This window comes from Sphingomonas sp. HITSZ_GF (assembly GCF_029543155.1).
Lineage (GTDB): Bacteria > Pseudomonadota > Alphaproteobacteria > Sphingomonadales > Sphingomonadaceae > Sphingomonas.
Genome location: NZ_JARQXA010000008.1, coordinates 1 through 56740 on the forward strand (window position 1 = coordinate 1; position 56740 = coordinate 56740).

General features: G+C 66.9%; 55 protein-coding genes (1 of these 55 cut by a window edge). 29 read left to right on the plus strand and 26 right to left on the minus strand.

Annotated features, from left to right (window positions below; translation table 11 throughout):
* Nucleotides 1–288: 288 nt before the first annotated feature.
* Nucleotides 289–1278 carry a tryptophan--tRNA ligase gene (trpS, locus tag P6144_RS18875; RefSeq protein ID WP_277769372.1) on the plus strand — a complete coding sequence of 330 codons (990 nt, stop codon included), beginning with the start codon at nt 289–291 and terminating at the stop codon, nt 1276–1278.
* 184 nt (nt 1279–1462) lie between these two features.
* The gene (locus P6144_RS18880; protein ID WP_277769373.1) at nt 1463–2518 is read left to right on the plus strand and encodes a CAP domain-containing protein; all 1056 of its coding nucleotides are present in this window, start codon (nt 1463–1465) and stop codon (nt 2516–2518) included.
* Nucleotides 2519–2723: 205 nt separating this feature from the next.
* On the opposite strand, the gene dnaA is transcribed toward P6144_RS18880, so the two are convergent.
* From dnaA to mutM, 4 genes are all read right to left on the minus strand, one after another.
* Nucleotides 2724–4085 (minus strand): chromosomal replication initiator protein DnaA, encoded by a 1362-nt coding sequence (dnaA, locus tag P6144_RS18885; protein ID WP_277769374.1) that lies wholly within the window; start codon nt 4083–4085, stop codon nt 2724–2726.
* 483 nt (nt 4086–4568) lie between these two features.
* Nucleotides 4569–4832 carry a 30S ribosomal protein S20 gene (gene rpsT / locus P6144_RS18890; RefSeq protein WP_086128864.1) on the minus strand — a complete coding sequence of 88 codons (264 nt, stop codon included), beginning with the start codon at nt 4830–4832 and terminating at the stop codon, nt 4569–4571.
* 93 nt (nt 4833–4925) lie between these two features.
* Nucleotides 4926–5627: a hypothetical protein gene (locus P6144_RS18895; RefSeq protein ID WP_277769375.1), complete on the minus strand. Its 702-nt coding sequence runs from the start codon at nt 5625–5627 to the stop codon at nt 4926–4928.
* A gap of 9 nt (nt 5628–5636) precedes the next feature.
* Nucleotides 5637–6446 (minus strand): bifunctional DNA-formamidopyrimidine glycosylase/DNA-(apurinic or apyrimidinic site) lyase, encoded by an 810-nt coding sequence (gene mutM, locus P6144_RS18900; protein ID WP_277769376.1) that lies wholly within the window; start codon nt 6444–6446, stop codon nt 5637–5639.
* A 149-nt stretch (nt 6447–6595) separates the two neighbouring features.
* Here mutM and P6144_RS18905 point away from each other — a divergent pair, with 149 nt between their 5' ends.
* The 11 genes from P6144_RS18905 (at nt 6596) to P6144_RS18955 (ending at nt 17172) form a co-directional block, all read left to right on the plus strand.
* Nucleotides 6596–7351 (plus strand): class I SAM-dependent methyltransferase, encoded by a 756-nt coding sequence (locus P6144_RS18905; RefSeq protein WP_277769377.1) that lies wholly within the window; start codon nt 6596–6598, stop codon nt 7349–7351.
* Between the two features lie 115 nt (nt 7352–7466).
* On the plus strand, nt 7467–9002 hold the full coding sequence (gene ubiB / locus P6144_RS18910; RefSeq protein WP_277769378.1) for a 2-polyprenylphenol 6-hydroxylase: 1536 nt from the start codon (nt 7467–7469) through the stop codon (nt 9000–9002).
* A complete protein-coding gene (locus P6144_RS18915) occupies nt 8999–10114 on the plus strand; it encodes a hypothetical protein (RefSeq protein WP_277769379.1) in 1116 nt (371 codons plus the stop codon). The genes ubiB and P6144_RS18915 overlap by 4 nt, the downstream gene beginning before the upstream one ends.
* Complete coding sequence (gene coaBC / locus P6144_RS18920; RefSeq protein ID WP_277769380.1) at nt 10111–11283, plus strand: bifunctional phosphopantothenoylcysteine decarboxylase/phosphopantothenate--cysteine ligase CoaBC; 1173 nt, start codon at nt 10111–10113, stop codon at nt 11281–11283. Before P6144_RS18915 ends, coaBC begins: the two co-directional genes overlap by 4 nt.
* Entirely contained in the window at nt 11273–12082 is an 810-nt protein-coding gene (locus P6144_RS18925) for an alpha/beta fold hydrolase (RefSeq protein ID WP_277769381.1), read from the plus strand. Before coaBC ends, P6144_RS18925 begins: the two co-directional genes overlap by 11 nt.
* On the plus strand, nt 12082–12528 hold the full coding sequence (dut, locus tag P6144_RS18930) for a dUTP diphosphatase (protein ID WP_277769382.1): 447 nt from the start codon (nt 12082–12084) through the stop codon (nt 12526–12528). The genes P6144_RS18925 and dut overlap by 1 nt, the downstream gene beginning before the upstream one ends.
* Nucleotides 12525–12890, plus strand: coding sequence for a hypothetical protein (locus tag P6144_RS18935; RefSeq protein WP_277769383.1), 366 nt, complete (start codon nt 12525–12527; stop codon nt 12888–12890). The genes dut and P6144_RS18935 overlap by 4 nt, the downstream gene beginning before the upstream one ends.
* Nucleotides 12887–13639 (plus strand): molybdopterin-synthase adenylyltransferase MoeB, encoded by a 753-nt coding sequence (moeB, locus tag P6144_RS18940; RefSeq protein WP_277769384.1) that lies wholly within the window; start codon nt 12887–12889, stop codon nt 13637–13639. The genes P6144_RS18935 and moeB overlap by 4 nt, the downstream gene beginning before the upstream one ends.
* Before the next feature lie 133 nt (nt 13640–13772).
* Nucleotides 13773–14771: an NAD-dependent epimerase/dehydratase family protein gene (locus tag P6144_RS18945; protein ID WP_277769385.1), complete on the plus strand. Its 999-nt coding sequence runs from the start codon at nt 13773–13775 to the stop codon at nt 14769–14771.
* 50 nt (nt 14772–14821) lie between these two features.
* On the plus strand, nt 14822–16168 hold the full coding sequence (locus tag P6144_RS18950) for a nucleotide sugar dehydrogenase (protein ID WP_277769386.1): 1347 nt from the start codon (nt 14822–14824) through the stop codon (nt 16166–16168).
* 47 nt (nt 16169–16215) lie between these two features.
* Complete coding sequence (locus P6144_RS18955) at nt 16216–17172, plus strand: J domain-containing protein (protein WP_277769387.1); 957 nt, start codon at nt 16216–16218, stop codon at nt 17170–17172.
* 17 nt (nt 17173–17189) lie between these two features.
* Here P6144_RS18955 and P6144_RS18960 read toward each other — a convergent pair whose 3' ends face one another.
* A complete protein-coding gene (locus P6144_RS18960) occupies nt 17190–17450 on the minus strand; it encodes a hypothetical protein (protein WP_277769388.1) in 261 nt (86 codons plus the stop codon).
* A gap of 83 nt (nt 17451–17533) precedes the next feature.
* Between P6144_RS18960 and msrB the strand changes: the two genes are divergently transcribed.
* Complete coding sequence (gene msrB, locus P6144_RS18965; protein ID WP_277769389.1) at nt 17534–17983, plus strand: peptide-methionine (R)-S-oxide reductase MsrB; 450 nt, start codon at nt 17534–17536, stop codon at nt 17981–17983.
* A 119-nt stretch (nt 17984–18102) separates the two neighbouring features.
* Here msrB and galU read toward each other — a convergent pair whose 3' ends face one another.
* Nucleotides 18103–18975 carry a UTP--glucose-1-phosphate uridylyltransferase GalU gene (gene galU, locus P6144_RS18970; RefSeq protein WP_277769390.1) on the minus strand — a complete coding sequence of 291 codons (873 nt, stop codon included), beginning with the start codon at nt 18973–18975 and terminating at the stop codon, nt 18103–18105.
* A gap of 176 nt (nt 18976–19151) precedes the next feature.
* On the opposite strand from galU, the gene P6144_RS18975 reads away from it, so the two are divergent.
* Genes P6144_RS18975 through wecC form a run of 3 tightly spaced genes read left to right on the plus strand, consistent with a single transcriptional unit; the run spans nt 19152 to nt 21918 of the window.
* Entirely contained in the window at nt 19152–19478 is a 327-nt protein-coding gene (locus P6144_RS18975; protein WP_277769391.1) for a hypothetical protein, read from the plus strand.
* Between the two features lie 24 nt (nt 19479–19502).
* Nucleotides 19503–20639, plus strand: a complete 1137-nt coding sequence (gene wecB, locus P6144_RS18980; protein ID WP_277769392.1) for a UDP-N-acetylglucosamine 2-epimerase (non-hydrolyzing) — start codon at nt 19503–19505, stop codon at nt 20637–20639.
* Nucleotides 20623–21918 (plus strand): UDP-N-acetyl-D-mannosamine dehydrogenase, encoded by a 1296-nt coding sequence (gene wecC, locus P6144_RS18985; RefSeq protein WP_277769393.1) that lies wholly within the window; start codon nt 20623–20625, stop codon nt 21916–21918. The genes wecB and wecC overlap by 17 nt, the downstream gene beginning before the upstream one ends.
* On the opposite strand, the gene P6144_RS18990 is transcribed toward wecC, so the two are convergent.
* Nucleotides 21873–22601, minus strand: coding sequence for a sugar transferase (locus P6144_RS18990; RefSeq protein WP_277769394.1), 729 nt, complete (start codon nt 22599–22601; stop codon nt 21873–21875). The genes wecC and P6144_RS18990 overlap by 46 nt on opposite strands.
* Before the next feature lie 41 nt (nt 22602–22642).
* Nucleotides 22643–23644 (minus strand): M48 family metallopeptidase, encoded by a 1002-nt coding sequence (locus P6144_RS18995; protein ID WP_277769395.1) that lies wholly within the window; start codon nt 23642–23644, stop codon nt 22643–22645.
* 539 nt (nt 23645–24183) lie between these two features.
* On the opposite strand from P6144_RS18995, the gene P6144_RS19000 reads away from it, so the two are divergent.
* From P6144_RS19000 to P6144_RS19020, 5 genes are all read left to right on the plus strand, one after another.
* Complete coding sequence (locus P6144_RS19000) at nt 24184–24378, plus strand: hypothetical protein (protein ID WP_277769396.1); 195 nt, start codon at nt 24184–24186, stop codon at nt 24376–24378.
* A gap of 138 nt (nt 24379–24516) precedes the next feature.
* A complete protein-coding gene (locus P6144_RS19005) occupies nt 24517–25281 on the plus strand; it encodes a metallophosphoesterase family protein (RefSeq protein ID WP_277769397.1) in 765 nt (254 codons plus the stop codon).
* Nucleotides 25282–25353: 72 nt separating this feature from the next.
* On the plus strand, nt 25354–26349 hold the full coding sequence (locus P6144_RS19010; protein ID WP_277769398.1) for a class II aldolase/adducin family protein: 996 nt from the start codon (nt 25354–25356) through the stop codon (nt 26347–26349).
* 2 nt (nt 26350–26351) lie between these two features.
* Nucleotides 26352–28082: an NTP transferase domain-containing protein gene (locus P6144_RS19015; RefSeq protein WP_277769399.1), complete on the plus strand. Its 1731-nt coding sequence runs from the start codon at nt 26352–26354 to the stop codon at nt 28080–28082.
* A 17-nt stretch (nt 28083–28099) separates the two neighbouring features.
* Nucleotides 28100–28519, plus strand: a complete 420-nt coding sequence (locus P6144_RS19020) for a GtrA family protein (protein ID WP_277769400.1) — start codon at nt 28100–28102, stop codon at nt 28517–28519.
* Here P6144_RS19020 and P6144_RS19025 read toward each other — a convergent pair whose 3' ends face one another.
* From P6144_RS19025 to P6144_RS19060, 8 genes are all read right to left on the minus strand, one after another.
* Nucleotides 28520–29269, minus strand: coding sequence for an HAD family hydrolase (locus P6144_RS19025; protein ID WP_277769401.1), 750 nt, complete (start codon nt 29267–29269; stop codon nt 28520–28522).
* Nucleotides 29269–31311, minus strand: a complete 2043-nt coding sequence (locus P6144_RS19030; protein ID WP_277769402.1) for a glycosyltransferase 87 family protein — start codon at nt 31309–31311, stop codon at nt 29269–29271. Before P6144_RS19030 ends, P6144_RS19025 begins: the two co-directional genes overlap by 1 nt.
* Entirely contained in the window at nt 31302–31898 is a 597-nt protein-coding gene (locus tag P6144_RS19035; protein ID WP_277769403.1) for a hypothetical protein, read from the minus strand. Before P6144_RS19035 ends, P6144_RS19030 begins: the two co-directional genes overlap by 10 nt.
* 4 nt (nt 31899–31902) lie before the next feature.
* Nucleotides 31903–32613 carry a glycosyltransferase family 2 protein gene (locus P6144_RS19040; protein WP_277769404.1) on the minus strand — a complete coding sequence of 237 codons (711 nt, stop codon included), beginning with the start codon at nt 32611–32613 and terminating at the stop codon, nt 31903–31905.
* Nucleotides 32614–32685: 72 nt separating this feature from the next.
* Nucleotides 32686–33909: a glycosyltransferase family 4 protein gene (locus tag P6144_RS19045; protein WP_277769405.1), complete on the minus strand. Its 1224-nt coding sequence runs from the start codon at nt 33907–33909 to the stop codon at nt 32686–32688.
* A 52-nt stretch (nt 33910–33961) separates the two neighbouring features.
* Entirely contained in the window at nt 33962–34852 is an 891-nt protein-coding gene (locus tag P6144_RS19050; RefSeq protein ID WP_277769406.1) for a sulfotransferase, read from the minus strand.
* A 68-nt stretch (nt 34853–34920) separates the two neighbouring features.
* Nucleotides 34921–35925, minus strand: a complete 1005-nt coding sequence (gene galE / locus P6144_RS19055) for a UDP-glucose 4-epimerase GalE (RefSeq protein ID WP_277769407.1) — start codon at nt 35923–35925, stop codon at nt 34921–34923.
* A 141-nt stretch (nt 35926–36066) separates the two neighbouring features.
* A complete protein-coding gene (locus P6144_RS19060; protein ID WP_277769408.1) occupies nt 36067–37464 on the minus strand; it encodes a hypothetical protein in 1398 nt (465 codons plus the stop codon).
* A gap of 365 nt (nt 37465–37829) precedes the next feature.
* Here P6144_RS19060 and gmd point away from each other — a divergent pair, with 365 nt between their 5' ends.
* From gmd to P6144_RS19090, 6 genes are read left to right on the plus strand one after another with little or no spacing between them, the layout of a single operon-like run.
* Nucleotides 37830–38894 (plus strand): GDP-mannose 4,6-dehydratase, encoded by a 1065-nt coding sequence (gmd, locus tag P6144_RS19065; RefSeq protein ID WP_277769409.1) that lies wholly within the window; start codon nt 37830–37832, stop codon nt 38892–38894.
* A gap of 4 nt (nt 38895–38898) precedes the next feature.
* Entirely contained in the window at nt 38899–39843 is a 945-nt protein-coding gene (locus P6144_RS19070; protein WP_277769410.1) for a GDP-L-fucose synthase, read from the plus strand.
* 17 nt (nt 39844–39860) lie between these two features.
* On the plus strand, nt 39861–41039 hold the full coding sequence (locus P6144_RS19075; protein ID WP_277769411.1) for a glycosyltransferase: 1179 nt from the start codon (nt 39861–39863) through the stop codon (nt 41037–41039).
* The gene (locus P6144_RS19080) at nt 41036–41773 is read left to right on the plus strand and encodes an FkbM family methyltransferase (protein ID WP_277769412.1); all 738 of its coding nucleotides are present in this window, start codon (nt 41036–41038) and stop codon (nt 41771–41773) included. The genes P6144_RS19075 and P6144_RS19080 overlap by 4 nt, the downstream gene beginning before the upstream one ends.
* Complete coding sequence (locus P6144_RS19085; RefSeq protein ID WP_277769413.1) at nt 41770–42552, plus strand: glycosyltransferase family 2 protein; 783 nt, start codon at nt 41770–41772, stop codon at nt 42550–42552. Before P6144_RS19080 ends, P6144_RS19085 begins: the two co-directional genes overlap by 4 nt.
* A 16-nt stretch (nt 42553–42568) precedes the next feature.
* Nucleotides 42569–43687: a glycosyltransferase family 4 protein gene (locus tag P6144_RS19090; RefSeq protein ID WP_277769414.1), complete on the plus strand. Its 1119-nt coding sequence runs from the start codon at nt 42569–42571 to the stop codon at nt 43685–43687.
* Here P6144_RS19090 and P6144_RS19095 read toward each other — a convergent pair.
* From P6144_RS19095 to P6144_RS19120, 6 genes are all read right to left on the minus strand, one after another.
* A complete protein-coding gene (locus tag P6144_RS19095) occupies nt 43684–45027 on the minus strand; it encodes an O-antigen ligase family protein (protein WP_277769415.1) in 1344 nt (447 codons plus the stop codon). The genes P6144_RS19090 and P6144_RS19095 overlap by 4 nt on opposite strands.
* Before the next feature lie 14 nt (nt 45028–45041).
* Nucleotides 45042–46304, minus strand: coding sequence for a hypothetical protein (locus tag P6144_RS19100; protein WP_277769416.1), 1263 nt, complete (start codon nt 46302–46304; stop codon nt 45042–45044).
* 11 nt (nt 46305–46315) lie between these two features.
* The gene (locus P6144_RS19105) at nt 46316–48523 is read right to left on the minus strand and encodes a polysaccharide biosynthesis tyrosine autokinase (protein WP_277769417.1); all 2208 of its coding nucleotides are present in this window, start codon (nt 48521–48523) and stop codon (nt 46316–46318) included.
* Nucleotides 48524–48551: 28 nt separating this feature from the next.
* Nucleotides 48552–49163: a polysaccharide biosynthesis/export family protein gene (locus P6144_RS19110; RefSeq protein WP_277769418.1), complete on the minus strand. Its 612-nt coding sequence runs from the start codon at nt 49161–49163 to the stop codon at nt 48552–48554.
* Between the two features lie 156 nt (nt 49164–49319).
* Complete coding sequence (locus P6144_RS19115; protein WP_277769419.1) at nt 49320–50711, minus strand: O-antigen ligase family protein; 1392 nt, start codon at nt 50709–50711, stop codon at nt 49320–49322.
* A gap of 56 nt (nt 50712–50767) precedes the next feature.
* Complete coding sequence (locus P6144_RS19120; RefSeq protein ID WP_277769420.1) at nt 50768–51862, minus strand: acyltransferase family protein; 1095 nt, start codon at nt 51860–51862, stop codon at nt 50768–50770.
* A gap of 231 nt (nt 51863–52093) precedes the next feature.
* Here P6144_RS19120 and P6144_RS19125 point away from each other — a divergent pair, with 231 nt between their 5' ends.
* Nucleotides 52094–53878, plus strand: a complete 1785-nt coding sequence (locus P6144_RS19125) for a hypothetical protein (RefSeq protein ID WP_277769421.1) — start codon at nt 52094–52096, stop codon at nt 53876–53878.
* Here the strand turns inward: P6144_RS19125 and P6144_RS19130 are convergent.
* The 4 genes from P6144_RS19130 to P6144_RS19145 all read right to left on the minus strand — a co-directional run.
* Nucleotides 53875–55077, minus strand: a complete 1203-nt coding sequence (locus tag P6144_RS19130; RefSeq protein WP_277769422.1) for a WcaI family glycosyltransferase — start codon at nt 55075–55077, stop codon at nt 53875–53877. The two genes, P6144_RS19125 and P6144_RS19130, sit on opposite strands and share 4 nt — an antisense overlap.
* A 93-nt stretch (nt 55078–55170) precedes the next feature.
* Entirely contained in the window at nt 55171–55788 is a 618-nt protein-coding gene (locus tag P6144_RS19135; RefSeq protein ID WP_277769423.1) for an FKBP-type peptidyl-prolyl cis-trans isomerase, read from the minus strand.
* Between the two features lie 94 nt (nt 55789–55882).
* On the minus strand, nt 55883–56089 hold the full coding sequence (gene rpsU / locus P6144_RS19140) for a 30S ribosomal protein S21 (protein WP_010545388.1): 207 nt from the start codon (nt 56087–56089) through the stop codon (nt 55883–55885).
* Between the two features lie 146 nt (nt 56090–56235).
* On the minus strand, nt 56236–56740 hold the 3' portion of the coding sequence (locus P6144_RS19145; RefSeq protein ID WP_277769424.1) for a DUF3617 family protein. 68 nt of this gene lie beyond the right edge of the window; 505 of the gene's 573 nt are visible here — the last part of the coding sequence; its start codon lies beyond the right edge, outside the window — the gene reads right to left on this strand; its stop codon occupies nt 56236–56238.

Below are 56740 nucleotides of genomic sequence, written 5' to 3' on the forward strand. Positions count from 1 at the left end.
AGAAGGGACTGGCGCGCAGGTTAGGGTAGAGTCCCTGTTCCCACGCGGTTCCCCGGCGAACGCCGGGGCCCAGGGTTTCTCTGCCGAATCGCTTGTGACCCTGGGCCCCGGCTTTCGCCGGGGAACAGAGAATGGCGGCGGATAGGCCGACAAAGCCCTACCGCTCGCCTACCCCACCCGCTACACGCCTCCCCGTCCCTGACATCATCGTGCGGCCGCGTCCCCGCCGTCTCGGACCCGCGGCCCGTCCAAAGGCCGAACGGTCAGCCCGGGCGTGGAAGGAATATCATGCGCGTCGTTTCCGGCATTCAGACCACCGGCAATCTCCACCTCGGCAACTACCTTGGGGCGATCAAGAACTGGGTGGCGATGCAGGACCAGGGAGAATGCCTGTTCTTCCTCGCCGATCTCCATGCGCTGACGGGGAATATCTCGCCGCAGGAACTCGCCAATTCCACCATCGAGATGGCCGCGACACTGCTGGCGTCGGGCATCGACGATCGCGCGATCCTGTTCAACCAGGCGCGCGTGCCCGCGCATGCCGAGCTGTGCTGGATCCTCAACGGCACTGCGCGCATGGGCTGGCTGAACCGCATGACCCAGTGGAAGGACAAGGCGGGCAAGAACCGCGAGGGCGCCAGCGTCGGCCTGTTCACCTACCCGGTGCTCCAGGCGGCCGACGTGCTCGTCTATAAGGCCACGCACGTGCCCGTCGGCGAGGACCAGAAGCAGCATCTCGAGCTGGCGCGCGACATCGCTACCAAGTTCAACACTGATTTCGACGTCGAGCTGTTCCCGCTGCCCGAGCCGTTCATCTCCAAGGCGGCGCCGCGGATCATGTCCTTGCGCGACGGCAGCGCCAAGATGAGCAAGTCCGATCCCTCGGATCTGTCGCGCGTCAACCTCTCGGACGACGACGACACGATCGCGCAGAAGTTCCGCAAGGCGAAGACCGATCCCGAGCCGCTGCCCGATTCGTTCGAGGCGCTGGCCGAGCGCCCCGAGGCGAAGAACTTGGTGACGATCTTCGCCGCCCTGTCGGACCGCGATCCGCAGGCGGTGGTCGCCGAGTTCGCCGGCCAGGGCTTCGGCGCGTTCAAGCCCGCGCTGGCGGATCTCGCCATCTCGGTGCTCGCGCCGATCCGCACGCGTCTGACCCAGCTGATGGACGATCGCGCGGCCGTGGGCGCGCAGCTCGCCAGGGGCGCCGAGCGTGCCAACGCCCTCGCCGCGCCGACCCTGCTCGCCGCGCAAAAGGCCGTCGGCCTGCAGGTCTAGAAAAGGTCCTCCCCCGGAGGGGGAGGGGGACCAGCGAAGCTGGTGGAGGGGGCTTGCCGCGCGCGATATCGCCTGCGGCGTGCCCTCTCCACCACCGCCGATCGGCGGCGGTCCCCCTCTCCCTCCGGGAGAGGATTTGGAACCCTTAAGGGCACCATCGGGTTTCTATGGGCGGAGAGTGCCCATGCGTAGCCTGATCCCCGTGCTGCTCCTCGGGAGCGCAGTTGCAGCCTGTAGCGGTGGTGGAGGCTCTTCCGGCGGTGGCGGTGGCACCGTCGTCACGCCAACGCCGACGCCCGCCCCCGGATCGACGCCCACCCCTTTGCCCACAACAACTCCCACGCCCACGCCGGCGAGCACCGAGCCCGCCACGGGTTCCGACTTCACTGCCGGCATCGCCGCGCTCTATTCCACCCAGGCCGATATCACTGCCTGCCAGGCCGGCGTGCTCAAGCCCGAGGTCGGCGCCCGCGTTCTCGCCACGCTCAACGACATCCGCGCGCATCACCGCTTGCCCGCGGTCACCTATGCCAGCACCGAGGATGCGGCCGTCCAGCAATCGGCGCTGATGATGGCCGCCAACGGCCAGCTCAGCCACACGCCGCCCTCGACCTGGAACTGCTACACCGCCGCCGGCGCCACCGCGGCCGGGCAGAGCAACATCTATCTCGGGATGGGCGGCGGGCTGCGCTACACCCAGGATGCCGACATCCTGATCGGCTGGCTCACCGACACCAACAATCTGGTCGCCAACAATATCGGCCATCGCCGCTGGCTGCTCCACCCCTTCCTCTCGACCATCTCCTATGGCCGGGTGGCGGGACGCTACCAGACCTCGAACCGCACCGACGGCGCCTCGATCAAGGTGATCAACAGCAGCCAGAATACCGCAGGCCCGCTGCCCGACTATGTCGCCTATCCCTTCGAGGACTATCCGGCCCGCTATTTCGACACCAGCGCGCTGCTCAGCTTCGGGGTGATCGCCAACAAGAGCTCGAACTTCGGCGCCAACAGCGCCGTCAACTTCTCCGCCGCGACGATCAGCGTGCGGGTGCGCGGCGGCGCGGCGCTCACCGTATCGAACATATCGTTCGACAATGACGGCTATGGCCTGCCCAACAATCTGCAATGGAGCGTCGCCGGGCTGGCGGCGAACACGATCTATGACGTGACGATCAGCAACGTCACCGTCAGCGGCGCGACGCGCAGCTACAGCTATTATTTCCGGCTGGTGCCCTGAGCCGATCGGCCCGGGATATTATGTCTAGTCATAAAGGAAAAGGCCGGGGCTTGCCCCCGGCCTCTCCGCACGCCCCTTGCCGGGCATATCAGGGTGGAGGCGTGACCGATCACGTTGCCCCGCTCTCAGCTCCTCCACCCTGCCCTCCCGGGGGACGGGAGGGAACATATCCGTTGCGACCCCCAGTAACGCTTGGCCTGAGCCCTTAGCCTTCCAGCGTGCGCATCAGCGTGCGCACCGCGGTATCGATCTCCACGTCCTTGCCGCGCAGCTCCTCGATGCGCTTCACCGCATGGATCACGGTCGAGTGATCGCGGTTGCCGAACTTGCGGCCGATCTCCGGCAGCGAGCGCGTGGTCAGCCGCTTGGCGAGGTACATCGCGATCTGGCGCGGCCGGGCGATCGCCACGGCGCGGCGCTCGGAGATCAGGTCGATCTGCTTGACTTCGAAATGCGCCGAGACCGCGCGCTGGATCTCGTCGATCGTGATGCGGCGCTGCGCCGAGCGCAGCACTTCGCCAAGCACGTTGGTGGCGAAGTCGATCGTGATCACTTCGCCGTTGAGCTGCGCATAGGCGACGAGGCGGTTGAGCGCGCCTTCGAGCTCGCGGACATTGGTGGTGATCCGTGCGGCGAGCAGGTCCATCACTTCGTGCGGCATCGTCACTGCCGGCATGTCGAGCAGCTTGCGGCCGACGATCGCACGGCGCAGCTCCAGCTCGGCCGGCTTGATGTCCGCCACCAGCCCGGAAGCCAGACGCCCGGCAAGCCGCGGCTCGAAACCTTCGAGCGCCTGGGGCGCGCGGTCGGCTGCGATCACCAGGCGCTTGCCCGACGACATGAACTCGTTGACGGTGTGGAAGAATTCCTGCTGCGTCGCGTCCTTGCCGCCGATGAACTGCAGGTCGTCGATCATCAGCAGATCGACTGAGCGCAGCCGCGCCTTGAACGCGTGCGTGTCCTTGTTGCGCAGCGCCTGCACGAACTCGAACATGAAGCGCTCGGCAGTCACGTAGATCGCAGTCGCTTCGGGATTGGCTTCCAGGAAGGCATGGCCGATCGCGTGCATCAGGTGCGTCTTGCCCTGGCCCGTGCCGGCATGAAGGTAGAGCGGGCTGAACCGCGGCGCGCCGGGCTCGGCCATCGCCTTGGCGGCGTTGCACGCCACGCGATTGGTCGCGTCGATCACGAACCGCTCGAAGGTGAAACGCGGATCGAACTGCGGGCGCTCGGCCGGCGCCGCAGTGGCGGCAGCCGCCACCGGCGCCGAATCGGCCGTCGCAGCCGCCGCGCTCAGCACGCGCTTGGGCTCCTCGGCCACGGTCTCGATCGAGACGCTGCGCACCGCCGGGATCTGGCTGCGGAATTCGAGCAGCAGGCGCTCGGCATAGTGATTTTTGACCCACTGGGTCATGAAGGCCGACGGCAGGCCCAGGCGCACGATCTCGGCATCGCTGCCCTCGATCAGGACGACCGGCTTCAGCCATTGGTCGAACAGGCGCTGGCCCGCAGAGCGGCGCAGATTCGCGCGCACATGCGACCATGCCTTGGCAACCGCAGCTTCCATCCCGTCCCGCTCCAAGGCCTGAACCTGAGTCACCGTGACGCACCCCTCCTTCGCGGAAAGCTTCTGCATCCCGCGCATCAATTCGATCCGACATGAAGCCCGCCTGCACCGGACATCCCCGGTCATGGCGCAGTGGGCCGCGTTACACCCGAGTGAGCTTGCCCCCCGGACACCCGGGCAAGAATCTCGCCTGGGAGGTCTGTTTTAGGGAGCCCTTTTCGAGTCGAGCAAGGGGGTCCCATGTAAAGATTCTGAAATAGTTTTGTTGACTCGGCCTAACCCACGGAAATGCGTGGGGGTGCGGATTTAAGCATCGGAAATTCCAGCATTTCTGGAATTGTTGCAATCCAATGGCAGTGCGACTCGCGCGTTTCCGAGGGTTCCAGGATCGTAACCATGATTCGTTCCGCAAGCCCCTGGCGGACACGACAAAAACCCCGCGGAACCGGTGTCCCGCGGGGCATTGTTACGGAAAAGTTACGGTTATGCCAGCGCTTCGACGCGCTTGTTCAGACGCGCGAACTTGCGCGAGGCCGTGTTCTTGTGGAGCACGCCCTTGGCAACGCCGCGCGCCATCTCCGGCTGCGCAGCGGCGAGCGCGGCAGCAGCCGCGGCCTTGTCGCCAGCCTCGAGGGCCGACTCGACCTTCTTCACGAAGGTGCGGATACGGCTCACGCGGGTGCCGTTGATCTCCGCACGGCGCGCATTGCGCCGGATACGCTTCTTCGCTTGCGGCGTATTCGCCATTCCGTCTCGTTCCTAGCTCGAAATGTTTAGGGCGCGGGGAACATGCCTCCACGCCCGGAAAGACGGGCCCCTTAGCGCCACAGACGATTCGGGTCAACCGCCAGAGAACACGATATGGCATTTGGAGACGTTCGTGCCGTCGTCCGAGCCCATCGGCCCGCCCGGCTCGATCGAATCGAGCACCAGCCTGCCGTCGATCCATTTCGCGGTGCCGCGCTGGAGGACTTTGCCCTCCCTGCCGTGCAGGAGCTCGAACCTGCCGCTTGCGGCATCCCATCGATAATAGCCGCTCCCGCTCACCTTCGTCTCGAACATGTCGTCGGGCCGGGTCCAAGTGTAATAGCCATCGGCGGTGAAGGCCATCTCCGACACCTCGGCACCCAGGCAGCCCGACTGTTCCCGCTTGCCGAAGGTGCCCGACAGCACCTGCGCGTCGCGGGCGATCACTATCAGCCGCCCGTGCGCTTCCCCGTTTTCGCCCTGCGCCCAGAAGTGGATCTCCGCGCCCGGCACCGCATCCGCCGCAATCCGCAGCTGCCGCCGCGCGCTGCCCTTTTCGCGCACCAGCTTCACGCCCGCGCCCTCGACCTTCCAATCGTCGAGGCATTTGGAGGGCATTTCCTCAGGGGGCATGCCATGGCCGGCAACGCGCATCGGCACGAGCGTCACCGTCTCGCCTTGCCGCGCCACTCTCGGCGCATAGCTGATCGCGAAGCCGAGCCCGCGGCATGCCTCGTCGCGCGGAGTCGGGGGCACCGGCACTCCCTGCGCCAGCAACATGAACAGTGAAAGCATGTCCCCTCCCTATTTCTGGCAGGCGGGGCACCAGAAGGTGGACCGCCCCGAATCGACCCGCCGCTCGACGAGCCCGCCACAGCCGCAGGGCTCGCCTTCCCTACCGTACACCCGCCACTCCTTGGCGAAATAGCCGAGTTCGCCGTCCGGCCGCGCATAGTCGCGAATCGTCGAGCCGCCGGCGGCGATCGCGCTTTCCAGGACCGCGCGAATCGCTGCGACCAGCTTCTCCAGCTTCGCCTTCGAGATCGATCCGCCTTCGCGGGTCGGCGCGATGCGCGCGATGTAGAGCGCCTCGCACACATAGATGTTGCCCAGCCCCGCGACGGTGCGCTGGTCGAGCAGCAGCGCCTTCACCGGCGCGATCCGGTCCTTGAAGACGCGCGCCAGATGCGCCGCGTTGAAATCCGGCCCCAGCGGCTCGGGGCCCAGCGCGACGAAAGGCGCCCAGGTGGCGATCTCCGCAGTCGGCACCAGGTCCACCGATCCGAATCGCCGCGGGTCGTTGAGCGCGAGCCGGTGATGCTGCGTCTCCAGCACCATATGATCATGCTTGCCGATCTCCGCGGGATCGATCCGCCAGCGCCCCGACATGCCGAGATGGAAGATCAGCGTGTCCCCCCGATTCGTCTCGATCAGCCCATATTTGGCGCGGCGGCCCATGCCGGTGACGATCGCCCCGGTCAGCCGCTGGCCCAGCCCTTCGGGAAAGGGCCGGCGAAGATCGCCGCGGTGCAGGGTCACGCGCTGGATCGTCTCGCCCTTGAGCACGGGCTCCAGCCCGCGCACGGTCGTCTCTACTTCGGGTAGTTCAGGCATGGGACGTACCTAACGCGCCAAACCCCTGTCCGTCATCCCCGCGAAGGCGGGGATCCATTCAACCTGCACTGCCAATGGATCCCCGCCTTCGCGGGGATGACGAGTTAAAGGCGATGACGCGCGAGGAAACCGCCGCTAGAGCCGCTGACATGACCGACACCGTCTCCTTCGGCTACGAAGACGTGGCCCCCGAGGAAAAGACCCGCCGCGTCGGCGAGGTCTTCTCCAGCGTCGCCGCCAAATACGACCTGATGAACGACGCCATGTCGGGCGGGCTCCACCGGCTGTGGAAGGACAAGTTCGTCCGCCGCGTGAAGCCGCGCGCAGGCGAGCACATTCTCGACATGGCGGGCGGCACCGGCGACATCGCCTTCCGCATGGTGAAGTCAGGCGCGTCCATCACGGTCGCTGACATCAATCCCGAGATGCTCGCCGTCGGCATCGAGCGCGCCGCCGAGCGCGGGATCGCCAGCGGGCGCGAGCCCGACACCGGGAGCCTGGTGTGGAGCGAGGCCAATGCCGAGACGCTGCAATGGCCCGACAAGTTCTTCGACGCCTATACGATCGCCTTCGGTATCCGGAACGTGACCGACATCCCCAAGGCGCTCCGCGAGGCGCACCGCGTGCTCAAGCGCGGCGGACGGCTGTTCGTGCTCGAATTCTCGACCACCGAGTGGCCGGGCTTCTCCGAAGTCTATGACGCCTATTCCCACAAGCTGGTCCCCAAGCTCGGCCAGATGTTGGCAGGCGACGCGGAGAGCTATCGCTACCTGATCGAATCGATCCGCCGCTTCCCGAAGATGCCCGAGTTCGAGGCGATGATCCGCGAGGCCGGCTTCACCCAGACCAAGGTCGAGCCGCTGCTCGGCGGGCTGGTCGCGATCCATTCGGGCTGGAAGATTTGAGGCCAGTGCCCTTCACCGATTTCCGTCATCCCGGCGAAAGCCGGGATCTCATGCGGCGGCGCGAACGGCTTGTGGCCCGAGATCCCGGCTTTCGCCGGGATGACGGTTTCCTCGCATGACCGCCCCCGCCGTCCATCTCTGGCGCCTGCTCAAATGGGGCCGCATCCTGGCGCGCCACGGCGCCCTGCGCGGCATCGAGCAGGATCCGCACACGCCTCGCCCGGTTCGCCGCGTGGCGCGCATCGCCCGTTTCGGCGCGCGCGTGCCCAAGGTGCCGCATTATGCCGACGCCTTCCAGGCGATCGGCCCCGCCGCGATCAAGCTCGGCCAGACGCTCGCCACCCGCCCCGATCTGGTCGGCGACGAGGCCGCGCACGATCTGCTGCGCCTGCAGGACGCACTGCCGCCTTTGCCTTTCCCGGTGATCCGCCAGCGGATCGAGGGCAGCTTCGGCCGCCCGCTCGAGACCTTCTTCGACGAGTTCGACGAGCATCCCGTCGGCGCCGCCTCGATCGCGCAGGTCCACCGCGCAGTGACCACCGATGGCCGCCAGGTCGCGGTCAAGGTGCTGCGCCCCGGCATCGAGACCGAGTTCGCCAAGGCGATCGACACCTATGAATGGGCCGCCGCCCAGGTCGAGAGCATGGGCGGCGAGGCCTCGCGCCTGCGCCCGCGCCTCGTCATCGAGACGTTCAAGCGCTGGACCGCGCGCGAGCTCGATCTGCGCCGCGAAGCCGCCTCCGCCTCGGAACTCGCCGAGGGCATGCAGGCCGAGCCGGATTTCATGGTCCCGCAGATCGACTGGCAGCGCACCACCGGCAAGGTGATGACGCTCGAATGGATCGACGGCATCAAGCTCTCGCACCGCGATCGGCTGATCGAAGCCGGGCATGACACGCGCTTGCTCGCCAGCCGGCTGATCAAGGCGTTCCTGCGCCAGGCGATCGCCGAGGGCTTCTTCCATGCCGACATGCATCAGGGGAACCTGTTCGCGCTCCCCGATGGCCGCATCGCCGCGATCGACTTCGGCATCATGGGCCGGATCGACCGGCGCGCCCGCGTCTGGCTCGCCGAGATCCTCTACGGGCTGATCACCGGCAACTACAAGCGCGTCGCCGAAATCCATTTCGAGGCCGGCTATGTCCCGCCGCACCACAATGTCGCCGAGTTCGCCACCGCCCTGCGCGCGGTCGGCGAGCCGATGCGGGGCCTTGCGGTCAAGGACATGTCGATGGGCGCGATGCTCGACGGCCTGTTCTCGATTACCCGCGACTTCGACATGCAGACCCAGCCCCACCTCCTTCTGCTCCAGAAGACGATGGTGATGGTCGAGGGCGTCGCGCGCACGCTCGATCCCGACATCAACCTGTGGGACGTCTCGGCGCCGTTCGTGCGGGAATGGATTCGAACTGAACTGGGGCCGGAGGCCAAGATCGCCGATAGGATCGTCGAGGACATCCGCACCCTCGCCCGCCTGCCCGATCTGATCCGCAACATCGAGCTGCGCTTCCCGGCACCGGGCGGCGCCCCGCCGGCGCCGCCGCTCAAGGAGATCGAGCGGATCCGCGTGGTCGGCGGCTGGCGCTATGCGGCGGTGGCGGTGATCTCGGGCGCGGTCGGCGCCGCGGCGATGATGTACCTGCTCTCGTGAAGCCCCGCGCGATCCAGTGGCTGGCCGAGCCGACGCGCTTCGCCGCGCTCGGCCGCGGCCGCGCCCGGATCGCGCTCGGCATCCTCGGCCTGTTCCTGCTGCTCTCGCTCACCGCGCTGATCGCCGCCGGCCCGCCGCCGGTGAGCGGCGACCCCGCCAAGCGCGCCGACGACCAGAGCGACGTCGTCCTCTACGAGAATATCGTCGCCGGCGTCGCGCATGGCCAGGGCTATTACCAGGTTGCCGCCGATTCGCTGCGCGCCGGCAACTATCCGCTGCGCCCCTTCATCTGCTTCCGCCTGCCCGGACTCGCGATGGTCGAGGCGCACCTGCCCAAGCCGGTGACGCTGGGCCTGCTCTACGCGCTTGTCTTTGCGGTCTTCGCGGTCTGGGGCATGAAGCTGCGCGCCGGCATGACCCGCTGGCCGCCCGTGGCGATCGGCCTCACCTTGCTCGCCGGCGGGCTGATGGCCTTCGTCCAGCCGGACCTCTGGGCGTTCCACGAAATCTGGGCGGGCCTGCTCGTCGCGCTGTCGCTCGGCATCCGCAAGCAAGGCCGCTGGGTCGAGGCAGTAGCGATCGGCCTGCTCGCCATGCTGATCCGCGAGACCGCCGCGCTGTTCGCCCTCGTCATGCTCGCCGCCGCCTGGCTCGAGGGTCAGAAGCGCGAAGCGATCGGCTGGGGCGTCGCGCTTGCCTGCCTGGCGGTCGCGCTCGGCTTCCACTTCCACGCGGTCAGCCAGGTCACCAGCGCCGCGGACCCGACCTCGCCGGGCTGGAGCGGCCTCGGCGGCTACGGCTTCTTCGCCAAGACGCTCGTCCTCTCCACCGCGCTCCAGCTTTTCCCGATGGCGATCGGCGTGCTGCTCGCCACGCTCGCCTTGTTCGGCTGGATCGGCTGGAAGGACCAGGCCGCCGCGCGCGTCGCCGGCACGCTCGCCGCCTTCGGCGTGGTGATCGCGCTCTTCGCCCGGCCCGATACCTTCTACTGGGCGCTGATGATCGCTCCGCTCTCGCTGATCGGCCTCGCCTTCGTCCACGACGCGCTGCGCGACCTGTTCCGCCAGGCGCTCGACAGGCGTAGGATCACCGTGACAAAGGTCACTCGATGAAGAAGATCCTCCTGATCGTCGGCGGCGGCATCGCGGCGTACAAGGCGTGCGAGCTGATCCGCCTGTGCCGCAAGGCCGGGATCGAGGTGAAGTGCGTGCTCACCGCCGGCGGCCAGCATTTCGTCACCCCGATGACGCTCGCGGCCCTGTCCGAGAACCAGGTCTATACCAACCTGTTCGACCTCAAGGACGAGGCCGAGATGGGCCATATCCAGCTCAGCCGCGAAGCCGACCTGGTCGTTATCGCCCCGGCCACCGCCGATCTGATGGCGAAGATGGCCGCCGGCATCGCCGACGACCTTGCCACCACGCTCCTCCTCGCCACCGACAAGCCGGTGCTCGCCGCGCCGGCGATGAACGTCCGCATGTGGCAGCACGCCGCCACCCGCCGCAACGTCGCGACGCTGCGCGGCGACGGCGTGACCGTACTCGAGCCCGATGAGGGCCCGATGGCCTGCGGCGAATATGGCCCCGGCCGCCTGCCCGAGCCCGAGGCGATCCTCGCGGCGATCCAGCGCCACTTCGGTGCTGCGGGCAAGCTCACGGGCAAGCACATCCTCGTCACCGCCGGCCCCACGCATGAGCCGATCGACCCGGTGCGCTACATCGCCAATCGCTCCTCGGGGAAGCAGGGCTATGCCATTGCCGGTGCGCTCGCCGCGCTGGGGGCGAAGGTCACGCTGGTCTCCGGCCCCGTCGCTCTCGCCACCCCGCCCGGCGTCACGCGCGTCGACGTCGAGACCGCGCAGGACATGGCCAATGCCGTCGCCCAGGCGCTGCCCGCCGACGCCGCGGTGATGGTCGCGGCGGTGGGCGACTGGCATGCCGAGCGGGCGGAGCAGAAGCTCAAGAAGCAGGCCGGAACCCCGCCGACGCTCCACCTCTCCGAGAACCCCGACATCCTCGCGATGCTCGCCGCCAGCCCGCGCCGGCCGGGCCTCGTCGTGGGCTTCGCCGCCGAAACCGAGCAGGTGATCGATCACGCCACCGCGAAAAGGACTCGCAAGGGCGCAGACTGGATTGTCGCCAACGATGTTTCGGGCGATGTGATGGGCGGTGAAGCCAATGCCGTTCATCTCGTCACCGCCGAAGGTGTCGAAAGCTGGGAACGCCTGCCCAAGGACGAAGTCGCCCGCCGGCTCGCGGATCGTATCGCCGATGCGCTCTAGCCTCGCGCTGCTGCTGGGCGGCGCCCTCGCGGCCTGCACGCCTGCGACCGGCCCGGGCACGCCCGCGGGCACGCCGGGCGTCGGCCTCTACACCCAGAGCTTCGGCAACACGCCGGCGAAGCAGGTCCGCACGCTGATCGTCGTGCTGCACGGCGATGCGCCGACGACCAAGCCCGATTATCACTATGCCTTCGCCCGCAGCGCGGCTGAGGCGGTCCCGCAGAGCATCGCCGTCGCGCTGCTCCGCCCCGGCTACGAGGACCCGCAGGGCCATCGCTCGCCCGGCGAGCGCGGCCAGACCACGGGCGACAACTACACGGCCGACCGCATCGCCGCGGTCGCCGAGACGATCCGCCATCTCCAGCGTCGCTACGGCCAGGCCCGCACCGTGCTGGTCGGCCATTCGGGCGGCGCCGCGATCGCCGCCGATCTCGCCGCGACGCATCCGGGGCTGGTCGACGGCATCGTCCTCGTTTCCTGCCCCTGCGCGCTGCCCGAGTGGCGCAAGCACATGAAGACCGTGTCGCCCACGCCCTTGTGGGACGCGCCGGTCGCCAGCCTCGATCCGGTCAAGCTCGTCGGCGGAATGCCGCCCGGCCTGCGCGCCGCGGTGCTCGTCGGCGCCGAGGACAAGACCACGCCGCTGCGCTTCTCGCGCCTCTATGCCGAGGCGCTGTCGCTGCGCGGGATCGCCACCGACTACCGTATCATCCCCGGCAAGGATCATGAGCTGCTCGGCGATCCCGAAGTGATCTCCGCGCTCCAGCGCCTTGCCGCCGCCCTGCCAGGAAAACCTTGATGCTCGCACCGATCCGCATTGCCCTTCAGCGCCTGCCGCATGGGGAGGGCCTGCCGCTCCCCGCCTATGCGACTGCGGGTGCCGCCGGCATGGACGTCGTCGCGGCCGAGGAGCTGGTGCTCGCCCCCGGCGCCCGCCACGCGGTGGCCACCGGCTTCGCGATGGCGATCCCCGTCGGCTACGAGGTCCAGGTGCGTCCGCGCTCGGGCCTGGCGCTCAAGCACGGCATCACCTGCCTCAACACCCCCGGCACGATCGACAGCGACTATCGCGGCGAAGTGAAGGTGATCCTCGCCAATCTCGGCGACGCACCCTTCCCGATCGCCCGCGGCGACCGGATCGCCCAGCTGGTGCCGGCACCGGTGCAGCATGCGACGCTCGACGAAGTCGCCTCGCTCGACGAGACCGCACGGGGCAGCGGGGGCTTCGGCTCGACCGGCAGATGAGCAACCTGCTCCTCCTTGCCGCGGCGCTGCAGACGGCGCCGATCGACTGGGACGCGCTGCCGCCCCTGCCCTGGCGTGCGCCTCCGATCGTCACTGCCGAGATGCAGGTCTTCGTGAAGCGCGAGGTGCGCCTGCGCAAATGCGCCACCGCCAAGCCCGGCGAGATTGCCGTCGCCGTCGCGGTGCTGCTCGACGAGAGCGGCAATATCCGCACCTCGGTGCCGCGCGCGATCGCCTGCCCCTCGGTCGAGCAATATGCCGCGGCGCTGGTGCCCGGCCTGGCGCGCGGCAACCTGCTCCCGCGCCCCGGCGCGACCGAGCAATGGTATCGCACCACGCTGACCTTCACCTGGACGCCATGACCCTCTCCGATGCGGAGCTGGAACGCTACGCCCGCCATATCGTGCTGCGCGAGATCGGCGGCGGCGGCCAGATGCGGCTGAAGAACGCCAGCGTGCTCGTCATCGGCGCCGGCGGCATCGGCGCGCCCGCGATCCAGTATCTCGCGGCTGCCGGCTTCGGGCGCCTGTCGATTGTCGATGACGACCGCGTCGACCTCTCCAATCTTCAGCGCCAGACGCTGTTCGGCACCGACGATGTCGGCCGGTCCAAGGTCAATGTCGCGGCCCGGCGGGTACGGGCGATCAATCCGCATATCGAAGTTCTGGCCTGGCAACATCGGATCGACCCGGGCAATATCGACGACCATGTCCGCGGCGCGGAAGTCGTGATCGACGGCAGCGACAACTTTGCCACCCGCCTCGCCGTCGCCGATGCCTGCCAGCGCCATCACCGCCCCCTCGTCTCCGCCGCGGTCTCCGAATTCGAAGGCCAGCTCGGCGTGTTCCGGGGCTGGGAGGCGGACAAGCCCTGCTATCGCTGCTTCGTCGGCGGCGATCCCGAGCGCCCCGGCATCAGCTGCGCCGAGCAGGGCGTGCTCGGCGCACTCACCGGGGTGATGGGCAGCCTCGCCGCGCTCGAGGCGATCCGCGCCATTGTGCCCTTCGGCGAGGATCCCGCGGGCAAGCTCCTGCTGGTCGACGCCCTCGCCTTCCGCTTCCGCACGCTGACCCTGCCCAAGGACCCCGGCTGCCCGAGCTGTAGCCACTAATCGTCATCCCGGCGAAAGTCGGGATCTCGTGCGGCTCCTGCCCCGCGCCATCTCCTGAGATCCCGGCTTTCGCCGGGATGACGATCCAGAGAGAAACTGGACTTCGCCTCCGGCTTGAGGCACCTGCCCTGCCATGACGCGCGTCCTGGTCACCGGTTCGGCCGGATTCATCGGCTTCCACACCGCGAGCAAGCTGCTCCAGCGCGGCGCGACGGTGCTGGGGGTGGACAATTTCAGCCCCTATTACGACCCGGCGCTCAAGGAAGCGCGCAACGACATCCTGTCGAACCACCCGAACTTCAAGGTCGCGCGCGTCTCGATCGACGATATGGCAAGCTTCGGTGCGCAATGGGCCGAATTCCAGCCCGACGTGGTGATCCACCTCGCCGCCCAGGCCGGCGTGCGCCATTCGATCGACAGCCCCGAATCCTATGTCTCAGCCAATCTGATCGGCACCTTCCACGTGCTCGAGCTGGCCCGCCGCCACGCCACGAGGCACCTGCTCGTGGCCTCGACCAGCTCGGTCTATGGCGCGAACACCGACATGCCGTTCACCGAGACGCAGCGCACCGCCACCCCCTTGAGCTTCTACGCCGCCACCAAGGGCGCCACCGAGCTGATGGGCCACAGCTACGCGCATCTGTTCAAGACGCCGATGACCTTCTTCCGCTTCTTCACCGTCTATGGCCCCTGGGGCCGGCCGGACATGGCGCTGTTCAAGTTCACCAAGGCGACGCTCGCGGGCGAACCGATCGACGTTTATAACAATGGCAACATGGTCCGCGACTTCACCTATGTCGACGACCTTGCCGAATCGATCGTGCGGCTGACCGAGGCCGTGCCGGGCGACACCCCGGTGGAGGGCGACAGCCTTTCGCCCGTCGCGCCCTTCCGCGTCGTCAACATCGGCGCCGGGCACCAGACCCAGCTGATGGACTATATCGGCGAGATCGAGCGCGCGCTGGGCAAGACCGCGATCAAGAACTTCCTGCCGATGCAGCAGGGTGACGTGCCTGCCACCGAGGCCTCGCACGCCCTGCTCAAGGCGCTGACCGGCTATGCGCCCTCCACTCCGCCCAGCGAAGGCGTGCCCGCCTTCATCGATTGGTATCTGGCGCATTATCGAAACTGAAACCCCTGTTCGGGCATGAAGGCGCGAGAGCGTACTTCACTGGGGTTCCTATGAGCATCGAATGGCCCGCGCATGGTTTGAAGCTGCAGGCGCGGATCGAAAGCGGCACTGCGATCATCGGCGTGATCGGCATGGGCTATGTCGGCCTGCCGCTCGCGGTGGCCTTTGGCGAAGCCGGCTGCCCGGTCCTCGCCTTCGACGTCGACCAGGCCAAGATCGACGCGCTCGACGCCGGTGAGAGCTATATCAAGCATATCGACGGCGCCCGCATCGCGCCGCTGGTGCAGAACGAGAAGCTGCGGGCCACTGCCGACCTCGCCCGGTTGGGCGAGGCCGATGTCGTGCTGATCTGCGTCCCCACGCCGCTCACCCGCCATCTCGAGCCCGACCTGAAATATGTCGAGCTGACCACCCAGGCGATCGCCAAGACGCTGCGCCGCGGCCAGCTCGTCATCCTCGAATCGACTACCTATCCGGGCACCACCCGCGAAGTGATGCAGCCGATCCTCGAAGCGGCGGGGCTGATCGCCGGCAAGGACTTCTTCCTCGCCTATTCGCCCGAGCGCGAGGACCCGGGCAACCCGACCTTCTCGACCACCAAGATCCCGAAGGTCGTCGGCGCCGACGACACCGTCTCGGCCGATCTGGCACTGAGCGTCTATCGCCACATCGTGCCCCAGGCGATCCAGGTCTCGTCCGCCGCAACGGCAGAGGCGGTCAAGATCACCGAGAACGTCTTCCGCGCGGTCAACATCGCGCTGGTCAACGAGCTCAAGCTCATCTTCACCGCGATGGACATCGATGTGTGGGAAGTGATCGACGCGGCCAAGTCCAAGCCGTTCGGCTTCATGCCCTTCTATCCGGGCCCGGGCCTGGGCGGGCACTGCATCCCGATCGACCCCTTCTACCTCACCTGGAAGGCGCGCGAGTACAACCAGCACACCAAGTTCATCGAGCTAGCCGGCCAGATCAACGCCGACATGCCGCAGCATGTCGTCCGCGTCCTAGCAGACACGATGGACGCGCGCTTCGGCCGCGGCCTGCGCGGCGCGCGCATCCTGGTGCTCGGCGTCGCCTACAAGAAGAATGTCGAGGATATCCGCGAGAGCCCGTCGCTCCGCCTGATGGAGATGATCGAGGCGCGCGGCGCCACTGCCGACTTCTTCGATCCGCACGTCGCCCAGATCGACAATACCCGCGAGCACCCGACGCTGAACTTCCGCAACGGCGTAGCGTGGGACGAAACCGAGATCGCAAAGTACGACGCGGTGCTGATCGCCACCGATCACGATGCCGTCGACTATGCGGCGCTCGCCGCCTCGGCGAAGCTGATCGTCGACACGCGCAACGCCTGCGCCCGCGCCGGCGTGCATGCGGAGAATGTGGTCCGGGCCTGAGCCCGGCCGCCTTCCAACGCAGCATGGCGCCTGATAAATAGCGGGCCATGCCGGGGCCGAACAACATCGATCCATATGCAGTGCTCGGCCTCAGCCCCAAGGCCGACGATGTCGTGATTCGCGCCGCCTGGAAGGCGCTGATGCGCAAATATCATCCCGATGCGAGCACTGCCCCGGATGCCGCCGAGCAGGCGGCCAGGATCAACGCTGCGTTCAAGCTGCTGATCACGCCCGAGGCCCGCGCCGCCTATGATCGCAGCCGCAACCCGCCGCCCAGCGCGCCGGTGCCGCGCCCCCGGCCGGCCACGGCCTGGAAAGCGGCGGCGCCCCGCACGGGCTTCGCGGCGAAGACGGCCAAATGGCGGCTCCGGCGTCGCCGGCGCGACCTCGCCATCGCCGCCTTCGTGGTCACGCTGGCCGGCGGACTGGCCTTCTATGTCGCGCGCAACGATCTCCCCTTCCCCGCGCCCGTGCAGCGCCTCGTCGACGGCATCATCACCAATCCCACCGTCGCGCAGGCGCGCGACAATGCCCGCCGCCTGCTCGGGCTCGACGCGCCGATCGTCGCGGCGACGACATCGGGCACGCCTGCCGGCAGGAACGGCCCTCCGCCCGACATCGACGAAGCAGCAATCACCGCAACGGTGGAGCAGTTCGCGGCGCTGGCCGCGCAGGACAGCGCCGCGGCAGTCGTCGAGGGGCGGAAATGCGCCGGTGCGCAGCAAGCCTCGGGCTGGGCGGCGCTGGATGGCTGCACCGCGATCGACATCGCCGGGCTGGCCTCCGCCAAGGGCATGTTCACGGCGCCCGATCCCGGCGCGGCCTATTTCGAGCAGGCCGCGCTGACCCTGCCCGAACGCTATGCTTCGGTCTCCTCCGACGCGGCGCTTGTCGCGGCCCGCATCGATCGGATCCGCGCGCTCGTCCTCGCGACGATGCTCGACAAGTTCGAGGCGCGCGTCGGCGAGCAACCACCTTCGGCGCGTCTTCCGACAGGAGAATGACCGGGTAGCCCGGCCGCTCAGCCGAAGCTTTCGCTCAGCGCGACGACTTCGAAATCATAGCGTTCCCAGCCGCGCTGCCTCGCCGCATCCGCGGTCGCGGCCTTCTTGCCCTCGGCTTCGCGCAGCGACTTGGCGTGGCCCCAGAACACTTCGGTACGCCCGCCGCCCAGATGCGCGACGATCCGCCAGTAATGGGTGAAGGGCGCGGAGGTCGGCCCGATCGTCTTCACATAGCCGTCGGGCATGGTCGCGGTGAGGTAGCGCTTCTTCTTCGCCATGCGCCGCTCCTAGCCGATCGCCGCGCCCCCTTGGAAGCGCCCCCTCCCAATCCCCACATAGCGGAGCGAAAGGGAGATTCCCCATGACCGACTATCGCAAGACCGAATCCGCCCTCGCCGCGCTGTCGCCCGAGGAATATCGGGTCACCCAGCAGAACGGCACCGAGCGCCCCGGCACCGGCAAATACCTCAACAACAAGGACGCCGGCATCTATGTCGACATCGTCTCGGGCGAGCCGCTGTTCGCCTCGACCGACAAATATGAATCCGGCTGCGGCTGGCCCAGCTTCACCCGGCCGATCGAGCCCGCTAATGTCGCCGAGCTGGGCGATGCCAGCCACGGCATGATCCGCACCGAAGTCCGCTCGGCCGGCGGCGACAGCCATCTCGGCCACGTCTTCGACGACGGGCCGCTGGATCGCGGCGGGCTGCGCTACTGCATCAACTCCGCCTCGCTGCGCTTCGTGCCGCGCGCGCAGATGGAGGCCGAAGGCTATGGCGCCTATCTGGACCAGGTCCGCGAACCGGCCTGAGCTTGCAATGTAGGATTTCGCCTGCTGTCATCGTGCGGCGGCCTCGCGCCGCCGCTCTTTGACAGGTCGGAACCTCGATTTTATTTCCGCACAAGCGCGAACTTCGTGAAGTTTGGAGCCTATCCGGGACGGCGGCTCGCCATGAAATCGCGAATCGCCGGGGCGATGTCCTCGCGCTCCAGCGCCACCGCGATGTTCGCCTGGATGAAGCCGGCCTTGTCGCCGCAGTCATAGCGCGTGCCGGCGAAGGTGACGCCGTGGAACTGCTGGTCGCCGATCATCTGCGCCATCGCGTCGGTCAGCTGGATCTCGCCGCCCGCGCCCTTGCCCTGCTTCTCGAGCACCCGCATCACTTCGGGCTGCAGGATATAGCGGCCGATCACCGACAGGTTCGACGGCGCCGTGCCCGCTGCAGGCTTCTCGACCAGCCCCTTCACCTCGGTCAGCGCGCCGTCCTGCGCGCCCGGCGTGATGATGCCGTAGCGATGCGTCTGGTCGTCGGGCACCACTTCGGCGCAGATCAGGTTGCCGCCGACCTTGTTATAGGCATCGACCATCTGCTTCAGGCAGCCCGGCTTGCCGAGCATGAAGTCGTCGGCGAGCAGCACCGCGAAGGGCTCGTCGCCCACGATGTCACGGGCGCACCACACGGCATGGCCCAGGCCCATCGGCTCCTGCTGGCGGACATAGGCCACGGCGCCGGGCTTCAGGCGGGTCGCGTCGAGGATGTCGAGCGACTTGCCGCGGGCCGACATCGTGGTCTCGAGCTCATAGGCGATGTCGAAATGGTCCTCGATCGCGCTCTTGCCGCGGCCGGTTACGAAGATCATCTGCTCGATGCCGGCCTCCAGCGCCTCGTCCACGGCGTACTGGATCAGCGGGCGGTCGACGACGGGAAGCATTTCCTTCGGCATCGCCTTGGTTGCCGGCAGAAAACGAGTACCCAGGCCGCCCACGGGGAACACGGCCTTTCGCAACGGCTTGATGGTCATAACCCGAATTGATCTCCGAAATACTCGCGCGCTGCTACCCGCCATTGCGGCGCCGCGCAATCGGTATAGCGTGCGCGGAGAGCGGCGATTGCGGCGAAGACAGCCTCGTATTGCACTGCAACATATGCGATGTCGCGGGCATGCCGATTGCTGTGCTGCGCCTGTCCTTTGCCCTGATGGCCCTTGTTGTGACCTTCCTCGCGCTGACTCCGGGGCCAATGGGGCAGGTCGTCGAATCCGGGCCCGCGCGACACTTGCTTGCCTTTGCCGCCCTGCCCGTGCTGAGCAGCCTCGCCTGGCCGCAGGTGAAGCCGATCTGGCAGTTCCTCGCCTTCGCCCTTTTCGGCGCCGCGATCGAGATCGCCCAGCTGCTGATGAACGTCGGCCGCCTCGCCGAATGGGATGACTGGGCAAACGACCTGATCGCCACGGCGGTCGCGCTGATGCTGGTCGCCGCAGGCCGCACCTGGCTCGAGCGCCAGGCACGGTTAGAGGCGCGTTAAGCCCGATCTGCTATGCGGACGGGCATGTCCAAGCCGTCCCGCCGCATCCTCCTGATCTTCGGCACCCGCCCCGAGGCCATCAAGCTCTTCCCGGTCGTCCGCGCGCTCGCCGCCGTCCCCGGGCTCGACGTGCGGACCTGCGTCACCGCCCAGCATCGCGGGCTGCTCGATCAGGTGCTGTCGATCGCCGGGCTGACGCCCGACGTCGACCTCGACCTGATGGAGCCGGGCCAGACGCTCGACCAGCTCACCGCCCGGCTGCTCACCGGCCTGGGCAAGGTGATGGACGACGAGAAGCCCGACCGAGTGATCGTCCAGGGCGACACCGCCACCGCCATGGTCGGCGCGCTCGCGGCCTATTATCGCAAGGTCCCGGTCAGCCATGTCGAGGCCGGGCTGCGCTCGGGCGACATCTACCAGCCCTGGCCCGAAGAGGTGAACCGCCGCATCGTCGCGCCGATCGCCGACCAGCATTTCGCCCCGACCGACACCGCCGCCGATGCACTGCGCCGCGAGAACATCGATCCGGCGACGATCCACGTCACCGGCAACACGGTGATCGACGCGCTGCTCGCCACCCGCGCCAGGATCGCGGCCGAACCCGAGCTGGCGGCCGGGCTCGACCCGATCGCCAGCCGCTTCGCCGGCAAGCGCATCGTGCTCGTCACCACGCATCGCCGCGAGAATTTCGGCGGCGGCATGGAGGATATCGCCCGGGCGCTCGGCCAGATCGCCGATCGCGACGACACCGCGATCCTCTTCCCGATGCATCCCAATCCCAACGTCGTCGCGGCGATGGACAAGGTGCTGGGCGACCGCCCGAACGTCGCCCGCATCGAACCGCTCGACTATCCGCACTTCATCCGGGCGCTCGAGCTTTGCGACGTCGTGCTCAGCGATTCGGGCGGCGTGCAGGAAGAAGCGCCCGCGCTCGGCAAGCCGGTGCTGGTGATGCGCGAGACGACCGAACGCCCCGAAGGTGTTGTCGCGGGCACTGCCAAGCTGGTCGGGACCAGCCCGGAGCGTATCGTTTCCGAAATCTCAACCCTCCTGGACGTACCCTCGGCCTATTCGGCCATGGCCCGCGCCCACAATCCGTTCGGCGACGGCCATGCTTCCGAGCGGATTGCGGGGATCGTCGCACATGGTTTCGGATTCTGAGCTCAAGGTCTGTGTTCTCGGCCTGGGCTATATCGGGCTTCCCACGGCAGCGGTGATCGCGCGCACCGGCGCGCGGGTGCTGGGTGTCGACGTCCACCAGTCCGTGGTCGACACGGTCAATTCGGGCAAGGTCCATATCGAGGAGATCGACCTGGACGGCCTTGTCTCGGGCGTCGTCGCCCGCGGCAATCTGCGTGCCTCGCTCAAGGTGGAAGAGGCGGATGTCTTCGTCATAGCCGTCCCCACCCCCTTCGGCGAGAACCACGCACCCGACATCGGCTATGTGCTCAAGGCCGCGACCAACGTCGCGATCACGCTCAAGGCCGGCGACGTGGTGATCCTCGAATCGACCTCGCCCGTCGGCACCACCGAGAAGGTCGCCGAACTGCTCGCCCAGCTCCGCCCCGACCTCAAGATCCCAGGCCACTGCACCGGCAGCGCCGATGTCGCCATCGCCTATTGCCCCGAGCGCGTGCTGCCCGGCCGCATCCTGGTCGAGCTCATCGACAATGACCGAGTCATCGGCGGCATCACTCCGCGCTGCGCCCGCAAGGCGCTGCAATTCTATCGCCGCTTCGTGCGCGGCGCCTGCGTCACCACCACGGCCAAGGCCGCGGAGATGACCAAGCTCACCGAGAACGCCTTCCGCGACGTCAACATCGCCTTCGCCAACGAGCTGAGCCTCGTTGCCGAGAATATGGGTGTCGACGTGTGGGAAGTGATCCGCCTCGCCAACCGCCACCCGCGCGTCAACATCCTGTCGCCGGGCCCGGGTGTGGGCGGGCATTGCATCGCAGTCGATCCCTGGTTCCTGGTCAGCGCCGCGCCCGAGCAGACGCCGCTGATCCGCACCGCCCGCGAAGTGAACGACGGCAAGACCGACTACGTCATCGGCCATGCTGCCGCGATGATCGAATCGAACCCGGCGGCACGCGTCGCCTGCCTCGGCCTGGCCTTCAAGGCGAACATCGACGATTTCCGCGAAAGCCCCGCGCTCAAGGTCGCTGCCGCGCTGGCCGAGCGTTTCGGCGAGCGCGTCCAGATCGTCGAGCCCTATGCCGATGCCCTGCCCAAGCCGTTCGACGGCACCGGCGCCGGGCTGATCGACATCGACAGCGCGATCGAAAGCTGCGGTATCTTCGTGGTGCTGGTCGATCACGACGTGTTCAAGTCGGTCCCGCTCGACGAGCGCGCCGACAAGCTGGTCTATGACACGCGCGGCATCTGGCCGGATCAGCCCCGCGCCGCTGCCGGCGAGCCGCTCCGGCTGGCGAGCTGATCCGCGGGCCCGCACAGGGCCAGCAACTCGCCATCCGCTTCCCGCGCCCGCAGCATCGCCGCCACTCCGCGGCGGGCGAGCGGCCGCGCGACGAAAGCCAGCATGGTGAGCCCGAGGATCGCCGCATCGCTTCGGCGCGAGCGGTGCTCGAGCCAGGCAAGGCCCAGGCGCAGCTTCTGCGGGCGGATCACTGCCTGATAATGCGCCAGCGGATCGGCGACCCGTGCCAGCGCCCGCCCTTCGTCGAAGAACAGGATCGAGGCGAAGCAGGTGATCCCGGGGCGCACGGCGAGCAGCCGCAGATCCTCGGCCGCATAATCCTCCGCAGCGCACAACGTGTCGGGCCGGGGGCCGACCAGCGCCATCTCGCCGCGCAGCACATTGGCGAATTGCGGCAGCTCGTCGATCTTCCAGCGGCGTAGCAGGCGCCCTACGCGAGTCACGCGTGGATCGCCTTCCGGCGCCAGTCGCCCGCCCTGCAGCTCGGCATCGCACACCATCGTGCGCAGCTTGAGCATCGAAAAGGGCTGCCCACCCCGCCCCAGCCGGCGTGCGCGATAGAGCGGCGCGCGCCTGTCCTCCAGCCAGATGGCAAGCATCGCAGCGAGCAGGATGGGAGCGACCGCCCCCATCAGCAGCGCGGCGGTCACGATCTCGAAGCTGCGTCCCGTCCGCTCTCTCATGCTGCCGGGTTAACCGGGAGACGCCGCCTCCGGCAAGCGCCTCAGCGGCTGCGGACCAGGATCGATTGCCAGTCGCCGTCGAGCGGCTTGTCGCGATCGGCGATCAACCCGGGCACGGCGGGCCGTGCGGAAAGCGTTTCGACCTTGGCGGCCTCCGCTTCGAGCGTGGCGACCCGGTCGCGCCACGCCGGATGCGAGCGGCTGCGCAGGATGCCACCTGCCTTGCTCGGCCCGAAATGCTTCCAGAAGGCGACGCTCGCGCGCGCCGGATAGTCGGCATTGGCGAGCAGATAGACCGAGAGGAGATCGGCCTGGATTTCGGTCTGGCGGAAATATTTCACATTGGCGCCGAAGCCCGAGAGCAGCCCATAGTCGACGCCGCGCGCCTCGAGGCGATCGCGGTGATGCAGGATGTTGTGCGCGAATTCGTGCGCGATCACCGCGGCAAGCTGGTCGTCGGGATAATCGTCCAGGAAGCCGGAGCCGATCTGCACCATCGCGCCGTCCGCCGAAGCGGAAAAGCCGTCGTTCAGTTCCAGCTCGAAACGCGACTTGCAGGCTCGCACCGGCTGGAGCGTCATCCGGATCGGCGCGCCTGCGCGAATCGCCTCGATCGCGATCGGCGCGTCTGTCGGCAATGCGGCAATGGCAAGCTGTGCAGCCACCAGCCTGTCGGTGGTACCGGGCTTTCCCGGCAGCGCCGCGATGTCCACGGTGCCGACACGCACCAGCGAATCATCGGCCCGCAGCCCGGCAGCATCCGCAGGACTGCCCGTGATCACACCTTCCACCGCCACCGGCGCGGCGAACTTGAAATGGGCGCGCGCCGATTCGCGGGCATTTGCGTCGAACTGGTCGAGCGTGTGGAGCTGGAGGCCGGTGCCCGCCTCGATTCGGTCGCACAGCCGCGCATTGGCGGTCGCGAGGCGCCAGCCAATGCCGGCGACCCGCATGTCCGCCGCCCGCACCGCTTCGAACAGCGGCGCATCGTCTGCATGCGCCGGAATCGCCGGAATCGCCGGGAGCGCGGCAAGCGCGGCCAAGCCCGCCAGGGCACCCTTTCGACCGGAACGCGTGCGGGTGCGAAATGTACGGAACGCGGATTTCATGTCGCCTCTCCTACGCGCAGCCGGCGTCATCGCCAAACGCCCCCTGCTCTCCTTTTAGCGAATCGCCGGATGCTACCGATTCGGGATCGCGCGATGGATTTTTGCAGCGCAGCTCGAACCGGCATCGGCCACTGCCACGAAAACGTCACAAAAAATCCCCTCTAACCATCACGAAACACGCCCATTTCGGCTGAGAGACTAAATTAACCCCCTTGGCGATATTGGTGCAGCGCGTTAAGGACGGCTGCGTAACCACTTGGTTCGGGTCGACCGGGTGCTAACGTGAGTTCGGACAAACCGGACCAGGTGTTGCCAATGGGTCACGTCGGGAACTTTCTCGCCGTAGCCAAAGTTTGAGGTGTTGCGACTGCGTAGGTCCTGTGTCATAGGACTACCTGACGAGAGCACCAGAGCTCGAAAGAGGGAGAAAAAGAGTGTTCACTAAGCTTCTTACGGCAGCTGCTATCGCGTCGATGGCTACCGCCCCTGTTCTGGCCGCTCCGACGAGCGCGTCGAAGCTGTCGCTGTCGGGCGTTCGCGCTTCGACCTCGAGCGACGACAAGAGCGAGCTGGCTCCGGCCGTGCTGATCGGCGTTCTCGCCACCGTCGCCATCATCGGCGGCGCCGTGGTTCTCGCTGACAGCGACGACACGCCCGACAGCCCGTAGTCTTCGGCTGCCAAGGCAGAGTTTCGAAGTGGCGGCCTAACGGCCGCCACTTTTGTTTTGAGCGCATCTCAACGCTTCCGCGAAGCGCGCGCGCACGGAGATGTTGAATGTCTCCCCCAACGCAGTATCGCATGGATCATGCTGTCGCGTTTCTTCTCCAGTAAGGAAGCAGGCCGTAACGCCGCTCCCCGCGTTCCCGATGGCCAGCGGGTTTACGCCATCGGTGACATTCATGGCCGGTTCGATCTTCTGAAGGACCTGATCGGCAAGATCGACGCGGATGCCGGCGGCCAGCCCTATCTCCTGATCTTCCTCGGCGACCTGATCGATCGCGGGCCGCAATCGGCGGACGTCGTCGAATATTGCCGCCGCCTCGCCGACGAACGCCCGGCAGGATCGACTCGCTTCCTCTTGGGAAACCACGAGGAAGTGTTCCTGCTGACGCTAGAAGGCGACACCAGCGCGGTGAAGCTGTTCAACCGGATAGGCGGCCGCGCCACCGCGGTCAGCTATGGCGTCTCCGAGCCGACCTATGATTCGCTGGACTATGCCGAACTGCTCCAGGCGGTATCCGACGCAGTGCCCGAGCAGCATGCGCGCTTCCTTTCCTCCTTCGAGGACGTGGTCGAAGTCGGCGACTATGCCTTTGTCCATGCCGGCGTGCGCCCGGGCGTCCCGCTCACCGAGCAGCGGGTAAGCGACCTGCGCTGGATCCGCGACGAGTTCCTCAACCATCGCAAGCGGCTGGATAAGATCATCGTCCATGGCCACACGATCAGCGACAAGGTGGAAGTGCTGCCGCATCGCATCGGCATCGATACCGGCGCCTATGCCAGCGGCGTGCTGACCGCGATGGGCTTCGAAGCGGATCGGAACTGGGTGCTGCAAGCCACGGACATCTGATCCGGCAGTTTGCCATCCTTCACGGCGCCGGCGATAGCGCGGCAATCAAATCGAGCGGAAGTATCCATAGCAATGTCCAGCCTTAACGACCTTGCCAGCTTCTCCGCCAAATGGGGCAGCGACTTCCTGCTGGTCCAGGGCGCCGGGGGCAACACCTCGCGCAAACAGGGTGACCGGCTGGTGGTAAAGGCCTCGGGCCTGCGCCTCGCCGATGCGCTGGCACGAGACGTGTTCGTCGACGTCGCCATGACCGACGCGCTGGCGATGATCGACGGGGGTAAGGCACCGACGGGCGCCAACGGGCTGCGCGCGTCGATCGAGGCCAGCCTCCACGCCGTGATGCCCGGATCGATCGTCGCGCATCTCCACATGGTTTCGCTGATCGCAGTCGCGGTTCGCGCGGATGCCGAGGCGGTTCTGGCGGAGCGGCTTGCCGGCCTAAACTGGGCGTTCCTGCCCTATCTCCAGCCGGGTGCGGCGGTCGCGCAGGCCGTCCAGGCCAGTCTGGCGGAACGCGGCCCGATGGACGTGCTGGTTCTCGGCAATCACGGCATCGTTCTGCAGGGGGAGACATTCCAGGCAATCGAGGCGTTGCTGGCGGATGTGGACCGGCGGCTGGCTTATGCGCCGGCAGAAACCGGCCCGCGCGACGAAGAGAAGCTGGCGCGTGTTGCCGCCAGGTTCGGCCTCGAGCCCGCCCGGCTCGAACAGACCCACCTGGCCGCGCTCGACCCCGCCGCGCTGCGCCACGCCACCACCGGATCGCTCTACCCCGACCATGTCGTCTTCCTCGGCCGCGGCGCCGGGATCGTCGACGAGGAGTCGGACGCGCTCCAGCCGGACCGGCTGCTGCACTTTGTCCCCGGCGCCGGCGCGCTGCTCGCCCCCGGCCTGCCCGACGAGGCACATGAAATGGCCGCCTGCCTCAGCGAAGTGGCCCGCCGCATCCCCGCAAACGCCACCGTCGCGCCCCTCAGCGCGGAGGCGGAAAACGTGCTGGCCAATTGGGATGCCGAAATCTATCGCAGGAACCTGGCGGCGCATCCGCGCCTCGATCCGGGGGCGTAACAATGCAGATCGTGATTCCGATGTCGGGCTTCGGCGAGCGCTTCCGCCGTGCCGGCTATGCGGTGCCCAAGCCGCTGATCGAAGTCGACGGCAAGCCGATCATCGCGCACGTCGTCGACCTCTTCCCGGGCGACCACGACTTCATCTTCATCTGCAACAGCGACCACCTGGCCGAACCTTCCTACCGGATGGCCGAGATCCTGCGCGCGATCGCGCCCAAGGGACGAATCGTGCCGATCGGCCCGCACAAGCTGGGGCCGGTCAACGCCGTGCTGCAGGCCGCGCAATATATCGATCTCGAAGCGCCCACCGTCGTCAACTATTGCGACTTCACCTGCTATTGGGACTTCGAGGATTTCGCCGCCTTCGTCCGCGAGACCGACTGCGACGGTTGCGTCCCCGCCTATAAGGGCTTCCACCCCCACAGCCTGGGCTCGACCTTCTATGCCTATATGCGCCAGCAGGGGCTGTGGATGGAGGACATCCAGGAGAAGCAGCCCTTCACCGATCAGCCGCTCGAGGAATATGCCTCCAGCGGGACCTATTATTTCCGCTCCGGCGCGCTGTGCCTCGACATGTTCCGCAAGCAGATGGAGCAGCAGCTCGAGGTCAACGGCGAATATTATGCCAGCCTCGCCTACAAGGTGCTGGCGCGCGAGGGCGGCCGGATCGCCATCTACCAGCTCCAGCATTTCATGCAGTGGGGCACGCCGCAGGATCTGGCCGACTATCTCCGCTGGTCGAGCATCTTCCGCCGGCTGACCGGCAGCGACGGCCGCCAGGCGCGCCATCATGGCGCGATCCTGCTGCCGATGGCTGGCGAGGGCCGCCGCTTCGCCGAGGCCGGCTATGCCCTGCCCAAGCCGCTGGTGCCGGTGTCGGGGCGGCCGATGGTCGTCCAGGCGATGCGCGACCTGCCGAGCGCGCCGGTGCAGACCTTCGTGCTGCGCCAGAACCTGCCCGGCGTCGAGGCGATCGAACGCAAGCTCCGCGCGACCTTCGTCGGTGCCCGCTTCCGCATGCTGGAGGCGCTGACCGAGGGCCAGGCGATCACCTGCCAGTTCGGCGCCGAGGAACTCGATCCCAAGGCGCCGGTGACGATCGGCGCGTGCGACAACGGCATGCTCTACAACCTCGAGGCGTTCGAACGGGCGATCGACGAGGACAGCGGCGCGGACGTGCTGGTCTGGGTGATCCGCGGCCATGCCGATGGCGAGCGCCGCCCCACCATGTTCGGCTGGGTCGATGCCGATGCCGAGGGTCGCGTGACCGGCGTGCGGGTGAAACAGGTGCCAGAGGATCCGAAGGTCGATCCGATGATCATCGGCACCTTCACCTTCCGCCGCCTGGGCGATTTCCAGGAGGCTGCGAACCGGCTGGTGGCGCGCGACGGCCGCGTGAACGGCGAATTCTATGTCGACAGCCTGATCGAGGACTGCGTCGACATGGGCCTCAACGTCCGGCTGTTCGAGATCGATTATTATATCGGCTGGGGCACCCCGATCGATCTCCAGACCTTCGAATATTGGCAGAGCTGCTTCCACAAGTGGAAGAGCCATCCCTATCGCCTGGAGAAGGACGCGCGGGTGCCCAGCGCATCGATCCCGGCGCTGCTGGAGCAGTATCGTGCCGCACCGGCGCCGCGCCCGGAGGGCACACCCGCCCCGGTCGCACCGGCATCGCCCTCCCCCATCCGCCGGCTCGCCCAGGCGATCGGTATCGGCGCGCGCTGAACATGCTGCGGAACCTGTTGAGCACTGACAAGCTGCACGCGCAGTTCATCCGCTTCGTCGCGGTGGGCGTGATGTCGACGGTGTTCGACGGTATCGCCTATCGCATCGCGCTCACTGCGCTGCCCGTCGGCGGATCGAAGGCGATCGGCTACCTGGTCGGCACCAGCTTCTCGATCCTGTGCAACTATCGCTGGAACTTCGGCTATGCCGGGCCGGACCGGGCGGGCGTGATCCTGCGCTGCGTGGCGCTCTATGCCACCGCGCTCGTGCTCAACGTGGCGGTGAACCAGGCGGCGCTGGCCGTGCTGCCCGCGAGCGCCTTCTCGTTCACCCTCGCCTTCCTGATCGCGGTGGGCGTCTGCACCATCTACAATTTCGCCGGCATGCGCTTCTGGATCTTCGCGGGCACGGTGAAAGCGCGCCAGCAGGCGCAGTGATCAGCCGCGCGTGACGTCGCGCAGCAGCCGCCGCAGCTCGCCGAAGCTGTCGAACACCGCGTCCGGGGCATTCTCGCCGCTGTCATAGACCTTCACGCCGGCGTGGCGCTTCTGGATGGTGACCGCATCGACCGCGGCACGCGCGCCGCCGATATCGGAAACCGGCTCCTCGCCGACCATCCACACCGTGCCCTCGACTCCGCCGAGCTTGGCCAGCGCCAGCTCGAAATTGCGCGCCGACGGCTTTTCGCAGCCCACTTCCTCCGACGTGACGATCCAGTCGACCAGCCGGTCCATGCCGAAATGGATGATCTTGCGGAACTGCGTCTCCGCGGTGAGATCGGTGACGATCACCGCGGGGATGCCGCCGATGCGCAGATCGTCGAGGAACTCCAGCGCTTCGCTGAACAGCGTGGCGGCGTTGAGGAAGGCGCGCCAATAGGCCTGGTTCATCTGCAACGCGAGCAGCGGCTGGCTGGAGAAGCCCGCGCGCTCGATCGTCCGCTGGAAATAGAGCAGCCGGTGGTGCGAGGCCGCGGTCTTGCCCAGCCGCGCCTTCAGCTCGGTGCGGGCATCGTCGAAGCAGTTGTTGAAGTCCCGGGCGCCCAGATTCAGCGCGTTGGCCACCAGCGTCTCGACCGCGGCCATGCCGGCGCGATGTGCGGGATCATAGGCGTAGAAGGTGTTGTCCAGGTCGAGCAGGACGCAGCTCGGTGGCGAGCGGAACGCCGCCTTGTTACGAATTTCCATTACGCCCCTTTCCGCGAAGCCAAACGCTGGCTGAGCTGATCGAGCACTGCCAGCTGCATAATTCCCATCATCCCGCCGGCCCAGCGCGGCTCGACGGCCAGATAATCGGCCATTCCGGGCACCAGCGCCACGCTCGCCATCGCAATGTCCTCCGGCGAGGGATCGCCGACCACCTCGATCGTCGGCCGCCCATTGGACTCCGGCGCCGGTACGACCTGGAGCCCCAGGATGGAGATCAGGGTGCGGGTGAGATTCTCGATATTGCCGCCTTCGGCCACGCCGATGCGCAGCGCCAGGCGAACCGGCCGGTTGTTGTTCAGCGGGTCCTTCACGTCCTCCGGATCGACCGGGAACAGCGAAAGGACGAGATGCGCGGCGTTCGCCTGGGGGCGGATGTAGCGCGCGCTGTCGGCTTCGCGCTTGCGCAGCGAAGACAGCACCGCCTCCAGCGAATGCCCCCGCACCCGCACGTCGCGCCGCACCTTCAGGCACACGCGCAGATCCTCGTCCATGGCGAGGAAGATGCGAAGGTTCAGTGCCGCGTTCAGCTCGGGAATGAACAGCGCGTGCAGGCCCGATGCGATGATCACGTCGGTCGGCGACACACGGTGCGGCTTGGTCATCCGGCCGCTGCTGTGATCATAGTGCGGCACTTCGATCGTGTAGCCCGATTTCAGGCCGATGATGTCATTGCCGAAGCGCCGGAGATCATTGGCGTCGGGATTGAGGTGCGTCAGCGCGCGCCACATCGGCTTGTGCCGGTCCCAGCTGTGATAGTCATCGCCCGAGACCAGCGCGGTCGAGGGAACGCCGAACAGCTTCTCCAGCGCCGAGGCCAGCGTGTCCTTGCCCGCCCCCGAATCGCCGGCGATGCCGATCGCCAGCGGGTGGCGGGTCGCCCGGTAGAAGGGATCGCGCAGCAACCCGTTCTGCAGCAGCTGGAAAGCGATCATGCCGCCCGCCGCAAGCTCGAGCGAGAGCAGCATGTTGAGCACGCGCGGCGGCGGCGTGAGCTGCGGCACCGCGAAGGGCAGGCTGGCGCCGCTCGCGGTGAACAGGTGGAAGCCGACGAACAGCAGCGAGAACAGCCCGCCGAGCAGCCAGCCCGAACGCCCCGATCGCGTCAGGTGCACCGCCAGGAACGGCACCAGCCACATCGACCAGCCGGGCGAGGCCGGGGTCAGCAGGAACAGGATGAAGAAGCCGATCCCGATCAGGTTGAACAGGATGTCGAAGTTGAAGCGCCGCACGCGCCAGGCCGCCAGCACCAGTGCCGCGAAGACCAGCGGCATCACATAGACGACCATGTTGTCATAGGCGATGACGAGCGAGAACACCTTGGCGCTCTCCGGCGTGCCCAGCACCATCTTGCCGAAGCCCGGCGAGAACAGGAAAGGCGCCAGCGTCGCGACGCTGATCAGCGTGCCTCCCACCAGCCGCAGCGCCCGATCGCGCAGGCGCCGGGCGGCAAGGCCGTAGATCCACACAAAGGGGAAGGCGATGACCATGCTCATCTTCGCCGCCGCGGCCAGGCCGATGGTGATGCCTCCGGCGCCGAACCGCCCCTTGCGCAGCAGCGCCAGGCCCGCGGTGATGACGAGAACGGGCAGCACATCGAGCTGGCCGTGCCAGTAGCAGACATAGATGACGATCGGGGACAGCCAATAGGCGAAGGTGAGCAGCGCCGCGCCCTTCGGATCGGTCAGGCGCCGCAGCGTCCGGAACAACAGCCAGTCCAGCGCCAGCACGGTGAGCGCCAGCCCCAGCGCGGCGCCGCGATCGGCGATCAGCCCGCCGATCAGCGTCAGCGGCGCGAAGACGAGCAGGTAGATCGGGCCATAGGGAAAGGCCGCGGGATCGCCGCCCGCTGCCAGGAAGCTCGTCCAGACGTCGATCGATCCGCTGTGCGGCACCTGCTCGATGAAGCGCAGGAACCAGTTCTGATAGGTGACCGGCACCGCCAGCAGGATCAGCGCGATGCGCAGGATCAGGCCCAGCCAGAACCCCTGCCGCTCGAAGCGAAGCGCGAAACTTATCTCCAAAGCGCCGGCTCCTTGGTACACACGGCATCGAAGGCGATGCCCGCGGCCGCCGCATGCGCGCGCAGCTGCGCGGCTTCCTCGGCCGGCGGCCGGCCCTGCAGCTCCGGCGAGACGAGGCAAAGCTTGAGGCCCGCCGCCTTCAGCGCCCGGAGATCCTCCGCACGCGGCAATGCCGGGGTGAAGATGTCCACCCACACCCAATCGATCATCGGGGCGATCGCCAGCGCGGTCTCCACCGATTCATATTCCGATACCCGCACCGCGCAGCGGCGCTCCCCTGCCCGCGCCGCGCGCACGAGGAAGGGAAAGGACTGGTCGAGGAAGAAGAAGCGCTCGATGCCGCGCGCCGCCATCAGCGCGAGCAGCCGGGCCTCCAGCCCTTCCTCCTTCACGTTGAGGATCAGCGTGCCGTGCCGGTAATGCGCCAGCCACGCCTCGAAATCCCCGCCTTCGGCAAAGGGATCGTGGTGGATCACCAGCCGGTCGCCCTGGCTGCGGATGTCCACCTCGATGCCCTGGTCGGTCGGCGTCTCGCGCAACTGGTCGATCAGGTTGCGCCGGTGGGCGATGATTTCGGTCTCGGCCATGCGTTTACCGCCCCGCACGCCGCTTGCGCTTCAGGTCGAAGCTGAAGGCGAGCGTGCGCCGCACGAACTTCATCCGCGCCTTCATGCCGGTGTTCCAGTGCGAAGCGCCGAACTTGCGCGGGCCGAAGCGCACCGGGAATCGCTGCATCGCCAGCCCGGCGTCCTTGGCGAGCCAATAGGCATAGAGATCGAGCGCGAAATCGTGCGGCGGATTGTCCCAGCTCTCGAAGAAGCTGCGATGGAACATGGTCGGCTGTGCGTTGATGTCGCGCATCACGCGCTGGGTGAGCAGCGTCTCGAACACCGACATGCCCGCGGTGAATGCCGAGTCGACCAGCGGCCGCCCGTAGCGCCGCCCCTTCACGAACAGCCGCGTCGGATCGGCAGCCTTATCGAAAAAGGCGAGGCCGGTTGCCGCATCCATCGGGTCGGTCTGCTGGTCTGCATGCGTCCAGCCCAGGATATCCCCCTCGCCCGCGCGAAGGCCGGAGAGGATTCCGAATCCATACCCCCGATTCACCCCAACCCGGATCGAGCGGATGCCGGTCATGCCCGCAAGCAGCTTCGGCAGCACCTGGGGCGTGTCGTCGGTCGAGCCATTGTCGACGAGCACGATCTCGACGCGCGGATCAGTGGTCAGCTTCGCGCAGCGCTCGAGCAGCCCCGGCAGATTGAGCGCCTCGTTATAGCAAGGAATGATCAACGAGAATCGCATGCGCCCCCCTCCGCGCTCGCAGCTATCAACCCCGTCGGCCACCCACAAGCGCCGACTCTGCTTCCTATGACCTCAACCGGCGATGAGCCGCTGATGGAGCGCGGCGACGTGCCGGCCATAGTCGCGCTGGCTATAGTCCTCGCGGATCATCCTGGCGTTGCCCCGCCCGATCTCCGGGATGCGGTCGCGCAGCGTCGCCACTTCGGCGATCGCGGCGCGAAGCGGCTCGGCTTCGCCCGGCGCCACCAGCCGACCATGGACGCCGTCCTGGATCACCGATCCGGCATTGGGCGTGGTGATGACATAGGCGCCCGCGGCGAGCGCCTCGAAGATCACCCGTGCCGAACCCTCGGCATAGGTCGGAAAGATCACCGCGTCGCAGCGCGCCAGATAGTCGGTCATCTTCTCGCGCGCGATCATGCCGACCACGGTCACCCGCGGATCCGCCAGCAGCGCCACGCACGATTCGCGGGTCTCGTCGTCCAGCGAGCCGGCGATCGTCATCCGCCAGTCGACACCGTCCAGCCCCGCCATCGCCTCGGCGAGCGTGGGCGCGCCCTTGCGCGGGTTGAGCGCGGGGACGAACAGGTGCAGCGGCCCTTCGCCCACCGTGTCGCGCGGCGGGATGTGGCGCGCGAACGTGTCGTCGATGCCCCAATAGATGACGTTCAGCTTCTCCGCCGGGTAGCCGAGCCGCAGGAAGGTCTCGCGGACGAAGTCGGAGTTGAACAGAAACTGGTCAGCATGCTCGAAATCGCTCTCGATATAGCGCTCGACTGCGCTGATCGGCGCATTCGGATCGACCTTGTCGAGATTGCCGCGATGCCGGATCAGCTCCTCGACGTAACGGGGATGCGCGATCGAGTGATCGCAGATCGTCACCATGCCCAGGTCCTTGGCGACCTGAACCGAGCGCCCGCCATAGCCGGCACGATAGTGATAGATCTTCGCGCCCTGCTTCGCGGCCTGGGGAAGCAGCCGCGCCGCGGCCTCGCCATAGGCTTTCATACCCCAGAGGTTGAGCTTCTCCTCGAACGGGCCTGCGAACTCGCGCGCGGCATAGATCGCCTCGCTCAGCCACAGCGAACGGACATAGCGGGTCGGGATGTTCTCTTCCCGCCCCAGCAGGCGCACGATCTTGCGGTTGCCGGCCAGGCCCAGCCGCGACAGCCACGACTTCAGCCGCGGCGTCGGATAGGCGCCAGTGAGGAACATCGACAGCTTCTGCTCCGCGGCGATTTCCGATGCGATCACCGACAGGAAGAAACGATTGAAGCCGTTGGAGACAACTATCATCTGACGACTTCTCCGGTCCGAATTGGAGGCTGATTGCGGTGGTCCATGTCCCTCACCAGAGCCTCCGATAGATTTCGTCGTAGAGCGGCTCGCAAAGCTCGCGAAGGGCACGCTCGTCCTCGGCGTTGATTTCCCCACGCCACAGATCGGGCAGCGCCTGGGCATTGCGGACTAGCTCGTGGATCTTCGACGCCGGCGGGCTCACCACCGTACCCGAAGTCAGCCGCTCCACCGCATCCTGGATCGCCGGCGTGAACGGAATGCCGAGGTCGGCGGCGACCCGCCGGGTCTCGTCTATCGGATTGTGGCAGAAATCCTCGTGCAGGCAGAAGGAGACGGACAGCGGATGCGCCGCCCGGACCTCAACTGCATGCGCGTTTACAAGGTTCCAGAGCAGGCCGGCCTCGGCCGCCGGGGTCTGCGCCGCCGCACGCGCCGCGGGATCGAGCGCGCCCTGTGCCACAAGATCGTCCAGCGGGATGATGTTGTGCCAGCCGACGCGCACCAGCGATCGGTAGAATGCCACCGGGTGCTTGATCGTGTAGATGACCTTGAACCCGTAGCGCTCGATCAGCTGCCGCGAAGCGAGCGCGAGGAACGGATCCTTCAATATCAGCCGATTGGGCGGCACGCGCACCGCACGGTGATAGACGCGCTGGTTCGACGACGGCTTCAGCCAATACGCCCATTGCTTGAACAGGCTGCTGGTCGTGCGGAACCGGCCCTCTTCGCCGCGCAGGAAGCGGTCGAGAAGATCGTCCCAGCGGTGGTCGGCGCCATCCGCATTGGCGTACCAGCGGTCCACGCCCTCGATGCCGAAGTCGCGATTGAAGGGTTCGAAGATCCGGGCGCTCCCGCGGTCCGCGGCGATGAGCCGGCCGAGCAGCGTCGTGCCGCTGCGATGGGTGCCGGTTATCGCCAGGCGCGTCGCCGCAGCGAGCAAGCCAGGGGGCCTTTGCGATACATCAGGGTTCTCAAGCACGCGCAACACCTGCAACACGGACACGCTAGCTACGCGCGCGCCTGAAGGGAGGGAGAGGACACCGCAGACGTCTGCTGCAGCCATTGCCAGGCGGTCGCCATCACGGTGTCGACATCGCTGTACTGCGCGCGATAGCCCAGCAGCTGCTCCGCCTTGGCCGGATCCGCCACGAGCGAGGGCGGGTCGCCCGGCCGGCGCGGCGAGTCGATCACGGGTATCTTGCAACCCGTGACCCGTTCCGCCGCATCGATCAGCTCCCGCACCGACTTGCCGGCGCCGGTCCCGAGATTGACGGTGATGCTCTCGCCTGACGCACGGATGTGACGCACCGCGCGCAGATGGAACTCGGCGAGGTCGTCGACATGGATATAGTCGCGAACCGCCGTGCCGTCGGGCGTCGGATAGTCGGTGCCCATCACTTCGATCGCGGGCAGCTGGCCCGCCGCCGCCATGAGGATCCGCGGGATGACGTGCGGCTCGGGATCGTGGAGCTCGCCGATCTCGCCGCCGCGATCCGCGCCGGCCGCGTTGAAATAGCGCAGCGCAGCATAGACGATGCCATAGGCCGCCGAATAATCGGCGAGCGCGCTTTCGATCATCAGCTTGGTGCGGCCATAGGGATTGATCGGCAGCGGCGTCGTCTGCTCGTTGATCGGCATCCGGTCCGGCTGGCCATAGACCGCGCAGGTGGACGAGAAGACGATATGACGCACTCCCGCCCCGCGCATCGCCTCGAGCAGCGAGATCGAGCCGCGCACGTTGTTCACATAGTATTTCTCGGGATCGACGACGGATTCGCCGACATAGGCCTTGGCCGCAAAATGGAAGACGGTATCGACGCCATTGTCTTCCATCGTGCGCTTCAGCAGCACGGTGTCGTTGATATCCCCCTGCACCAACGGAGACCAGCGAACGAAATCAGCATGGCCCGTCGACAAATTATCGTACACCAGGAAGTCAATTCCCGCCCCGGCCAGCGCCTTGCACAGATGCCCCCCGACATAACCGGCGCCACCAATTACGATCGCTTTCACGAAACCCCCTTAGAACACGCGCCGCACCGCAAACCAATTCCCTGTCGCCAAATCGAGATCAGGCGGCGCTGTTGCTGCATCGCGATATCGCACTCCTTGGCCAACAGCCAGCGGCAATTCAAGTATTTGCCGGCGGGAGCCCTACCCTCTGCGCGCCCGCAGCTTGCGCAGCGACAGGCGCGCGATCCGGCGCAGCTCCGCGGGGCCTCGCACGATCGCGAAGAAGCGGTCATCCAGCACCTGTGCCGCGCCGCTCGTGGCGATGACGTAGAGCGTCACCTCCACCGCGAGGAGCGGCATCAGCAGCGCCCAGAGCGGCAGGTGGAACTGTGCCAGCACCGCGGAAGCCGCCAGCGCGAGCCCGGCGGAGATCGTCCAGACGGTGGAGAAGCGCAAATGCCGGGTCGCCGCGGAGATGATCCCGAACGACGGGTAGTAGGCGACCTTCAGCACGTTGACGAGGATCAGGACGATGAACGCCGCCATGTCTAGCTCGACCTTGCGCTGCACCCAGAAGGGGAAGATCAGCACGACGAGAACGAACAGGCCGAAGCCCGCCAGCGGGGCGGCGACACCGATCGCGAAGGCCATCGCGCGGTGCAGGTTGCGCAGGAACAGCGTCCGCCCGCGGCCGAGCAGGATCGCGGCTTCGGCCATCAGCGTCGAATAGATCGGCACGAACACCATCTGCAGCACGCGCGACGCGGTAGCCGAGGCGGAATAGACGACCAGGCTGTGCGCGCCGAGCGCCAGGCCGACCAGGATGTTGTAGCCCTGGAACAGGATCGCATTGGCAATGGGGAAGGCCATGAAGCCGAGCGACGGCACGATCAGCGCGCGGAGTTGCGCCCATACGCCGGCCAGCCGCAGCAGGACCACCTCACGCTCGCGGAAGCGCAGATAAAGGCCGAGGAACAGCCATTGTGCGACCCGAACCGCCGCCAAGGCCGCCGCCACCACCGAAGCCCGCGGCGTGATCGCCAATGCCAGCGCGATCGCGCCCAGCTCGATCAGCGACACCACGCTCCAGATCATCGATTGCTCGGGATAGCGCCCGATCCCGCGCAACCCGGCGAAGTTGATCGAACCCGCCAGGCTGGCGCAGACCGCGATGCCGAGCCAGAACAGGGTGGCGGTCAGCTCGTCGCCGGTGATGTGATGCAGCGGAAGCGCGTCCTGCGCGTGCAGCACATAGAGGACCAGGCCGAGCGCGAGCAGCAGGACCATGTTGATCGCGGCGATGAAGACCCGGATCGCCGCGAAGATCGCGCGGGCCTGCTCCCGCCGTCCAGCGGCCATCTCGCGTACCATCGCATTGGCTCCGGCATCGCCCATGCCGAAATCGGCCAGCGCCAGATAGGAGGGGATGCTGTAGAGCAGCAGCCACTCGCCATAGGTATCGGCGCTCCAGAAGAACAGAAAAAGCGGCACCTGCGCGAATTGCACGATCGCGCGCGTCGCCAAACTGAAGCCATTGCCGAGAAAAGCCTTGAACACGCGCTGGTGAAAGGAACCGGCCGACAACCCCGAACTGCTCATCTACAATCAGCCTACCACCCCAGCTTTGGGGACGCTTTGCCCGAAGCCGCCCGGCAGCGCGAGGCCAAAATTGAATGCAGCGCGGTTCATCCCGCGCTGGCATCGCAATACTGCGGTGCGGAAGATTTTTGCTGACTTCGCGCCGCGATCCATGCAAACACGAACCGCGTTGCGGGCCCATCAGCCCGCGCCACACCGAGGGGTTCCGAGTGACGACGACAAGAGCAGCGCCGAACAAGGCGGGGTAGCGAAGCGCCCCGGCCCTGCGAAGCGATGGGAATGCGCGCGCTCCGCTCCGCGATCCATATCGCCTTCGGCATCACCCCTTGCGACATGACTATTTCTCGACAGGAAGAAGCGACGAAATGAAGCAGAAAGTTGCGCTTATTACCGGTGTTACTGGTCAGGACGGTGCATATCTCGCGCGGTTCCTGCTTGAGAAGAACTACATCGTCCACGGCATCAAGCGCCGATCCTCGTCGTTCAACACCGGCCGCATCGAGGACATCTACCAGGATCCGCACCTGCCGGACCCCAATTTCATCCTCCACTATGGCGATCTGACGGACAGCACCAACCTGATCCGGATCGTCCAGGAAGTGCAGCCGGACGAGATCTACAATCTCGCGGCGCAGAGCCATGTCGCCGTCAGCTTCGAGACGCCGGAATACACCGCCAATTCCGACGGCATCGGCGTGCTGCGCATCCTCGAGGCGATCCGTATCCTCGGCCTCGAGAAGAAGACCCGCTTCTATCAGGCATCGACCTCGGAGCTGTACGGTCTGGTCCAGGAAGTGCCGCAGCGCGAGACCACGCCCTTCTATCCGCGCTCGCCCTATGCCGCGGCGAAGCTCTATGCCTATTGGATCGTGGTGAACTATCGCGAGGCCTATGGGATGCACGCCTCCAACGGCATCCTGTTCAACCATGAGAGCCCGCTGCGCGGCGAGACCTTCGTCACCCGCAAGATCACCCGCGCCGCCGCGGCGATCAAGCTCGGCCGCCAGGAAAAGCTGTTCCTCGGCAATCTCGACGCCAAGCGCGACTGGGGCCATGCCCGCGAATATGTGCGCGGCATGTGGATGATGCTGCAGCAGGACGAGCCCGACGACTATGTGCTCGCCACCGGCGAGACGACCCCGGTTCGCACCTTCGTCGAATGGGCGTTCGAGGATGTCGGCATCGCGCTGGAGTGGAAGGGCACCGGCGTCGACGAAAAAGGCTATTGCCGCGAGACCGGCCGCTGCCTGGTCGAAGTCGATCCGCGCTATTTCCGCCCGACCGAGGTGGAGCTGCTGATCGGCGATCCCGCCAAGGCGCGCGAGAAGCTGGGCTGGAAGCACGAGACCTCGGTGCGCGACCTCGCGCGCGAGATGGTGCAGGAAGACCTGAAGGTGATGCGTGACTCGGTGGTGATGAAGGAAGCCTGAGCGCATGTATTCTCTCGAGGGCAAGCGCGTCTATGTCGCCGGCCATCGCGGCATGGTCGGCAGTGCGATCGTGCGGCGGCTGGCCGACAAGCAGTGCGTAGTGCTCACCAGCACGCGCGAGGACGCGGACCTGCGCGATCAGGCGGCGACGCGGCGCTGGCTGGAAAGCCAGCGTCCCGACGTCGTGGTCGTGGCCGCGGCGAAGGTGGGCGGCATCCTGGCCAACGCCACCTATCCGGCGGACTTCCTCTACGACAACCTGATGATCGAGGCGAACCTGATCGAGGCCTCGCACCGCGTCGGCGTCGGCAAGCTGCTGTTCCTCGGATCGAGCTGCATCTACCCGAAGTTCGCGCCGCAGCCGATCGTCGAGTCCGCGCTGCTCACCGGCTCGCTCGAGCCGACCAACGAATGGTATGCGATCGCCAAGATCGCCGGGATCAAGCTCGCCGAGGCCTATCGCGCCCAGCATGGCTGCGATTTCATCTCGGCGATGCCGACCAACCTCTACGGCCCCGGTGACAATTTCGATCTCAATTCCAGCCATGTGCTGCCCGCGCTGATGCGCAAGGCACACGAGGCCAAGCAGGCCGGCGCCAGCGAGATCGTGATCTGGGGCACCGGCACGCCGCGCCGCGAGTTCCTGCACGCAGATGACTGCGCCGATGCCTGCGTCCACCTGATCGAGCAGTATTCGGACGCCGAGCACGTCAATGTCGGCTCCGGCGAGGATGTGACGATCTACGAGCTGGCCCAGCTGGTCTGCGAGATCGTCGGTTTCCAGGGCGAGATCGTCCGCGACGAGACCAAGCCGGACGGCACGCCGCGCAAGCTGATGTCGGCGGACAAGATCCGCGGGCTCGGCTGGAAGCCGCGGATCGAGCTGCGCGAGGGCATCGCCGCCACCTATCGCTGGTTCCTGGAACACAAGGCCGACGCGGGCCGCTGATGCGCATCCTCAACGTCATGTTGACCCTCGACCCGGAATATGGGGGGCCGGCCGAGGGCGTCCGCCGCCTTGTCGAGGCATGGCGTGCCGATGGGCATGTGGCGGATGTCGTGACGCTCGACGATCCCGAGGCGCCCTATATCCGGGCCGATAATGAAGGCGTCTTCGCGCTGGGCAAGCGCGGCGGGCCCGACGCGCGCACGGGCCCCCAGCCCTTCCTGCGCCGCTTCTCCTATTCGCCGCTGATGGTGCCGTGGCTGCGCGAGAACCGGAAGCGCTATGACGGCGTGCTGGTCCATTCGCTGTGGAACTACTCCACCCTGGCGGCGCGGCGCGTGCTGGTGGGATCGGACACGCCCTATTTCGTCTTCCCGCACGGATCGCTCGATCCCTGGTTCCGCAGCGCCTATCCGCACAAGCATTTCGTCAAGTCCTTCGTCTGGCCGTTCAACGAAGGCGTGCTGATGCGGAACGCCACGGCGGTGATGTTCACCACCGAGGAGGAGCGCGTGCTCGCGCAGGACATTTTCCTGCCCTACAAGGTGAACCCGGCGATCGTCGGCTTCGGCAGCCGCGATGCCGAGGGCGATCCCGAGCAGACCGTCCGCGCCTTCCGCGCCGCCGTGCCGGCGCTCGGCGAGCGGCCTTTCCTGCTGTTCCTCAGCCGGATCCACGCCAAGAAGGGCTGCGACCTGCTGATCAAGGCCTTTGCGGGCATCGCGGCGGAGCGCCCCGAGCTCGACCTGGTGATGGCCGGTCCCGACCAGGACGGCTGGCAGGCGCGGCTTCAGGACCTTGCGGCCTCGCTCGGCATCGCCGATCGGATCCACTGGACCGGGATGATCGAGCATGACGTCAAATGGGGTGCGTTCCGCGCCTGCGACGCCTTCGCGCTGATCTCGCACAGCGAGAATTTCGGGATCGTCGTCGCCGAGGCGCTGGCCTGCGAGCGACCGGTGCTGATCACCGACAAGGTGAACCTGTGGCGCGAGGTGAAGGAAGACGGCGCCGCACTGATCGGCACCGACACCCAGGAGAGCGCCGACGCGCTGCTGCGGGAGTTCGTGGCGCTCGCGCCGGAAACCCGCGCTGCGATGGGCAAGGCCGCGCGCCGCTGCTTCGAGCAGCGCTTCCGCATCGGCGCCGCGGCGCAGACGATTGTGAAAACCATGCAAGATTACGGGGCAGGCAAATGAGCATCGCGCGCAAGGCAGCGAAGGTCGCCAGCCTGCTTCCCAACGCCCGCTTCCGCTCCGCGCTGCTCGGACAGCGCGTTGCCGCCGCCGTCGAGCATCTCGAGGCGATCCGCTTCTGCGCGCCCGCCACCTTGCTCGATGTCGGCGCCAACAAGGGCCAGTTTGCCACTGCCGTGCGCGGCACCTTGCCCGAAACCCAGATCCACGCCTTCGAGCCCCTTCCCATGGCCGGCGAGCGCTTCGAGGCCGTGTTCAAGGGCGATGGCCACACTCAGCTGCACAAGGTCGCGCTCGGCAAGGAAGCGCGCGAGGCGCGTTTCTACGTGGCGGATCGCGACGACAGCTCCTCGCTGCTCAAGCCCGGCGCCGGGCAGGCTGCCGCCTTCGGCGTCTCAACCGCGCGCGAGATCACCGTCAGCGTCAAGCCGCTGGAGGCGGTGATCGACCCGGCCACGCTGCAGGGCCCGATCCTGCTCAAGATCGACGTCCAGGGCGCCGAGCTGGAGGTGCTGGAAGGCATCCAGAGCCTCGACCGGATCGATTTCATCTATGTCGAGCTGTCGTTCGTCGAGCTCTATGAAGGCCAGGCCCTGTTCGAGGACGTCCGCGCCTATCTCGCGTCGCGCGGGTTTCTGCTGCGCGGCGTGTACAATCAGGTAAGCACTGCGGAATTCGGTCCGACCCAGGCGGATTGCCTCTTCGTCCGCGCCGACCGCGAGGGAGGTGCTGCATGAAGTTCTCGATCGTCACGATCTCCTTCAACCAGGCGCCCTATCTCGAGCGCGCGATCCAGTCGGTACTCAGCCAGAAGAGTGTAGACGTCGAGTATATCGTCGTTGATCCCGGTTCGACCGACGGCAGCCGCGAGATCATCGAACGCTACCGCGACCGCATCGCCAAGGTCATCTTCGAGAAGGACACGGGCCCCGGCGACGGGCTCAACAAGGGTCTGGCGGCGGCCACCGGCACGCTGTTCGGCTATATCAACGCCGATGACGAGCTGCTGCCCGATGCGCTGGCCGAAGCGGCGGCGTTCCTGGAGGCACATCCCGAAATCGACGTGGCCTATGGCAAGGGCTATTTCGTCGACGAGCAGGGCAAGCGCACCAAGCATCTGATCCCCAGCAAGACAGTCACGCCCCAGGCCTATGCCGACGGGCTGACCTTCATCGTGCAGCAATCGGCATTCATGCGGACCGAGGCGCTGCGCGCCGCCGGCGGTTTCAACGTCGACAATCGCACCTGCTGGGATGCCGAGGCCTTTCTCGACATGGCGCTGCGCGGGTCGCGCTTCGCCCGGGTATGGCGCGACTGGGGCCTGTTCCGCCTCTACCCCAACTCGATCACCGGCAGCGGCACCAATCGCGAGCGCTATCTCGCCGATTGCGCGCGCATGTTCGCCAAGGTCCATGGCCGCCCCCCCGCCGCCGCCGACCATTTGCGAGCGAAGCTGCTGCGCCCGCTCCACCTCGCCAGCGATCCCAAGCGGGTTCTCGCCAAGCTGACCTCCTGAAGACCGGAAACAGCCGATGTCGAACATCGCCTTCCTGTGGGACAATTTCGGCCCGACCCATATCGATGAGTGCGAAGCCCTGGCGGCAGCGCTGCCCGATGGGGCAAAGCTGACCGGCATCGAGCTCTTCTCGAAGAGCGGCACCTATGGCTGGGGCCGCTGGCAGGGCACGGGCTTCGAGCAGGTGACCCTGTTCGACGGCAGCGAGCAGCAGGTGCGCCCCGGCACGCTCCAGATCGCCCGCAAGATCGTGCAGACGGTGCGGGCGCGGAAGATCAAGCACGTCTTCTTCTGCCACTATCAGGAACCCTATATCCTGCTCTCGGCCTGGGCGCTCCGCTTGCTCGGCTGCCGGCTGTACGTGCTTTCCGATTCGAAGTTCGACGATTACCCCCGCCATCTGCGCCGCGAGCTGGGCAAGTCCTTCTTCATGACGCCCTATCACGGCGCGCTCACCGCCAGCCTGCGCTGCAAGGACTATATCCGCTTCCTCGGCGTGAACCCGGATCGGATCCGCCGCGGCTATTACTCGATCTCGATGGACCGCGTGCGCGCTGCTGCCGGCGCAGAGCCCGCTCCCGGCGGCCTTCCCCATGGGGAGCGCCATTTCCTGAGCATCGCTCGCCTGGTGCCCAAGAAGAACCATGTGATGCTCGTCGACGCCTATGCGCGGTACAAGGCGACGGCGACCTCGCCGCGCAAGCTGATCCTGTGCGGCTCCGGCCCGCTGGAGGCGGACATCCGCGAGCGCATCGCGGCGCATGGCCTGGAGGACTGGATCGAGGTGCGCGGCAACGTCCTCCCCGCCGATGTCGCGACCGAGCTCGGCCGCGCGCTCTGCCTGTTGCTGCCCAGCATCGAGGAGCAGTTCGGCATCGTCGTGCTCGAGGCGCAGGCGCTGGGCCTGCCGGTGATCGTCTCCGACAATGTCGGCGCCCGCGACGTGCAGGTCCGCACCGGGGTGAACGGCTTTGTCGTCGAGCCGGACAATCCCGAAGGCATGGCCTATTTCATGCGCAGCCTGAGCGATGACGAAACGCTGTGGCGCGCAATGGCGACCGAGGCCGGCAAGTTCAGCCAGAAAGGCGACATCCCAGTCTTCGTGGACGCCGCCCTGGAGCTGATCCGCTCCTAGCCTCGCCGGCGCGCCGCGCCCCGGGGCATTGCCCCCCCCGCCACAGCCTTCGGCTTTCGAAGCTTTTTCGCCGCGGGCATCGCGGCAACGAGGATGCAGATCTGCACCGCCTTCACCACACGCGCCTCGGCGCCGGCGGGCGAGAACAGGATGTCCCAGACGAAGAACATCACCGTCACCGACACCAGGTACACCGGGACCGGGCTGATCTTCAGCGTGTGGAACATGGCCCGTAGCACCAGCCACAGCCCCCAGATCCACACGAGCGCGGCCAGGATTCCGCCCTCCACCCAGGCGCCGAGCACGAACGAGTGCTGCGGAATGCCGAAGCCGTAGGTCCGCACATAATAGTCGTAGCTGTAGGACAGGCCGAGGCGCTGCAGCTCGATGAAGTACATCCGCACATAGTGCGAATCCTTGGCGAAGGACCCGTGGCCTATGATCGGGGAATCCTTGATGGCCTGGACCGTGGCGAGCCACTCGGTGCGCCCGGCCAGCAGGAAGTTGAGATCGCCCGCGGTCTGCGCGCGGAACTTCGCCTGCGCCGCCTGGCCGAACAGGCCCGAATCCGCACCCCATCCATAGGCGGCCGACATGAGCTGCGCGCCGACGAACCCCATGATGAGAAGCACGGCGAACGAGGAAGGCGTGATCTTGGCGGCCATCTTGGGATACTGCCGCACATAGAGGACCAGCATCGCAAAGCAGAGCGCCAGGAACAAGGTCGCGAAGATAGAACGCGAGTTCCTGAACAGGCAGAAGAGCGCGAGCACGAGGAGCAGCACCGGAATGGCGCGGCGCACCTCGGGCCGCTCGAAGAACGGCAGCACGCTAATGCCGGCGATCATCAGGCTGATACCGATGCCGACGCCGAACTTCAGCGGGTCGGAGGAAATCAGCGAATCCGAGGTCGTCAGCGAATGCAACGTCAGCGCCAGGCCGACACCGAACAGATAAGTGCCCAGCAGACGCCATTTGCCGCCCGTCAGCAGCCAGATCATCACGGTGTTGATGCCGAAGAACGCGGTACGCGCCCAGGCACGCGAGTAATCCTCAACCGGCGTCGCCTGATAGATGTCGGAGATGATGGTGCCGACAAGGCCGATCAGCAGCAGCACCAGGAACGGCACCACCGGCTGCAGCCGGTGCAGCGCACCCTTGCGGGTCAGCAGCACGGCCGCGATGAGCACCGACAGGAAATCGTGCAGATACAGGGTGCCGATCGACCGGAATTCCACCGCCATGGTCAGCGGCAGCAGCAGAATGACCGCGTATTGGATCATTTCGCCCAGATCAAACCGGCCGCGCACCATCCCCGCCCCAGGCGCAAGCTGAGCCAACTCCGCCGTCCTTCCTACTTCGCGGACCGCGACGCGGCATGGGGCGCATCCAGCCGCCGCACCGAGACGTCGTCGATCCAGATTTCGGACTGGGCGCCACCGACGCCGGTGGAAAGCACGGCCAGCCACTGCCCGGGGCAGTCCGCCCCGATCGAGAAGTCCTGCGCGATGTTCTGGCCCTGGCCGTTCGCGGCCACAGGCATGCGCGCGGCCTCCTTGCCGCCGATACACTGCACGGAAAGCACCGGGACCTGCTGGCGATCCTCGGGTCCGGCACCGACCCGGGCGCGCAACCGATAGCGGCCCGCAGGAAGCATCAGGAACTCGCGGGCAAGCTGGGTCCCGGCGGCCGCTTCGTTGGAGACGATGAGATGATAGCCCTCACCGCCTTCCGCCGGCCCGATCGCAACCCCGGCGCCCGGATCGTCCGCCAGGCGCCACTCGAAGGGCGGCATCTCGTTGTGGAGCTCGAAACCGCCGTCGCGCACCCCCGACCGGCGAGGATCGACCTTGCGGGCCTGGGCATAGATGTCCGCGGCGATCGCATATTGCTTGGCGCCCACGAGCTTCTCGATCACGTCGATCAGCGTCTTGCGGTCTTCCTCAAGTGCGGGGTTGAGGTGGAGCGGCAGCAGGAGGGCCGCATAATGCGGCCCGGCCGGCGCATCCGACTGGACCAGAGCATTGACGAAGGCCGACCACCAGAGCGGCCGCTGCGCCAGGCGGCGGGCCAGCGGCTGCGTGATCGCGGGATCGGACGATGCCTGGACCAGCACCGGCAGCAACAGGTCGCGCGCCGGTCCCGAAACCGACAGCGCGCGGTGATAGTGGAGCAGCGCACCTTCGATGTCCTGCTCGCTCACATCATGCTCGATGAGCCACAATTGCGTGCCGAGATCGCGGCGAGACAGGCGCTCGCTGAGCTGCATGAGCCGCGCAGCACCGGGCCGGTCGTTCCGCACGTCGGCCAATAGCGCGAGCGTGCGGATCGCCTCGACATTGCCCGGCTCGCGCTTCAACGCTGCCTTCGCGTCCTTCTCCGCCTGTGCCAGCGATTCCGGCTTCAGGTCGCTGGTCATGGTCGAGGCGGCGCGCGCCGCATGCGCCTCCGCAGTTCCCGGGAACCATCCCAGGCTCAGCGGGGGATTGCTCCGCGAATAGACCTGCGAAATCGTGACGGCCAGCACGAGCCAGAGCAGCACGATGCCGAGCAGCACCGCTGCCGCGATGCGAACCAGCGCTGGACGCGAACTTAGGACCTGGAACCGAGGAGGCACGCGTTGCGGGCTCATGCCGCAGGCGTGCCCCGCTTCGCAGTGTCGCCATAGCCATAGCCATAGCCGTAATCATAGCCATAGCCGTAATGCGCACGGCGCACGTTGAACTTGGTCAGGATCGCGCCGAGCATGTTCGCGTTCGCGGCCATCATGCGCGTGACGGCGACGCGGGCCAGGCCCTTCTGCGTCGCGTGCGATTCCACGACGAACACCGCACCCTCGACCTTGCTGCCGATGATCGGCGCGTCGGCAAGGCCCATCACCGGCGGCGCGTCGAGGATCAGGTGATCGAACGAGCCACGCAGCTCGGCGATCAGCTTCTCGAAACGCTCGCTCGAAAGCAGCTCCGGCGCGCTGGGCGGCTGCGGGCCGGCCGGCATGATCCAGAGCCCTTCCACGCTGGTCGGGACGATCAGCGCGGCGGCGTCGTCGCTGCCCGCCAGATAGTTCGAGAGGCCCATCTTGTTGCCGACTTCGAACATGTAGTGGATCGACGGCGAACGCATGTCGGCATCGATCAGCAGCACCTTGCGATTGGCCCGGGCCAGGCTACGCGCAAGCGCGTAGCTGGTGGTCGTCTTGCCTTCCGCAGGCCCCGTGCTGGTGACCGCGAAGACATGCGGGGTGCCGTGATCGGTGGCGAACGAAAGGTTCGTCCGCAGCGACAGATAGGCTTCCGTGATCGGCGACTTGGGATCGCCGAGCGCGGTGCGCGGATCGGTGTCGCCCGTCTGCGGCACCGTGCCAAGCAACGGCACGCCCAGCAGTGCCTCGACCTCGGCGGGATCGTCCACGCCCTGGTCGAGCTGCTCGAACACCAGCGCAGCACTCAAGCCGAGGAACAGGCCCGCGGCCACTGCGATCAGGATATTGAGCAGCGGCTTCGGGCTGGAAGGCGTGCGCGGCATTTCGGCACCGTCCACCACCGAGATGTTGTTCAGGCCGACGCTGCCCGCCACGCCGATCGTCTTGTAGCGCTGGAGCAGGCCGTCATAGAGCTGGCGGTTGGTGTCCACGTCGCGCAGGAAGATGTTATACTGGATGCTGCGGCGGCGCATGTCGAGCATGCCCGTCTTGAGGCCGCTCACTTCGGACTTCAGTTCGTCTTCACGCTTGACGCTGGCCTCATAGGCTTGGCGCAGCGTGCCGCCGATCCGCTTCTCTTCCTGACCGATGGCCCGATCGAGCTGGGCGATCTGGCTCTCGAGCGCCTTGGCGGGCGGATACTCGCTCTCGAAGGTAGCGCGCATCTTGGCATAGTCGCCGGCCAGCTCGGCGCGCTTGCTGCGCAGCGAGACGACCGTCGGGTTCTGCGCCACTTCGGCGGACTGGCCGCCGCCGGCGCGCAGCTTGCTCTCTGCAAGCACGCGATCAGCAGTCGCGCGCGCCAGCTCTCGGTTCAGCGAGGTCAGGTCGTCCGCAGCGATCGGACGCTCGGGGCTCGACGCGCCGTCGCCATTGTCGCCTGCGGGGAGATTCACAATCCCCTCGCGCGAGGCGTAATCGACGAGGCGTCGCTCGGATTCATCGATGCGGCCGCGCAGTTGCGAGAGCTTGCCCTCGAGGAACTTGCGGGCATAGGCCGTCGCCTCGAAACGGCGATCGAGCGTCTCCTGGACGAAAGCCGCCGACCAGGCATCGACGACGCGCTTCGAAAGCGCCGGATCCGGGCTGGTGAAGCTGATGCCGACGAGGCGCGACATGCGCTCCGGCGCGACCTTGAACCGGCTGAGCAGGATATCGCTTGCGATGCGCATGCGCTCCGGAGCCGGCGGCGCCGCGCGCGAGATGCGCGAGCCATTGAACCAGTCCGCGGTCTTCACGCCGAAGGAATCGAGGAAGGGCTTGCTGTCCGCCAGACCCAGATCCTTGACCACGCGCTCCGCCAGGCTGCGCGACTGCAGCAGGCCATATTGGGTTTCGTAGAATTCCTGGTCGACCATCATCGTGCTCGACTGGGTGGTGTCGACATTGGTCAGGCCGGTATTCTCGCGCTGGATCTCCAGCGTGGCGCGCGCCGTATATTGCGGCGCCATCAGCAACGTCACCAGGATGCCCAGCAGCACGGCGGCAATGGTGGTGCCGATGACGAGCCATTTCCGCCGACGGATCACCGACAGCAGATGCGGAATGAACGACGCTCCGCCCTCCGGCGCCAGCCCACGATTATCGTGTACCAGCTCGCCTTCGTCGGCCCCCTGAGCCCGCAATTCGATCATATTCATCTTGTGCAAAATCCAGCGAGGCTCAGTTGAGCACGGCGAGAACGGCGGTCGTCAGGATCGGCGACGCCTGGATAAAGGTCTGGAACAGGCGCGTTCCGCGCGATTCCCCGACATAGATCAGATCGTTCGCATAGAGCTCCGGATCGTCCATGATCCCCTGACGAATGGAGCGGAGGTCGTAGAGCGCGGCCATTTTCTTCGCGTTCACCGTCCGGAAGACCACGACATATTTGAGATCGGCATAGTCGCCCGCCCCTTCCGCAAGCGCAACCGAACGCATCAGCGTCAGCTTGCCCATGATCGGGTACATGCCGGGCTTCTTGACCTGCCCGTCGATCGTGACCAGCTGGTTGACCTTGGACACGTTCACCGTGACCTGCGGATCGCGGACATAGCGGCCGCGCAGCGAAGTCTCGATCGCACGCGCCAGCTCCAGCGGCGACTTGCCGGCGGCGTCCATTCCACCGACCAGCGGAAGCGAGATATTGCCGGAAGCATCGACCTGGACGGTGCGCTCCAGCTCGTCGATCCCGTACACCTGAACCTTGAGTTCGTCATACGGGCCAATGAGATATTCGCGCTGCCCCGCAACCAGATCGCTCCGCTCGGGAGCCGGCAGAGGACCCCCCGGCACAAACTCTAGTCCGGGGCGTCCAACGAACTTCTCACCAGCGCAGCCCCCCAGCGCGAGCGCAGCGATACACGCCCCCAGAACCCAAAACTTCATCTGAATCGATGCCTCGCAATAGATGAAAGCGCTGATATCGCGCGCCCTGCCAAGGGTAAAGGACTAATGGCTGGAGCGACGGCGCCGGATGCTATTGGAATCGCTGAATGCACCCGCCGAACTAGTCATCATCCAGCAGCCCAACGCGAACAACGCAGACAACAACGGCGTACGAAGCGGATAGTCGGTGATACTGGCCAGGCCCAGTAGAACCGCGATCAACATTCCGGTGCGGGCCACTTCCGAACCCAGACCGCCTTCGCGATACATCGCCCGTGCCCGCCTGACGCCCCAGCCGAGAAAAACGAGCAGCAGCAGCACTGCCGGGAGCCCGCCGGTGATCAGCAGTTCCAGCCAGTCATTATGCGCGTGGTTGAAGTAGCTGTAGTGCAGCGCGCTGTCCGGCTCGTAGCTGCGGAAGACGGGATCGAAGGCGCCGAACCCGATCCCGAACGGGAAGAAATCGCGCGCCATCGCCAGCGTCGTCGGCAAGGTGGTGACGCGCAACTCCGCATCGGCATCGAAGGCGGCGAAACGACCGATCGTGATCGCCCGACCGAAGGAAATCGTCACAATGACGGCAATGATGGTCAGCACAAGCACCGCCGCCGCAATTGCCAGTCCCTGCTTGCGATTGAGCCCGCCGATCAAGCCACGCGGCTGGATCAGCGCCGCGCCAAGCACTGCGATCGGGAAGAGCACCAGGCCGGAGCGCGATCCGACTGCCAGCATCACCGGGACCAGGCTGAAGCCGATCCCCACGGCCACGATCGCGCGCAGCCGCGCCCTATCCGGATTGTGCAGGGGCAGCAGCGTCCACAGGCGGAGAAGCGGGATGATGCAGACCAGCAGCGCGGCCTGGTGGTTGTGGTTGGCGAGCAATCCGGCACCGACATGGGCAGGCCGATAGAGCTGGAAATTGGTATCATCGCTGATCTGCAGGACGCCGATCAAGGCGCTGAGGCAGCCTATACCGACGATCGCCACCACGACCCAGCCGAGCTGCCGCGTCGACAGGGTCGGCACCGCGAATAGCACGGCGAATGCCGGCAGCAGCGCCAGCAGCGCGTTCCATGTAGCGTCGGGCGTCAGCGAAATGGGTCGCCACGGCTGCGGCATGCCGGCCGCTGCAGCGGCCTCGAGATAGGGCCCATGGCCCGGCAGCACGCCCCAAAGGCCGGGCGGCAGCGGGATGAGCTGCAGGCCGATGATCGCCGCCAGAACCGAAAGCCCGATAAGCGGAAGCCGCCGCCCCCTGGCCGTCGCACCCATCGGAAGCGCAGCCAACACGACGATGCACAGCACCAGAAGCGGCCGCAGCACCAGCAATGCCCCGACATCCGAGCGCGACGAGCCGCCCGCGAAGGCACAGGCAAGCAGCGCAAGGATCAGGATGAGGCTGCGCGGTTCCCAGTCTGGTTTCGCGGAAGTCCGCCGGGGCGTGGGAACGAACATCAACTAGGCACCTGTCGGCAAAAGGTTGCGTCGTTTGCGGTATCCGCCAAAGGGTTTCAAGTGGGCTGGACCGGCCCGCCGCCATCCCGCCGCAGAAAAATAGACCGCAAGGAGCGCCAGCGCGGATCGGGCGATCCCGGCGCCATGCCGAAATAGCGCGCCAGCGGAAAGCTGACCGCGCTCGCCACTGCCGATACCAGCACGGGGATCAGCGTGGCGGCCGCAGTTAAGAGCACGAACAGGATCGGGCTCAGCCACGGCCCGCCGATTCCGATGAATCCGGAGCCGACCTGGAGCAGCTTGGCGTGGAGGATGTAGATCGGGAAACTGAAAAGGCCGGCGACGACGAGGAAGTAGGGCGGCCGGATTCGCGCAGCGGCCACGATCAGCGCGCAGACCGTCACGCCGAGAGCCAGATAGAGCGGCGGGTTCGCGGGCACCACGAAATCCGCGATCAGGATGCGATGCAGCACACCCATCGGCTGGAAAATGTAGAGCGCCGCGACAGCGACGAGGAAAAGCAGCGCCGGTACCACGAACCGCGCATCCCCGGGGCGTCGATTCAGATAGAGATGCCGCGCCGCGAGCGCGATCGGCAGGTGGTAGAAGGCAGTGTCGAGGCCCCAAGGCACCCAGCCATGAATCCGCTCGACCTCGCCATGGAACAGCACCGTCCCGGCCGAGACCGCCAGGAACAGCAGGCGAACCGGCCTGGGCACGCTGAAATATGCCTGCATGACCAGGCGCAGCGAGACCAGCACGGGCAGGAACCACATGATCCCGTTGATCGCGCGCGAATTGGCGAACACCACCAGATCGGCGATCCGCACCCATTGCAGCCCGGTGACATATTCGGCGCGCGAGACCAGCACCCAGAACAGATAGGCGGTGATCAGGGGGGCGACGCCCCGGACCGTGTTGCTCCACGACTTGAAGGGCTTCACCAGCACGCCGGAGAGCGCGAAGAAGGCGGAGACGTGGAAGAGGTAGAATATCTCACCCAGCGCCCACACCACGTCGTGGGTCGGTCCGGCCAGTTTCTGGAACGGGAAATGCCCGACGATCACGGCGATGATCAGCGCGCCCCGGAGGGCATCGAGCGACTGGTCGCGCGCAGCAGTTGCAGGAATTTCCTCAGCCTGGCCGCGCATCAGCACCGTGCCAAGCGGCGCCGCGCGCCGTCAAACTCGTACATCCCGCTCCCCTGGGCCACCGGCCCCTGTCGATACCTGCCGCAGTAACAGTCGGCCGGGCGCATGGGAAGCGGCGCACCGATTTCGTACCGCCGCCGCGCACCGCTATGGCCCTGCCGCGCACTAGCCCCTATTGCACGGGCCGGGTTCGCCTTTCCTGGCGAAGGTCCAAGAGGGTGGGATCCGAGAATGCGCTTCTGGAAGCAAAAGGGGTCGATCGTGGCGGCCGCGGTCCTGTTGGTGCTGCTTTGCGCCATCGGCATGCGCGTCGCGCTGCTCGGCCATCAGTTCGGCCATGCCGATGATCTGGGCGTGGCTGCGACGCTGGCGGAAGCCCGGCTGCATCCGCAGACCAGCGCCCATCTGGCCGAGGAAGCCCGCGAGAAGGAAGCGCGCGGCCAGGGCACCCCCCGGACCGAGGCGATGCTCAAGCTCGCCGCAAACCCCGCCGCATCGGCGGCGATCGACGCGCTGGCCGCCTATCCCGTCGCCGCGGTGCCGATGAAATGGACCTATGCCCCGCTGCCCTTCCTGCTCACCCCGGCGCTGATCGGGCCGCAGCTGGACTATGCGCAGGCCAAGTTGCTCGGCCGGATCCCGTCGCTGCTGTTCGCGATCGCGACGCTGCTGGCGGTGATCCCGCTCTCCCGGCGGCTCGCCCCCGAGGCCTTCCCGGCGACTGCGCTGATCATCCTCGCGACCCTCGCCTTGTCACGCGAGTTCGTCGTCATGTCGGCGCAGATGCATCCCTATGCCGCGACGGTGTTCGTCGCGACGGCGCTGATCTGGCTGACGATCCACGACGCCGCCCGGCCCGCGCTCGCCCTGCGCTGGCGCGAGATCGCCCTGCGCGCGCTCCTGCTCGTCCTGGCGGTCTATACCAGCTACCAGGCCATCCTGCCGGTGGCCGCCTATCTGGCCTCGCTCGCGCTCCGCGACGTGCGGCTCTCCGATCTGAGCCTGGCCGGGCTGCGCAGGCACCTGCCCCGGCTGGCCGCGGCAGTGACGCTGGGCATCCTCGTCGGCATCGCCTTCCTGCCGGCCTATCTGTTCCGCGTGCGGACGATCCAGGCAGTCAACTGGAATGCCGGCCCCGGCGGCGAGTTCGTCTTCACCCCGGGCGGAATCGGTGCCGGCATCGTCAAGGCGCCGCTGTTTCTCCTCCACAATGGCTGGCTGACCGCAGAAGCGATGCTGTCCCCCAGCGACCCCGCAGGCTGGGCGGCCGCGATCATCAGCCTTGCCATCCTGCTGTGCGCGCTGGCCGGCGCCGCCATAGCCCTGCGCGCGCTCGTTCGCTGCCTGCGCGCCGGCGCCGACTGGGGCCCGCTGCCCGCGCTCGCCACCTTCCTGCTGGCGCTGACCGGCCTGACGCTGCTCGCGGTTCTCGCAGGAAAGCTGCCGCTCGCGCCGACGCGGCACATGCTGCTGTTCCTGCCGCTGATCGCCGTCACCGCCGCCATCGGCGCCCGCCGCCTCGCTGCCCGGCTCCAGCTTTCGTTCGACACCGCGGCGATCGGGATCGCCGCGATCCTGCTGGTGGCCGCACTGACCAGCTTCCCGGCGCTATGGCAGGAACGCACCGATCGTTTCGACGAGAAGGCGATGGCGATGCTGGTCGGCAAGGTGCGCCCCGACGCCGTGCTGACCTATGGCCTGACCTATCAGATGGGGCTGATGCCCAGCGTGCGGGCGATCGCGCCGGTCATCGAGCTGAGTGACCTCGATCCGCAGCCGCTTCCCGCCGGGCTTCACCGGGTACTGCTGATCTCGCACCGCGGGCCGGTGGATCCGGCGACCTGCGCGCTGCTGGCCAAGCGCCTGCCAGACAGCCGGGCCATCTCCGGAAACGGCTGCCCTGTCGGCACCGAGCTGCACCCGCTCACCGCGCAGGACGGGGTGGAGATTGAAAGCAGCCAGCTTACCCGCAACGGCGGCAACGGCCTGTTCATCGCACTGGCAAGGCTGCCCTAGCCCTGGATCGCCTCGATCAGGCGCGGCAGCTGCTTGGTCGAGGAAAGCTCACCGGCCAGCTCCGCGCGGCGCGCCGCCCCGGGGTCGGCGCGGTCGCGGGCAAAGGCGCAAATCGCCTCGGCCAGCGCATCGGCATCGCCGGGCGGCACGAGGATGGCGGCACCCTGCAGGAACGCCGACAATTCGGTGCCTTCCGCCGCGGTGACCAGGATCGGCCGGCCGCTCGCCAGCATGCCGCCCAGCTTCGAGGGCAGCACCAGATCGGCCGCCTCGCGCATCTGCGGCAGCACGTGCAGGTCCGCCAGGTTGAGCAAGGCGCAGAGCTTCTCTTCGGGCTGGAGATCGAGGAAGCGCACATTGGGCAGCTGGCCGTAACGCGCGACGAGATCGGCCTTGGCCGGCCCGTCGCCCGCGATCACGAAGACGAGATCGGGCACGTCGACCAGCCGCGAGGCAGCCTCCAGCACAAGGTCGAGCGCCTGCTTGGTGCCGATATTGCCGGCATATTCAACCACCAGGCACCCGGCATCGAGCCCGAGCTCGCCCCGAAAGGGATTGGGACCGGACATCGGGGCGATGCGCGACTGATCGACCCAGTTGCGCACGATCTCGACCTTCTCGGGCGCCACGCCCTTGCGGATCAGCGCGCTGCGCATCGCCAGCGAGATGGTCACCACCCGATCGAACAGACGGCGCGTGGCGCGCTCATAGGCGGTGGCGATGCCGCGCAGAAAGGCGAGCTTGCTCAGATGGCCCACTTCGAACGCGGCATCCAGCTCGAGGTCCTGGACGTGCAGCACGGTGCGTGCGCCGACCAGCCGGGCGAGCAGCGCCGCCGGCATCGCGCAGAACAGCGTCGGCTCGACGCAGAAGACCGTATCCGGGCGGAAGCGCAGGATGCGCCAGGCGAGGACAGGGAAGGAAAAGGCCGCGAAGCTGACCGGGGCGAGCAGGCGCCAGATCCCGCCCATCTTGCGGCGCAGCAGCAGCGGGCAGCGATAGATGCGGCGGCCGGGCGATCGTTCGGCGGTATAGCCCCAGCGGCGATAGCCGTCACGGACATACCAGCCCGGATAATGCGGCGGCGCCGTGACCACTTCGAGCGTGCTGCCGGTGGCTTCGATCGCGGCGCCAATCTCGCCGGTATAGCGCCCTGCCCCGGCCAGCTCGGGCGCATAGTTCATCGCATAGATGAGCACGCGCCTAGCCGGTGCAGCTGGAATGCTATCGCTGATTTGCGAGGCTTCGCCCCCCGCGGGTCCGCTCATCCTACCCTCCGGATGACCGGCCGCTTACTGGACCTCGGGGCCACCCGGCGGCGGACCACCCTGGGGACCGCCGGGCGCGCCGCCCTGGCCCTGCATCTGCTGCATCATCTGCTGCTGCATCATCATCTGGCGGAGCTGCTCGGCCGGGATCAGGTCCTTGATCTCGAGATCGAACTGCAGGAGCTTGCCATAGAGCGGGTGCTGCGGGCCGGCCTTGTCATAGGCGAGGCTCGACGGGATCCAGACGCGCATCTTGCCGCCCTTGCTCATCATCTTGAGCGCTTCGTCGAAGCCCGGGATCGCGCCGCCCACCTGGAGCGGAATCTCGCCGGCCGGCTGGAAGATGGTGCCGTCGCGCAGCGTGCCGGTGGTGAACACCTTCACCCCGTCGCCGTCCTGCGCCTTGGGGCCGGTGCCTTCCTTGAGCACCTGATACTGCAGGCCCGACGGCGCGGTCTGCACGCCGATCTGGCCCTTGTTCCAGGCGAGGAACTGGGCGTCGTCGCCCTTGGCGGCGACCGACGCACGCGTGCCGGTCCAGGCCAGCGCCACCGCAACGGCGATCGCCAGGACGATCCCGGCCCAGAGCCAGGTCTTGTAGCTGCGCTTTACGGGCTGGAGCGGAACGGCGGTCACAGACATGCGGAAGGCTCCAGGCGCGGGTATCGGACTACCCGAAAGTCACGAAAGTCACGACAAGCTACGCGCGCGAGGCGCGCGTAGCCGAATCGCGAAATCAACGGGCGCTGTCGCGCTCCATGCGCTTGCGCTCGAGCTTGCGGGCGCGGCGAACCGCGGCAGCACGCTCGCGAGCACGCTTCTCGCTGGGCTTCTCGTAGTGGCGGCGGAGCTTCATCTCGCGATAAACGCCCTCACGCTGCAGCTTCTTCTTGAGCGCGCGCAGCGCCTGGTCGACGTTATTGTCGCGAACGATGATCTGCATAAACCCGTAGTGCTCCGATCTTCAAATCAATAGAAAAGGGTTCGCCGGAACGCAGGGTAGCGGCGCAAGTGGCGGCCACCTAACAGCGTCGATCCCATTTTTCAAGGGATAACAGGGCCTATCCCATCATCCCCGCGGTGAACCGCTCAGGCAGCCGGCTTGCCGGTGCAGAGCCCGAGCCGCTTGCCATAGACGCGCATCCTGACCGCCGCATAGCCCGGCTGGCCTTTCGCGCCGCTATTCTGCTCCACTGCGACGTCATAGGCATCCTTGCCCATCGTGCCCTTGTAGAGCAGCGTGGTCTTCGCGCCGTCCTTGTCGCACTGGATCTCGACGTCGATCTTGCCGCCCTTCTGGACGAATCGCGGGAAGGTGCAGCGCCCGCCGACCTTTTCGAGCATGGTGATGTCGACCGGCGCCAAATCCGCCGCGGTCTGGCACTTCACGGCGTGGCGCGGGATCTTGGCGGCGGCCTGCATCTGCGCGTCATGCTGCGGGCCATCCGCGAAATCGGCCGAGACCAGCTCGGTGCCCGATTCCCAGGTGCCCGGCTGCATCGCCTGCTTGGCGCGCGCTGCCTTGGTGAGGCTGGCAACTTCTTCCATCGAGGCATTCTGCACATCGACCTCGCCGGTGGCAGCCGCCTGGCGC

Bases quoted from the DNA above. Each gene is read 5' to 3' on its own strand.
- trpS (WP_277769372.1), top strand. From the start codon at position 289: ATGCGCGTCGTTTCCGGCATTCAGACCACCGGCAATCTCCACCTCGGC.
- P6144_RS18880 (WP_277769373.1), top strand. From the start codon at position 1,463: ATGCGTAGCCTGATCCCCGTGCTGCTCCTCGGGAGCGCAGTTGCAGCC.
- dnaA (WP_277769374.1), bottom strand. From the start codon at position 4,085: ATGGAAGCTGCGGTTGCCAAGGCATGGTCGCATGTGCGCGCGAATCTG.
- rpsT (WP_086128864.1), bottom strand. From the start codon at position 4,832: ATGGCGAATACGCCGCAAGCGAAGAAGCGTATCCGGCGCAATGCGCGC.
- P6144_RS18895 (WP_277769375.1), bottom strand. From the start codon at position 5,627: ATGCTTTCACTGTTCATGTTGCTGGCGCAGGGAGTGCCGGTGCCCCCG.
- mutM (WP_277769376.1), bottom strand. From the start codon at position 6,446: ATGCCTGAACTACCCGAAGTAGAGACGACCGTGCGCGGGCTGGAGCCC.
- P6144_RS18905 (WP_277769377.1), top strand. From the start codon at position 6,596: ATGACCGACACCGTCTCCTTCGGCTACGAAGACGTGGCCCCCGAGGAA.
- ubiB (WP_277769378.1), top strand. From the start codon at position 7,467: ATGACCGCCCCCGCCGTCCATCTCTGGCGCCTGCTCAAATGGGGCCGC.
- coaBC (WP_277769380.1), top strand. From the start codon at position 10,111: ATGAAGAAGATCCTCCTGATCGTCGGCGGCGGCATCGCGGCGTACAAG.
- P6144_RS18925 (WP_277769381.1), top strand. From the start codon at position 11,273: ATGCGCTCTAGCCTCGCGCTGCTGCTGGGCGGCGCCCTCGCGGCCTGC.
- dut (WP_277769382.1), top strand. From the start codon at position 12,082: ATGCTCGCACCGATCCGCATTGCCCTTCAGCGCCTGCCGCATGGGGAG.
- P6144_RS18935 (WP_277769383.1), top strand. From the start codon at position 12,525: ATGAGCAACCTGCTCCTCCTTGCCGCGGCGCTGCAGACGGCGCCGATC.
- moeB (WP_277769384.1), top strand. From the start codon at position 12,887: ATGACCCTCTCCGATGCGGAGCTGGAACGCTACGCCCGCCATATCGTG.
- P6144_RS18945 (WP_277769385.1), top strand. From the start codon at position 13,773: ATGACGCGCGTCCTGGTCACCGGTTCGGCCGGATTCATCGGCTTCCAC.
- P6144_RS18950 (WP_277769386.1), top strand. From the start codon at position 14,822: ATGAGCATCGAATGGCCCGCGCATGGTTTGAAGCTGCAGGCGCGGATC.
- P6144_RS18955 (WP_277769387.1), top strand. From the start codon at position 16,216: ATGCCGGGGCCGAACAACATCGATCCATATGCAGTGCTCGGCCTCAGC.
- P6144_RS18960 (WP_277769388.1), bottom strand. From the start codon at position 17,450: ATGGCGAAGAAGAAGCGCTACCTCACCGCGACCATGCCCGACGGCTAT.
- msrB (WP_277769389.1), top strand. From the start codon at position 17,534: ATGACCGACTATCGCAAGACCGAATCCGCCCTCGCCGCGCTGTCGCCC.
- galU (WP_277769390.1), bottom strand. From the start codon at position 18,975: ATGACCATCAAGCCGTTGCGAAAGGCCGTGTTCCCCGTGGGCGGCCTG.
- P6144_RS18975 (WP_277769391.1), top strand. From the start codon at position 19,152: ATGGCCCTTGTTGTGACCTTCCTCGCGCTGACTCCGGGGCCAATGGGG.
- wecB (WP_277769392.1), top strand. From the start codon at position 19,503: ATGTCCAAGCCGTCCCGCCGCATCCTCCTGATCTTCGGCACCCGCCCC.
- wecC (WP_277769393.1), top strand. From the start codon at position 20,623: ATGGTTTCGGATTCTGAGCTCAAGGTCTGTGTTCTCGGCCTGGGCTAT.
- P6144_RS18990 (WP_277769394.1), bottom strand. From the start codon at position 22,601: ATGAGAGAGCGGACGGGACGCAGCTTCGAGATCGTGACCGCCGCGCTG.
- P6144_RS19000 (WP_277769396.1), top strand. From the start codon at position 24,184: ATGGCTACCGCCCCTGTTCTGGCCGCTCCGACGAGCGCGTCGAAGCTG.
- P6144_RS19005 (WP_277769397.1), top strand. From the start codon at position 24,517: ATGCTGTCGCGTTTCTTCTCCAGTAAGGAAGCAGGCCGTAACGCCGCT.
- P6144_RS19010 (WP_277769398.1), top strand. From the start codon at position 25,354: ATGTCCAGCCTTAACGACCTTGCCAGCTTCTCCGCCAAATGGGGCAGC.
- P6144_RS19015 (WP_277769399.1), top strand. From the start codon at position 26,352: ATGCAGATCGTGATTCCGATGTCGGGCTTCGGCGAGCGCTTCCGCCGT.
- P6144_RS19025 (WP_277769401.1), bottom strand. From the start codon at position 29,269: ATGGAAATTCGTAACAAGGCGGCGTTCCGCTCGCCACCGAGCTGCGTC.
- P6144_RS19035 (WP_277769403.1), bottom strand. From the start codon at position 31,898: ATGGCCGAGACCGAAATCATCGCCCACCGGCGCAACCTGATCGACCAG.
- P6144_RS19040 (WP_277769404.1), bottom strand. From the start codon at position 32,613: ATGCGATTCTCGTTGATCATTCCTTGCTATAACGAGGCGCTCAATCTG.
- P6144_RS19045 (WP_277769405.1), bottom strand. From the start codon at position 33,909: ATGATAGTTGTCTCCAACGGCTTCAATCGTTTCTTCCTGTCGGTGATC.
- P6144_RS19060 (WP_277769408.1), bottom strand. From the start codon at position 37,464: ATGAGCAGTTCGGGGTTGTCGGCCGGTTCCTTTCACCAGCGCGTGTTC.
- gmd (WP_277769409.1), top strand. From the start codon at position 37,830: ATGAAGCAGAAAGTTGCGCTTATTACCGGTGTTACTGGTCAGGACGGT.
- P6144_RS19070 (WP_277769410.1), top strand. From the start codon at position 38,899: ATGTATTCTCTCGAGGGCAAGCGCGTCTATGTCGCCGGCCATCGCGGC.
- P6144_RS19075 (WP_277769411.1), top strand. From the start codon at position 39,861: ATGTTGACCCTCGACCCGGAATATGGGGGGCCGGCCGAGGGCGTCCGC.
- P6144_RS19080 (WP_277769412.1), top strand. From the start codon at position 41,036: ATGAGCATCGCGCGCAAGGCAGCGAAGGTCGCCAGCCTGCTTCCCAAC.
- P6144_RS19085 (WP_277769413.1), top strand. From the start codon at position 41,770: ATGAAGTTCTCGATCGTCACGATCTCCTTCAACCAGGCGCCCTATCTC.
- P6144_RS19090 (WP_277769414.1), top strand. From the start codon at position 42,569: ATGTCGAACATCGCCTTCCTGTGGGACAATTTCGGCCCGACCCATATC.
- P6144_RS19105 (WP_277769417.1), bottom strand. From the start codon at position 48,523: ATGATCGAATTGCGGGCTCAGGGGGCCGACGAAGGCGAGCTGGTACAC.
- P6144_RS19115 (WP_277769419.1), bottom strand. From the start codon at position 50,711: ATGTTCGTTCCCACGCCCCGGCGGACTTCCGCGAAACCAGACTGGGAA.
- P6144_RS19120 (WP_277769420.1), bottom strand. From the start codon at position 51,862: ATGCGCGGCCAGGCTGAGGAAATTCCTGCAACTGCTGCGCGCGACCAG.
- P6144_RS19125 (WP_277769421.1), top strand. From the start codon at position 52,094: ATGCGCTTCTGGAAGCAAAAGGGGTCGATCGTGGCGGCCGCGGTCCTG.
- P6144_RS19135 (WP_277769423.1), bottom strand. From the start codon at position 55,788: ATGTCTGTGACCGCCGTTCCGCTCCAGCCCGTAAAGCGCAGCTACAAG.
- rpsU (WP_010545388.1), bottom strand. From the start codon at position 56,089: ATGCAGATCATCGTTCGCGACAATAACGTCGACCAGGCGCTGCGCGCG.